General features: G+C 38.3%; 45 protein-coding genes, 1 pseudogene and 1 riboswitch. Of the genes and pseudogenes, 23 read left to right on the plus strand and 23 right to left on the minus strand.

All coding sequences use genetic code 11. The annotated features are described in order from the left end of the window. Nucleotides 1-98 precede the first annotated feature (98 nt). On the plus strand, nt 99-1,373 hold the full coding sequence (locus C4E06_RS08335) for an RNA-guided endonuclease TnpB family protein (protein WP_107666431.1): 1,275 nt from the start codon (nt 99-101) through the stop codon (nt 1,371-1,373). Here the strand turns inward: C4E06_RS08335 and C4E06_RS08340 are convergent. From C4E06_RS08340 to C4E06_RS08350, 3 genes are all read right to left on the minus strand, one after another. Beyond that, nucleotides 1,370-2,524, minus strand: a complete 1,155-nt coding sequence (locus C4E06_RS08340) for an alkaline phosphatase (protein WP_198648431.1) — start codon at nt 2,522-2,524, stop codon at nt 1,370-1,372. The genes C4E06_RS08335 and C4E06_RS08340 overlap by 4 nt on opposite strands. 369 nt (nt 2,525-2,893) lie before the next feature. After that, a complete protein-coding gene (smpB, locus tag C4E06_RS08345; RefSeq protein WP_107667650.1) occupies nt 2,894-3,361 on the minus strand; it encodes an SsrA-binding protein SmpB in 468 nt (155 codons plus the stop codon). Between the two features lie 94 nt (nt 3,362-3,455). Beyond that, nucleotides 3,456-4,076, minus strand: coding sequence for a VWA domain-containing protein (locus C4E06_RS08350; protein WP_107667651.1), 621 nt, complete (start codon nt 4,074-4,076; stop codon nt 3,456-3,458). Between the two features lie 274 nt (nt 4,077-4,350). On the opposite strand from C4E06_RS08350, the gene C4E06_RS08355 reads away from it, so the two are divergent. From C4E06_RS08355 to C4E06_RS08365, 3 genes are all read left to right on the plus strand, one after another. Further along, entirely contained in the window at nt 4,351-4,671 is a 321-nt protein-coding gene (locus C4E06_RS08355) for a hypothetical protein (RefSeq protein WP_009547594.1), read from the plus strand. 531 nt (nt 4,672-5,202) lie between these two features. Then, nucleotides 5,203-5,568: a hypothetical protein gene (locus tag C4E06_RS08360; RefSeq protein ID WP_107667652.1), complete on the plus strand. Its 366-nt coding sequence runs from the start codon at nt 5,203-5,205 to the stop codon at nt 5,566-5,568. Between the two features lie 253 nt (nt 5,569-5,821). After that, the gene (locus C4E06_RS08365) at nt 5,822-6,352 is read left to right on the plus strand and encodes a pentapeptide repeat-containing protein (RefSeq protein WP_107667653.1); all 531 of its coding nucleotides are present in this window, start codon (nt 5,822-5,824) and stop codon (nt 6,350-6,352) included. Between the two features lie 404 nt (nt 6,353-6,756). Here the strand turns inward: C4E06_RS08365 and C4E06_RS27300 are convergent, their stop codons facing one another. Continuing rightward, nucleotides 6,757-7,122, minus strand: coding sequence for a hypothetical protein (locus tag C4E06_RS27300; RefSeq protein ID WP_198648432.1), 366 nt, complete (start codon nt 7,120-7,122; stop codon nt 6,757-6,759). A 546-nt stretch (nt 7,123-7,668) separates the two neighbouring features. Between C4E06_RS27300 and C4E06_RS08375 the strand changes: the two genes are divergently transcribed. Continuing rightward, nucleotides 7,669-8,430: an ISAs1 family transposase gene (locus tag C4E06_RS08375; RefSeq protein ID WP_107667655.1), complete on the plus strand. Its 762-nt coding sequence runs from the start codon at nt 7,669-7,671 to the stop codon at nt 8,428-8,430. A gap of 238 nt (nt 8,431-8,668) precedes the next feature. On the opposite strand, the gene C4E06_RS08380 is transcribed toward C4E06_RS08375, so the two are convergent. The 9 genes from C4E06_RS08380 to C4E06_RS08420 all read right to left on the minus strand — a co-directional run bounded on the left by C4E06_RS08380 (nt 8,669) and on the right by C4E06_RS08420 (nt 18,177). Beyond that, entirely contained in the window at nt 8,669-10,180 is a 1,512-nt protein-coding gene (locus C4E06_RS08380; RefSeq protein WP_107667656.1) for a GMC oxidoreductase, read from the minus strand. Between the two features lie 53 nt (nt 10,181-10,233). Then, entirely contained in the window at nt 10,234-10,848 is a 615-nt protein-coding gene (locus tag C4E06_RS08385; protein ID WP_107667657.1) for a heme-copper oxidase subunit III, read from the minus strand. 19 nt (nt 10,849-10,867) lie between these two features. Next, nucleotides 10,868-12,556 (minus strand): cbb3-type cytochrome c oxidase subunit I, encoded by a 1,689-nt coding sequence (locus tag C4E06_RS08390; RefSeq protein ID WP_107667658.1) that lies wholly within the window; start codon nt 12,554-12,556, stop codon nt 10,868-10,870. Between the two features lie 43 nt (nt 12,557-12,599). Continuing rightward, a complete protein-coding gene (locus tag C4E06_RS08395) occupies nt 12,600-13,481 on the minus strand; it encodes a cytochrome c oxidase subunit II (protein WP_107667659.1) in 882 nt (293 codons plus the stop codon). A 41-nt stretch (nt 13,482-13,522) separates the two neighbouring features. Then, nucleotides 13,523-14,128, minus strand: coding sequence for a DUF2231 domain-containing protein (locus tag C4E06_RS08400; protein WP_107667660.1), 606 nt, complete (start codon nt 14,126-14,128; stop codon nt 13,523-13,525). Next, nucleotides 14,125-14,625, minus strand: a complete 501-nt coding sequence (locus C4E06_RS08405) for a DUF2231 domain-containing protein (RefSeq protein ID WP_107667661.1) — start codon at nt 14,623-14,625, stop codon at nt 14,125-14,127. Before C4E06_RS08405 ends, C4E06_RS08400 begins: the two co-directional genes overlap by 4 nt. A 771-nt stretch (nt 14,626-15,396) precedes the next feature. Then, nucleotides 15,397-16,749 (minus strand): acetyl-CoA carboxylase biotin carboxylase subunit, encoded by a 1,353-nt coding sequence (gene accC / locus C4E06_RS08410; RefSeq protein WP_107667662.1) that lies wholly within the window; start codon nt 16,747-16,749, stop codon nt 15,397-15,399. Between the two features lie 86 nt (nt 16,750-16,835). Further along, a complete protein-coding gene (locus tag C4E06_RS08415; RefSeq protein WP_107667663.1) occupies nt 16,836-17,606 on the minus strand; it encodes an MBL fold metallo-hydrolase in 771 nt (256 codons plus the stop codon). Between the two features lie 91 nt (nt 17,607-17,697). Continuing rightward, nucleotides 17,698-18,177, minus strand: coding sequence for a hypothetical protein (locus C4E06_RS08420; RefSeq protein ID WP_107667664.1), 480 nt, complete (start codon nt 18,175-18,177; stop codon nt 17,698-17,700). A 204-nt stretch (nt 18,178-18,381) separates the two neighbouring features. On the opposite strand from C4E06_RS08420, the gene C4E06_RS08425 reads away from it, so the two are divergent. Then, nucleotides 18,382-19,011 carry a cupin gene (locus tag C4E06_RS08425; protein WP_107667665.1) on the plus strand — a complete coding sequence of 210 codons (630 nt, stop codon included), beginning with the start codon at nt 18,382-18,384 and terminating at the stop codon, nt 19,009-19,011. A gap of 65 nt (nt 19,012-19,076) precedes the next feature. Here the strand turns inward: C4E06_RS08425 and C4E06_RS08430 are convergent, their stop codons facing one another. From C4E06_RS08430 to ribE, 3 genes are all read right to left on the minus strand, one after another. Then, on the minus strand, nt 19,077-19,301 hold the full coding sequence (locus C4E06_RS08430) for a riboflavin synthase subunit alpha (RefSeq protein ID WP_107667666.1): 225 nt from the start codon (nt 19,299-19,301) through the stop codon (nt 19,077-19,079). Between the two features lie 32 nt (nt 19,302-19,333). Then, a riboswitch (Glutamine riboswitch) is annotated at nt 19,334-19,414 on the minus strand. A 122-nt stretch (nt 19,415-19,536) separates the two neighbouring features. Next, nucleotides 19,537-19,935 carry a hypothetical protein gene (locus C4E06_RS08435; protein ID WP_107667667.1) on the minus strand — a complete coding sequence of 133 codons (399 nt, stop codon included), beginning with the start codon at nt 19,933-19,935 and terminating at the stop codon, nt 19,537-19,539. Nucleotides 19,936-20,242: 307 nt separating this feature from the next. Beyond that, entirely contained in the window at nt 20,243-20,932 is a 690-nt protein-coding gene (gene ribE / locus C4E06_RS08440; RefSeq protein ID WP_107667668.1) for a riboflavin synthase, read from the minus strand. 183 nt (nt 20,933-21,115) lie between these two features. Here ribE and C4E06_RS08445 point away from each other — a divergent pair, with 183 nt between their 5' ends. The 5 genes from C4E06_RS08445 to prmC all read left to right on the plus strand — a co-directional run bounded on the left by C4E06_RS08445 (nt 21,116) and on the right by prmC (nt 25,474). After that, the gene (locus tag C4E06_RS08445; protein WP_107667669.1) at nt 21,116-21,622 is read left to right on the plus strand and encodes a bifunctional nuclease family protein; all 507 of its coding nucleotides are present in this window, start codon (nt 21,116-21,118) and stop codon (nt 21,620-21,622) included. A 20-nt stretch (nt 21,623-21,642) separates the two neighbouring features. Then, the gene (locus C4E06_RS08450) at nt 21,643-22,773 is read left to right on the plus strand and encodes an aldo/keto reductase (protein WP_107667670.1); all 1,131 of its coding nucleotides are present in this window, start codon (nt 21,643-21,645) and stop codon (nt 22,771-22,773) included. A gap of 217 nt (nt 22,774-22,990) precedes the next feature. Then, nucleotides 22,991-23,737, plus strand: a complete 747-nt coding sequence (locus C4E06_RS08455; RefSeq protein ID WP_107667671.1) for a Tic22 family protein — start codon at nt 22,991-22,993, stop codon at nt 23,735-23,737. Nucleotides 23,738-23,823: 86 nt separating this feature from the next. After that, the gene (locus C4E06_RS08460; protein ID WP_107667689.1) at nt 23,824-24,561 is read left to right on the plus strand and encodes a Tic22 family protein; all 738 of its coding nucleotides are present in this window, start codon (nt 23,824-23,826) and stop codon (nt 24,559-24,561) included. A 7-nt stretch (nt 24,562-24,568) separates the two neighbouring features. Beyond that, complete coding sequence (gene prmC, locus C4E06_RS08465) at nt 24,569-25,474, plus strand: peptide chain release factor N(5)-glutamine methyltransferase (RefSeq protein WP_107667672.1); 906 nt, start codon at nt 24,569-24,571, stop codon at nt 25,472-25,474. 84 nt (nt 25,475-25,558) lie between these two features. Here the strand turns inward: prmC and C4E06_RS08470 are convergent, their stop codons facing one another. From C4E06_RS08470 to C4E06_RS08480, 3 genes are read right to left on the minus strand one after another with little or no spacing between them, the layout of a single operon-like run. After that, nucleotides 25,559-25,795, minus strand: a complete 237-nt coding sequence (locus C4E06_RS08470) for a hypothetical protein (protein WP_107667673.1) — start codon at nt 25,793-25,795, stop codon at nt 25,559-25,561. Between the two features lie 2 nt (nt 25,796-25,797). Continuing rightward, entirely contained in the window at nt 25,798-26,034 is a 237-nt protein-coding gene (locus C4E06_RS08475; RefSeq protein WP_107667690.1) for a hypothetical protein, read from the minus strand. Nucleotides 26,035-26,092: 58 nt separating this feature from the next. Continuing rightward, entirely contained in the window at nt 26,093-27,829 is a 1,737-nt protein-coding gene (locus C4E06_RS08480) for a mechanosensitive ion channel family protein (protein WP_107667674.1), read from the minus strand. Nucleotides 27,830-28,073: 244 nt separating this feature from the next. Between C4E06_RS08480 and cbiM the strand changes: the two genes are divergently transcribed. The 5 genes from cbiM to moaC all read left to right on the plus strand — a co-directional run bounded on the left by cbiM (nt 28,074) and on the right by moaC (nt 31,275). Next, nucleotides 28,074-28,799, plus strand: coding sequence for a cobalt transporter CbiM (gene cbiM / locus C4E06_RS08485; RefSeq protein WP_107667691.1), 726 nt, complete (start codon nt 28,074-28,076; stop codon nt 28,797-28,799). 35 nt (nt 28,800-28,834) lie between these two features. Then, on the plus strand, nt 28,835-29,191 hold the full coding sequence (locus tag C4E06_RS08490; protein ID WP_107667675.1) for a PDGLE domain-containing protein: 357 nt from the start codon (nt 28,835-28,837) through the stop codon (nt 29,189-29,191). Nucleotides 29,192-29,272: 81 nt separating this feature from the next. Further along, on the plus strand, nt 29,273-30,043 hold the full coding sequence (gene cbiQ, locus C4E06_RS08495) for a cobalt ECF transporter T component CbiQ (protein WP_107667676.1): 771 nt from the start codon (nt 29,273-29,275) through the stop codon (nt 30,041-30,043). Between the two features lie 6 nt (nt 30,044-30,049). After that, a complete protein-coding gene (locus C4E06_RS08500; protein ID WP_107667677.1) occupies nt 30,050-30,787 on the plus strand; it encodes a biotin/lipoate A/B protein ligase family protein in 738 nt (245 codons plus the stop codon). Further along, entirely contained in the window at nt 30,787-31,275 is a 489-nt protein-coding gene (moaC, locus tag C4E06_RS08505) for a cyclic pyranopterin monophosphate synthase MoaC (protein ID WP_107667678.1), read from the plus strand. The genes C4E06_RS08500 and moaC overlap by 1 nt, the downstream gene beginning before the upstream one ends. A 4-nt stretch (nt 31,276-31,279) precedes the next feature. Here the strand turns inward: moaC and grxC are convergent, their stop codons facing one another. Next, entirely contained in the window at nt 31,280-31,591 is a 312-nt protein-coding gene (gene grxC / locus C4E06_RS08510; protein WP_107667679.1) for a glutaredoxin 3, read from the minus strand. Between the two features lie 169 nt (nt 31,592-31,760). On the opposite strand from grxC, the gene C4E06_RS08515 reads away from it, so the two are divergent. The 4 genes from C4E06_RS08515 (at nt 31,761) to C4E06_RS08530 (ending at nt 34,398) form a co-directional block, all read left to right on the plus strand. Beyond that, entirely contained in the window at nt 31,761-32,417 is a 657-nt protein-coding gene (locus C4E06_RS08515) for a GNAT family N-acetyltransferase (RefSeq protein WP_107667680.1), read from the plus strand. Continuing rightward, nucleotides 32,410-32,892 carry a hypothetical protein gene (locus tag C4E06_RS08520; RefSeq protein WP_107667681.1) on the plus strand — a complete coding sequence of 161 codons (483 nt, stop codon included), beginning with the start codon at nt 32,410-32,412 and terminating at the stop codon, nt 32,890-32,892. The genes C4E06_RS08515 and C4E06_RS08520 overlap by 8 nt, the downstream gene beginning before the upstream one ends. Nucleotides 32,893-32,969: 77 nt before the next feature. After that, on the plus strand, nt 32,970-33,623 hold the full coding sequence (locus tag C4E06_RS08525; protein ID WP_107667682.1) for a hypothetical protein: 654 nt from the start codon (nt 32,970-32,972) through the stop codon (nt 33,621-33,623). A 22-nt stretch (nt 33,624-33,645) separates the two neighbouring features. Then, nucleotides 33,646-34,398, plus strand: a complete 753-nt coding sequence (locus tag C4E06_RS08530) for a class I SAM-dependent methyltransferase (protein WP_107667683.1) — start codon at nt 33,646-33,648, stop codon at nt 34,396-34,398. Between the two features lie 14 nt (nt 34,399-34,412). On the opposite strand, the gene C4E06_RS08535 is transcribed toward C4E06_RS08530, so the two are convergent. Continuing rightward, nucleotides 34,413-35,939, minus strand: a complete 1,527-nt coding sequence (locus C4E06_RS08535) for a bifunctional pantoate--beta-alanine ligase/(d)CMP kinase (RefSeq protein ID WP_107667684.1) — start codon at nt 35,937-35,939, stop codon at nt 34,413-34,415. Between the two features lie 14 nt (nt 35,940-35,953). After that, on the minus strand, nt 35,954-36,964 hold the full coding sequence (locus tag C4E06_RS29390) for a septal ring lytic transglycosylase RlpA family protein (protein WP_107667685.1): 1,011 nt from the start codon (nt 36,962-36,964) through the stop codon (nt 35,954-35,956). A gap of 588 nt (nt 36,965-37,552) precedes the next feature. Between C4E06_RS29390 and C4E06_RS08545 the strand changes: the two genes are divergently transcribed. From C4E06_RS08545 to C4E06_RS08555, 3 genes and pseudogenes are all read left to right on the plus strand, one after another. Further along, on the plus strand, nt 37,553-37,759 hold the full coding sequence (locus C4E06_RS08545; protein WP_107667686.1) for a hypothetical protein: 207 nt from the start codon (nt 37,553-37,555) through the stop codon (nt 37,757-37,759). A gap of 3 nt (nt 37,760-37,762) precedes the next feature. Then, a complete protein-coding gene (locus C4E06_RS08550; protein ID WP_107667687.1) occupies nt 37,763-38,875 on the plus strand; it encodes a tocopherol cyclase family protein in 1,113 nt (370 codons plus the stop codon). A gap of 225 nt (nt 38,876-39,100) precedes the next feature. Next, nucleotides 39,101-40,310 (plus strand): annotated as a pseudogene (locus tag C4E06_RS08555) (NAD(P)-dependent oxidoreductase). 80 nt (nt 40,311-40,390) lie between these two features. Here C4E06_RS08555 and C4E06_RS08560 read toward each other — a convergent pair. After that, on the minus strand, nt 40,391-40,606 hold the full coding sequence (locus tag C4E06_RS08560) for a hypothetical protein (protein ID WP_157951128.1): 216 nt from the start codon (nt 40,604-40,606) through the stop codon (nt 40,391-40,393). Nucleotides 40,607-40,896: the final 290 nt, after the last annotated feature.

Consider the following 40,896-nt stretch of genomic DNA (forward strand, 5'->3'; position numbering starts at 1 on the left):
GCCAACAAATAAACCGACCAGCGGGAGACAACTTACACGAGTTGACATTGTGTGTAGATTAATTTAAACTAGGGAAAGTATTAATAGTGGTCGAACTAATGCTTACATTAACTTACGAATTTAAGCTAATCCCAAATAAGCAACAAATTGAGGTAATTGAACATACTTTAAATGTTTGTCGCTCCGTCTGGAATTATGCTTTAAGAGATCGTAAGGACTGGCTAAGTTCTAGAAAATCCCCTGTTAATTCTTGCTCATTAATTCAGGAATATATTATTTCTCCTGACGTACCTTACCCTAATTATCACAATCAAGCTAAAGCATTAACAAAGGCCAAGAAAACTAATGACATACTCAAATCAGTAAACGCTCAAGTTTTACAACAAGTCTTGAGGACTTTAGATAGAGCTTTTGCCGATATGCAGTCCAAAAAGTTAGGCTTTCCGCGCTTTAAAAATAGGGATAGAATGCGGTCTTATGTATATCCTCAAATGCTAAAAGATTGTATTAAAGGTAACGAAATTAAATTACCACACCTAGGATGGGTAAAGTTTAGAAAGTCTAGAGAAATACCTGATGGGTTTGAGTTAAAACAAGCTCGCATTGTAAGGAGAGCTAATGGTTACTTCATGATGCTTTCTTTACAGTTAGATGTTAATATTCCTGACGTTTCTTTTCATGGACATCCTTTAGGTATTGACTTAGGTTTAGATAAATTCTTGGCTACTTCCGATGGTGAACTTGTGGATAGACCTCGATTCTTAAATCGACTACATCGTAAGCTGAAATTGCTACAGCGTAGATTAAGAAATAAGAAAAAAGGCTCTAATAATAGACACAAGTTAAACAAAAAGATAGCTAGATTACATCAACGAATTTCTGATACTCGTAAAGACTGGCATTTCAAGTTAGCTCATCGTCTTTGTGACCAATCACAATCAATATTTATTGAAGATATTGATTTTAGGTCATGGGCTAAAGGAATGTTATCTAAACATTGTCTTGATGCTGGTTTTAGACAATTCATAACCATTCTTAAATGGGTAGCATGGAAAAGAGATGTTTTTGTTAATGAAGTTGACAAGAATTTTACATCTCAAATTTGCCCTAATTGTGGGTTTCATACTGGTAAGAAAACCCTTGATGTTAGAGAGCATAATTGTCCTGAATGTGGGTATAAAACCCACCGAGACGTGGCAGCAGCGCAAGTTATCAGAAATCGTGGTGTAGAAGAATATGCGCTAGGGCATAGCGTATCTGAAAATGCCTGTGGAGATGATGGGACGGGGGCTTTGCCTAGTTACCAATCTGTGAAGCAGGAAATCTTAAGCGCGAGTTTAAGAATCCCTCGTTATAGCGACGTAGGAGCTTAACGAGTGGAGTATGTCAAATAACCATCCCATTGATCCATATTAAAGATCCCCTGGTTAGGACGAGGATCAACATCGTATTGAGCCATCATAATTTGTTGTGCAATAATATTCCAAGAGGCTGAACTATTCGATAATTGGGACTGTAACCATTGTTCTTGTTGGGTTCCCAATAAGTTTATTGTTTCACTTTTAACTTCTTGACAACGAGGTTTTGCCCCATCTCCACAGGGTTGATCACTCCGATATTGTCTCGTATCCAATACCATTAACTTTCCTAAGTTTCCTAGATCAAAGCTTCGATATAGGGTGATGTCTTCCCCTGGTTGGAAAGCAACACGGATAGGAGTATGTTCATAATAAGCTTGATAAGCTGCTTTGCGTCTAGCTTGAAACGCCTCTAAACTTTGATTATCTTCTGGATTTAGGTTAGCGTAATTATTGTCAACTTCGTGATCATCCCAAGTCATGATCCAAGGAAAGCGATGATGAGCAGCTTGTAAGTTAGGATCACGCTTATATTGAGCGTAACGGTTACGATAATCTTCTAGGGTTAAACAATCCTTTCCTTGATGTTGACGAACAGGCTTTTTATGACCCGATCGCTCATAAATATAGTCTCCTAAAAACACCACAAAATCAAGGTCTTCTCTAGCTAGATGTTTATGAGCAACATAATAACCATTTTGCCAGTCTTGACACGAAGCAAAAGCAAAACTTACCTTGTCAACGGAAGTATTGGGGTTAGGTAGGGTTTTTGTTCTAGCGATCGCACTTTGATAGTCCCCCACTTGAAACTGATACCAGTACACTTGATTTGCGTCGAGTTGAGTCACATCCACATGAACAGAATGACCTAATGCTGGGGTAGCCATAACCGTCCCTTGACGGACGATTTCGGTCATTTTCGGGTCTTTAGCGACTTTCCATTGAACAGGAACCCTTTTATTAGGCATTCCGCCCCCTTTTAGGGGATCAGGTGCTAATCTTGTCCAAATTATCACGCGATCGCTTAGAGGATCTCCCGAAGCGACTCCGAGGGTGAAAGGAGAGTTCGAAAAGTCTGGGATAGCAGCAGCTTGAGTGTTTAATTGATCCCTAATAATTAAACCCGAACTTAAAAGGGTTGTGATTAAAAAGTCTCTTCTTTTCATGGTTGGATTAAACTTTTTTGTTTAGACAAAATATAGCAGTTTACGGAATCATCATTGCATACAAAATACAGCGAATTGCGACAAGCGTAAAACTCATATCTTGCACCTTCGATAACACCCCCCACACCCCCCACACCCCCCTTTATAAGGGGGGCAGGGGGGGTAGGGGGCAGGGGGGTGTAGGGGCAGGGGGGTAGGCAAGAGGCAATAGTATTTTATTTTCAGGCTAACTGCTTCAGGATTGACTGTCTTCTTTTCAGCTATTAAGTTATCTTGTAAGGCGTGCAAGATGTCAGTAAAAGACAAAAATTGATAGGGGCATAATATATTATGCCCCTATCAATTTTATTAAGTTATTAAGTGGCAAGATTAGTAACGCTTCATTGCCCGTGACATTTCCCTTTGATCTTGACGACGTTTAACGGTTTCTCGTTTGTCATGGAGTTTTTTACCTCGTCCTAAGCCAAGGCTCACTTTTACCCAACTTCCTTTAAAATAGAGTTTAAGTGGCACTAACGTTAACCCTTTTTGCTCTATTTTCCCAATCAATTGACTAATCTCTTTTCGATGCAGTAGCAATTTACGGGTACGCTTCGGATCGTGATTGAAATATTGACTACTGCCTTGGTAGGGAGAAATATGAACATTGGTTAACCAAGCTTCGCCATTTTTGATGAAGGCATAGCCATCAGCCAAGTTAACCCGTCCGGCACGAATAGACTTAACTTCTGTTCCCACCAGTTCAATTCCCGCCTCATAGGTCTCTAGAATTTCATAGAGAAAGCGAGCTTTACGATTATCACTAATAATTTTGATAGCTTTTTTTTCATTTCCCATAGCCTTTCTAGGCTAACATTTTTTTAAACTTTTAGCAATATCAAATAAAACAGGTTTAAGCCCCTAGGGGATAGAGGCTCAAAACCCATGTAGGTTAATCGATGAGAGCATTTAACAAGACATCGGTCAAAGACATCCCTTTCATATCATCCACGGTGACCGTATCAACGATATCAAATTTCGCCCCAGCCGATTGAAGATCGTCATCTAATGCCTTATAAAAACGAGTTGCGCTTTTATCCGTTCCCACTTGAATAAAGGAAATACCTAACTCATCTTCTCGATCAACTTTCTGAGACGCATCCATTATCAAACTGATCACGGCCTTGCGATCGGTGGGTTCTCCATCCGTAATAACAATAAAGGTTTCTCCATTGGCTTGTGTTGTCCCGGCTGCTTTGCGTTCAAAATAGTTGTTTAGACCATCTTCTAAAACGGCAGCTAAGTCCGTTTGTCCCATGGGTTCGTTTTCTTCGTACACTTTGGTCACCTTATCCGATGTGACGTTATCGTACCGTCTAAAACGACCAGAAAATAGATAGACTGTAATCCCATCAGGATCAATTTCTTCGCACTTTTTCGCTAAGGCTAAGGTTGACTCCTGGGCAATTTGCCAACGGGTTTTGCCCTCAGGACCATCAGAAGTAGCCATACTGCTGCTTTTGTCGATCATCAGGGTGTAATCCCGATTTTCGATACGTGAGTCTCCTGACATATCTTAAAACAACCTCCTAATAAATCTTACATCATCTGAATGACTCTGCTTTCTAGCCTATTATGACCTTTGAGAATTACCCACAAATATCCTGATTTTCATCATAATTGAAACGACCCTGGAAGGATTTGAAGTTAGCGATCGCTGACATAAAATCCTTCAATTGTAAAGTCATATTGCGACACTTTATAAAAATCTTTAAATCTTGTCCTTTTAGCCATGATTGTTATTAACGTAGAACATCAGAAGCAGCTAAATTGTGGAAATTTTTATAATGGACAAAGAATCTCAAAAATACCGTATGGTTTGCACCCTAACCTTCGGTGATATTTACGGTCAAATTATTGTGTGGTTAATTGTTATTTTCTTAACCTTAGCCAGTGTTCTAGGATTATGGAGTAGCACTCGTCAAATTTACGCCCTCGCTGTGGTGGGACTGGTTTTAGTCTTGTCTTTACCCTTCTTACTGTTTGCTTTCGTTACCACTTTACTCAATCATATTGAGTTCACTCCCCTCGAAGCAACAGAAAGCACTCGTTCTTCTTCTCGTAGAAAAATCAAGGCCAACCAACAACCTGCCGAAGCAGCCGGCTAATTTATGATTGTGGAAACGTTCAGCGTTTATGGGTTAAGTGAATCTTAAAGTAGCAATAAGATAAAGATGAGTTTTAACTAATGAGGGTTAAGGATTTTATTTTCCTTAATCCAAAACCCTAATTATACTCATTTTTTAACAAAAGCTCACAGTTCTAACCCATGCTCTCTGACGAAACGTTTCCACTCAGTGATCCTGATTAAGCCTAAACCGTAAAATTTTTGTTTATTTTTATTTAGTTCCGTCTCAACCTTCGACATAATGAAGTTAGTCAAGGTAAGGACAACTAAAAATTAAGGAACATTGAGGGCTTAGGTCTTTTCTAAGTTAACCTTTTGTTTTTGTTGCTTAACCTTTTGGACAACTCAAGGGAGAATTAATATTCTCTTGAAGATAAGCATTAATGAGCGGAAAATGCTCATCTTGTTCTTCCTTAAAACTGAACGAATCACTCTTACCCTTAGCTCTATTTTAACTGGGCTACGGAAGTAATATCTTTGAAAACCTCTACCAATATTTGGAGAGAAAATAATGAATATGTTTAATACTTTAGCACAGTTTTCTCAAATCGCCATCGGCACTGTAACGTTGGGAATAACTACCCTCGTTTTTATTCCTTCTGTTAGCGCGCAAACTGAGATTATTACCGACCCTAAACCCTTAGAAACCTATACAGGAACCCGACAAGATTTAGAGGGAACAGAATCAAGAACCAGGGCTGAAAGCTTAGCGGTAGGGGGAGAATATCCTCGCAATATTGAGATTCCTTCCCTAGAACCTGATAAAAATTCCCTTGAAGCTAAAACCGAGGCTCTCAACGAAACTTTAGAAGACCGCGATTACAATTTAGGGGATGTCAAACGACCCACTTATCGAGTTCCTTTGATTAATTTTTAAACATTAAAACATTATAAAAATCGGTTCAATAGCCGCCAGAACTTATAAAGTAATATCAATTTTTGTTAAAACTTATTGATTTCTGGCGACTTATTGCTATCAATTTATAAATTTTTTTTACAATAAAATTATTGAATGCTGACATTTCGCTTCAATTTGGATAATTATTAATCACCCATAAGAGACTCGCTATAGATAGATAACTAACAATTAAGCGGAAAAAAGCCTATTAGCTGAATCGGAGAAAGCAGTCATGAAAGAGAGACAATTATTTACTAACTATCTTAAAAATCAACGAAATTTTCAAGGAGCTAGTTTACACCAAGCCAACTTAGAAGGGCTTAATTTACAACGAATTAATTTAAGTCGTGCAGACTTAAGTGGAGCCAACTTAAAAGAAACCGATTTAAGTGGTGCTTGTTTAGCTCAAGCCAATTTAACCGATGTGGACTTAACAAAAGCTCATTTAGTTGGGGCTAATCTCACAGAAATTAACCTCATTGGAGCCGATTTAACCGGAGCCGATTTAACTGGGGTTGATTTAACAAAAGCGGACTTACGTTGTGCTAATTTACATAACGCTAATCTCAATAAAGCTAAACTCCAAGAGGTCAATTTAGATGGGGCAGATTTAAGCGGAGCGAAGCTTTGCGGTGCTACGATTATTAACACTGATTTAAGTGTAGCTGATACCCAAGCAATATCTTTAGATAACACTGAAAAATGTGAATCAGAAGAACCGTTATCAGCAACATCAGCGAATTGGGTGAGTTGGGCTGGTTAAATTTAAGTTAAATTCAATCTAAAAAAGATTTAAAAATCTCTTGGTAAAAAACAGGAGATTTTTTTATCCCAATAAAAGAAAAACCAGAAATACAAAAATTTTGACCATGCTAGTCACTCAATCGATACAAATTATACGAGATCTGCTTTAGATAGTATAGTATCAAGTCTCGAAGCAGGGAGAAGGGAGCAGGGAGAAGGGAGCAGGGAGCAGGGAGCAGGGAGAAAAAACGTTACTCTACTAAAATAAGCGGATTTGGTATTAGGATGATTCCTAAATATAATGGTCGTTATTCAGGGCGAACGCATCTTAAATATTTTGATATGAGGCCTTTAATTCTAATTAGCGATCGCGGCCAGAAAAGAAATTTTGGCAACCCCCTTGACCATCATCATGACTGAACCCTATTTATGCCTAAATTTGGCGGACTCATTTCCGAATTTAATTAGGGGAAGAGTTAAGCTATTGTAAATCGGAGAAATTGGTAGCAAGTAATAAGGAATTGGATCAATGATTAAGTATCGGGTTTCACCACTATTAAGAGCTTGGTCAATCAAAATGTTTTTCTGATTTAAACTAAAAATTTTAATGCCTTTGCGCCACAATCTTTGGAATAAATAGGCAGCTTGAATTTTTAAAACTTGACGCTGCTTATCTCTGTCTAGATATCGATACAAGCTAAATTGAGATAAAGTCCGGATTTCTTCAAGACTAGGAATCTTAAAAACTTCACAAAATTGAGGACTAAATCCCAACTTGGTATTTCCCAAAGTTCTGTCACCCTTGACCCTTTGCATAAATAAAACTTGCTTGAACAAGGAACTTGGAGAGCTAATTTGGACATAGAGATAGACTGGACAAATCTGGAGGAGAGCTTTTTGGTCATTATTTAGTTGCTTTTTAAATTTCTGGGTAAGTTGAAGACTTCGGTAGAATTGTTTTCCCAAGTCTTCTGCTAAAGGTTTCATTTGCGAACATTTAAGTGCCAAATGAGAATTGGGAAAAATTCCTAGCTTAGAGTCCTCTTTGCCCAAAATATAAATACCGCTCTTAATTTTGTCAGGAGAAGGGTTAATATTATATTCAGTTTTATTACTCTCCAGGTTGATAATGAAAGATTGTAACCTGTTAATAAATTCTGTTAGAGTTCCATACTCAGAGCTTAATCTGTCATAAATACTGTGAGCAAAATGAAGAGATATTTGACCTATGATTAGTTTTTTGGTAGTGATTCCCATCTAGTTAAAACTTTACTTTATAATGAATTTAACTCTGATGGTGGTGTATCTTGATACAAAATTAGTTAGTAAGATGTAATGAAATTAAAACCGAAAATAACGCTTATTGACCATTTTGAGCAATTGAGTGACCCAAGAGTTGATAGAACTAAAGACCATAAGCTGATTGATATTATTGTTATCGCACTGTGTGCCATGATTTGTGGGGCTGATAACTTTGTGGCCATGGAAACTTACGGAAACTCAAAATACGAATGGTTGAAGCAGTTTTTGGAATTAGAGAGCGGAATCCCCTCTCACGACACTTTTGCACGGGTGTTCGCTCGAATTGACCCAGATGAATTTGAAAAATGTTTTCGCGATTGGGTTAGTTCAGTCGCGGAATTGATGCCAGGAGAAGTGATCAATATTGATGGAAAAACAGTAAAGCATTCAGTCAATAAAGCAGAGGGAAAAAAAGCGATTCACTTGGTAAATGCTTGGGCATCTGAACAAAGATTGGTTCTTGCACAACAAAAAGTCCACGAACGGACGAATGAAATTACGGCTATTCCCCATCTCATCAAAGTTTTGGAACTTAATGGATGTTTAGTTACCATCGACGCAATGGGGACTCAAACGGATATTATTGAAAATAGTCTCCATTGGGTTTTGGATGTGTCTTTTTCAGAAGATGATTGTCCTGTATATAAAGATAATGCCCCTGAGAATTTAGCTATGGTTAGACAGATATCTCTTAATCTTCTCTCAACTGAAAAAACTGCTAAAATAGGGGTAAAAAATAAACGACTCAAAGCAGCTTGGGATGATAAATATCTGGCTAAAGTTTTGGGTATTTAATATTAGCGATTGCCACTATTAAAATAGCCCAATAGCTTATGACAATGATCTCGGTGTGAGGTCAACAATCACATGGCTATTTTTTTCCTAAATTGTCTTATAAACCAGATTTTTTCCTTTGGTAAAAGTTTTTGGAAGTGTTTTTCAAATTACCTGGTAATTGGAAACCTTCAACACATTATAACTCACTTTTGCTAACATTTTAGATGCGTTTGCCCTGGGTCGTTATTTTGTAGTTCTATAAGTTTCTTAAATGTTTTCCGACTCGTAAAGCGTTGGCAATAATGGTTAGGGTGGGATTAACACTCGCACTTGAGGGAAAAAAGCTGCCATCAACCACATACAAATTCTCAACATCATGGGTGCGACAATTGAGATCAAGTACAGAAGTCGTCGGATCTTCTCCAAAACAACAGGTTCCGCAATGGTTAGCCGTAACTTGAACTGGGATTTCGCTACGGGGATAAATACTACTTCTTTTAAACAGAGAATGTTCCAGGGTTTTTTCGACTTGTTTTAACGTGCCGATCCAACGATGAACTAAGCGATCATGAGATTCAATGTTGTTAGGAGTATAATCGATGTACAATTTTTCTCCTTTAAGTCTGACTCGATTATGATGATTGGGTAAGGTTTCAGTTTGTACCCACCAACCAATAGAACGCTTGGCTAACTGTTCTAGGGCAATATCGGGGACGAGTTTGGCTAAAACCGATAAAATAGGCGGAGATTCAGCAAAAATAAGCTCTTGGAGTAATCCCCCTGTATTTTGGATGTGACCCATGGGATAGGGAAACTCGCCCTCTCCCCAGTAAAAATCATTGAGATAAACGGTTCTCGGAAATTTGCCAGAATTAGGGGTGGTACTGAGTTGTACCATAGCTGTCATCAGGGGTTTCATCAGATTGCGTCCCACCTGATCAGAACTGTTGGCAAGTCCATTCGGATGTTTTTCATTAGCAGAACGCAAAAGTAGCGCAGCGGAATTAATTGCACCACAAGCTAAGACGACGACATCAGAAGAAAACAGATATTTTTGTCCCTTTATCTCTGTTTCTACTGATTTTACTTGAGTTCCTGAAGCGTTCGTGTGTAAACAAACCACTTTAGCATCGGTTTTTAGGGTAACGTTAGGAAACCCTAGCACTAGACTAATGCCAAACACTTCTGCGTCTCCTGTGGGATCATCGGTTTGACGGGTTAAGGATAAAGGTAGAGTAGCAGGGTGTAATCCAAGGGTGGCGATCGCATCGACAATTTCTTGAATCGGGGGTTCATGATTGACCGCAGGATAGGGATAATCCATACTACGGAGAGGATCAGTCGGATCTTGACCTGATTTTCCGTGAACTTTGTAGAGTTGTTCAGCTTCGGTGTAATAGGGTTCAAAATCTTGGTATTTTAGGGGCCATTCTGGGGAAATCCCGTCTTGGTGTTGGACGGCTTCAAAGTCTTTTTCCCGCATCCTTAAGAGGGCTGCGCCGTAGATTTTAGTATTGCCACCCACAGCATAATTAGTTTGAGGAGAAAAGGGTTCCCCTGCATTGTCGTACCATTTTTCGGATGGATGATACCATTCTCTTTTAAAAACATCTACGTTGCTTCTATTTTGGTCTTCTAGGGGCATAAAATTACCCCGTTCTAAAATCAATATTTTTTTTCCAGTTGAGGCTAATTTATAGGCTAAGGTTCCGCCACCTGCTCCAGTTCCAATGATAATAATATCATAAGTTTGATCATCAATAATCATAATGAATTCTACCTGTACGAGATTATTTATACTGAGTCAACGGTCGTTGAACTCTACTGCCAAAGATAAAGCAGGACAAATAAGATAATCCAAATAACATCAACAAAATGCCAAAATAAGGAAGTTGCCATAATCCCAAAATGCCCTGTATCATAATTACCTGGAATAAAGGAACGACCTAACATAATGCCTTGCAAAAGAATTCCTGTAAAAACGTGCAAACCGTGAAACCCTGTTAATAAATAAAACATTCCTCCAAATACACCAGAAGTAAAGCCAAATTTTAACCCATGCCATTCAATGCCTTGACCAACTAAAAAGTAAGTTCCCATTGCCATAGTTGCTAAAAGAAATACTCTAAAACCCCATAATTTATGACGTTCCAAAAATTGCTCAGCAACATAAATAACAAAACTACTAGACACTAAAATTACTGTATTAATGGCAGGTTCTTTAATTTCTAATCCTGATACTCCAGTAGGCAACCAGTCAACGGTCGTTGTTTTATAGATAATATACCCTGCAAAAAAACTCAGAAAAATGATACTTTCTGATAACAAAAACACAATAAAACCAAACAGACTATTAGCTTGTTCATCATGTTCATATTCTTGACTAAGATGATGCTCTAAATGGTGTAACTTTTCTGAGCTTAAAGAACTATCCATAATTCAATTTTTCTCCTAATTATTCAGATTTAACATGACCATTTGCAGTCAACGGTTCAGATTTTCCATAACTATAGGGTTCGGAAATAACAATAGGAATTTCCTCAAAATTCTCAACATCTGGAGGTGAAGTGGTTAACCATTCCAAACCAATAGCGTGCCAAGGATTATCCCCTGCTTCTTGACCTTGTATCCAAGAACTAACCATATTTAAAATGAAGGGTAAGGTAGACATTCCTAACAAAAAGCCCCCTAAACTTGCTATCACATTCCAAAAGGTATATTGAGGGTCATAGGAAGACACACGACGCAACATTCCTTGTAACCCCAAGGGGTGCATCGGTAAAAAATTGAGATTGGTTCCAATAAAAGCTAACCAAAAATGTAACTGACCTAAGCCTTCGTAATACATACGTCCTGTCATTTTAGGAAACCAATGATAAAGGGCTGCATACATCCCCATCGTCACCGTTCCATACAAAACATAGTGAAAATGACCCACCACAAAATAGGTATTATTAACATGAATATCTATCGGAACTGCAGACAACATAATGCCTGTAATACCCGCAAAGACAAACATAATTAATGCCCCCAACGCAAACAACATCGGAGTATTCAAACGCAGTTTACCGCCCCAAATTGTCCCAACCCAAGCAAATACTTTAATCCCTGTGGGAACGGAAACACACATGGTAGACAACATAAACACCATTCTCATCCATCCTGGTGTCCCACTCGCATACATATGATGCACCCAAACTAACCCACTCACTCCCGCAATAATTAAAGAAGAAATTGCCACAACTTTGTAACCAAACAGAGGTTTACGGGAATAAACAGGAAATATTTCCGAAAAAATGCCAAAGATGGGCAAAATAATCACATAAACCGCAGGATGAGAATAAAACCAGAAAAAGTGCTGAAATAAAACCGCATTACCTCCCTTTGCAGGGTCAAAAAAGCTGGTTCCAACCGTTAAATCAAATAACAACATCACGGCCCCGGCAGTTAAGGCAGGGAGTCCAAACAATTGAATAATCTGTGCGCTGAAGACTGTCCACACAAAAGCCGGCATTCGGAAAAAGGTCATACCTGGGGCCCGCATTTTGACGATAGTGGTGACAAAATTAACCGCCCCCATAATAGAAGATACACCCGATATGGCAACGGCTAAAATCCACAAAAATTGTCCACTAATTAAGTCTCCAGAGGGGTTTTGCAGACTGACAGGGGGATAAGACCACCATCCCGCTTGGGCCGAACCACTGGGGACAAAAAAGCTGGCCATGACCAAAATACCCACTACAGGAACCATCCAAAAAGCGGCTGCATTGAGACGGGGAAAAGCCATATCTCGCGCCCCTATCATCAAGGGAACTAAATAATTAGCTAACCCGACTAAAGAGGGAAATGTCCACAAAAACAGCATAATTGTGCCGTGCATGGTAAACATTCCATTGTAAAAAGTGCGGTCTACTAAATCAGATTCAGGGGTGATTAATTCTCCCCGAATAATCATGGCGAAAATACCTCCTACTAAGAAGAAAAAGAAGGAAGTGACAAGGTATTGAATACCAATGACTTTATGATCGGTACTAAAACTAAAATATCGCTTCCAATCTCTTGCTGATGCTTGATGATGGTGTTCTATGTGAGTTTGGATCACTATTTTTTCCTGGGAACTATTATTATTAATTGTGGTCATTAGTTGTTGTCTCCTAAGTGCTTGATCTCGGAACAAACGACCTTTACTGATAATTCACGAGAGGCGGTTGGGCAGGTGTAATAGACGGCCACCCTGTTTTAATCATTTTTGGAGATTGTTGATTGTATTCAGAAAAAGCTTGATTATCGGCTAAAAAAGGGGTTTGTTTGGCTGCTTTTTTTAACCAGGTTTCATAATCTTCTTTTGATTGCACCACCACATTAGCGGTCATGGTGGCAAAATAAGTTCCACTAAATTGAGAGTCGGTTAATTGATAGTTTCCTTGACGAATGGGGGTAAATTCTAAGGCAATAGTTTCCTGGGGAATCATATCTTGTTTGACCCGAAAGGCAGGAATATAAAAACCGTGGAGAACATCTTGCGATCGCAGTGCCAAATGCACTCTTTGATCAATGGGCAAATGTAATTCTGTACTGGTAATATTGCTCTCAGGATAATGAAAAATCCAAGCCCATTGTTTGGCAATGACTTCTATAGTTTCAAAAGGTTTATCGACTGTTGTAACAGTTTCTATATCTATCGATTGATGGGAGTGATGATGACCGCCTTGAATGCCCATTTGCTGATAAATTTGGTAGCTATATCCTGCAATCCAAAAAACTAATAAGATGGGGATTACTGTCCAAATAATTTCTAAGGTAACATTGCCTTCAATAGCAGGTCCGTCACTCCAATCATATTTTGCGGCTCGATTAAACATCACAAAATAAATGACAACTCCCGTTACACCGAGAAAAATAAATGACCCCAAACTTACCAAAAAGGTAAATAAATTATCAATTAAAATGGCTTCTGTTGTTCCTTGGGGTGGCAACCAACCATAAGATAATTGTCCTATCCAAAGACTAATCAAACTTAAGGCGATCGCCATTGTCATTAGTAACAAAATCCGTCGTTTTTCCATGTAGCCTCTAAGATGTAGTTCTGCTATTGCGATATCAAACGTTATTGAAGTAAGAAATTTGCCTGTTTTCCTAATTTCAATAAACCCGTAGCCGTATTATGAACCCCAAATTCAGCCGCTAATTGGGCGCCTAGTGTTCCGTGTAAAAACATTAAAAACAGAATAAAAACCCCTGTTAATAAATAACTCCACTGCACTTGTATAGCTTCATCATTGCGCCACAAATAGCGTTGAAATCCTCGCCAGACAGTCATACCAATGATTAAACCTAAGAGAAAAACACCCCCTACTCCATGCCATAACATGGTTTCCATTCCCTGCAAACCCCAAGCACTTTTTACCCCAGGAATGGGTTCAGCTAACATAATTTCATAGAACCCTGCTGCCACTGTAAAAAACGTAATAATTGCTGAAGCCAGCATATTGTACCAACCCACATCAAAAAAATTAGACCGAGTAGCCCGAATCGCTAACAGTTTGAACATAGGTTTTTCTAAGGGAAAGAAAACGCCAACGAAATCAAAACCAATGGCAATAATAAACAACCCTAATGTGAAATGAACTAGGTTAGGATGGATAGGAATAGTATAGGGAAGTCCATTCGCTCCTAGATGAGATTTAACTTGATTAATTAAGTCGGGGTTCATTGTAAAATTCCCTCCTTAGTTGCTTCAACGATGGGAACTGTATGGAGTCCATAGATCCAAACTAATTCATCACCAAGATAGACTTGAAAACTGACTAAAATTACTAAAATTAATCCCATTCCTAAATAGGCAATAGGTAATTTATGTGGACTGCGTAACCGAATCACATAACGCCACCCTGTAAGAGTAGCAATAACCCCTGAAAGCGACCATCCTATTAGGGTGTGTAAATTTAAAACAGGTTTAACAGCAGCATAAGGTTGGGCTAAACCTGCTTCATATTGTCCAAAAACAATGGCAATAAAAATTGCAATGGTAGCAAAAAACATATTCCACCAACTTACTTCATATAAACGAATATTATGGCTAAAATAGCCGATAATATCGCAAATAAAAGCAAATACCACCATTGCAATTACAAAATGGACAACGATAGGATGAATCGTATCAGGATAGGGTAAATTGTGATCGTTTAAAACAAGAAAATAGGTAATCATTCTACATTTCTAGATACGATCAATAACCTGAACGAAGATTCTTTTCACTCTCTCAATTTAGTCAAATATATTTAATAAATCAGTATCCTTTAATACTAATTAAGTAACTAATTTAGATTGACAAACTGTCTTATTTAAAGACATAAAAGTAAGACAGTTTGTCTTACTTTAAATTTGACAGTTTGTCATAGTTCAGGAAGATATCTATAAAGAAAATGTCCTCATATTTGACAATAGGTCTTTTGACTACACTCAATGATTCTGTCAGAATCTACAATAAAATTGTCAAATCATTATTGATTGTGGGAGTGGCTAAACGTGAATTTAAATTTTCATCGTACAGACTTCTCAGTAGGTGATACACCCCTATCTGTTGCGTCAGGCAACTTTAAAGTCATCAGCTATTTTCAGATAATATTGACTGCTGAGTGCTGAATACTGAATGCTTAAATTGTTTAGTTTTTACTCACATCTTGCACCTTCGCTAAAACTAGCTAGTTTAGAGAGGGAACAGGGAACACTTCGACAAGCTCAGTGCTTCGCCGGCAACGGGGAACAGGGTTTATTTTAACTGTAACTGATTAAGAATTGATTTCCTTGAGTTTCTTCTTAAGTTTTTATGTAAGGTGTGCAAGATGTCAGTCATGGGGGTTCCCCCCATGAGCGACTGCATCAAAAAGCTTCTGGAGGCGTTCTATCGAGGTCAATCACTGATTGGCTAGACAAGAGCCTTTAAGAGAAGAATCCCACACGGTTCTACCTGTGGGAGGGTCAAGATTGAGGCATTAAATGTTCTGCCACAAAATTAGTATACACATCCCCTGCTAAAAAGGCGGGGGTTTCTAATACCCGTTTATGAAAATCAATGGTAGTAGGAACTCCTGTAATGGCACATTCTCTTAAAGCCCGTTTCATGCGTTTAATGGCTGTATTTCTATCAGGACCCCAGACAATTAATTTACCAATTAAAGAATCATAATAAGGGGGAATTTCGTAATCAGTGTAAACATGGGAATCCATTCTCACTCCTGGACCACCGGGGGGAAGATAACCGCTAATTTTCCCAGGATGGGGTCGAAAATTGAGATCGGGATCTTCAGCATTAATGCGACATTCAATGGCATGGCCTTTTAAGGCAATTTCTGATTGTTTGAATTGTAATTTTTCTCCTTGGGCGATACGAATTTGTTCGGTAATTAAATCCAATCCCGTGATCATTTCTGTCACCGGGTGTTCCACTTGGATACGGGTATTCATTTCCATAAAATAGAAATTCCCCTGATTATCCACTAAAAATTCTACGGTTCCGGCACCGACATAATTAATGGACTTAGCCGCTTTAACGGCGGCTTCTCCCATTTTTTTGCGGAGTTGGGGGGTTAAAAAAGGACTAGGGGCTTCTTCTAACAATTTTTGGTGACGACGTTGAATGGAACAGTCCCTTTCCCCTAAATGAATGACATTACCATAACTATCCGCTAATATCTGAAATTCAATATGACGGGGCCGTTCGATAAATTTTTCTAAATAAACGCCAGCATTGGCAAAGGCCGCTTCGGCTTCTCCCTGGGCTGCTTGAAAAAGGCGAGAAAACTCACTTTCTTCTCGCACTAAGCGCATTCCTCGCCCACCCCCTCCGGCGGTTGCTTTAATCATCACAGGATAACCCACGTCACGGGCGACCTTTAAGGCTTCTTCTTCATTATCCAGGAGTCCGGCACTACCAGGAACCGTGGGAACCCCTGCTTTTTGCATGGTTTTTTTAGCTGTGGACTTATCACCCATGGCACGAATGGCCTCCGGAGACGGGCCAATAAAAACAAGTTGGTGATCGGCACAAATTTCTGCAAAACGAGCATTTTCCGCCAAAAATCCGTATCCTGGATGAATTGCCGTAGCGTTGCGCGTTAGAGCAGCCGAGATAATATTGGGAATATTGAGATAACTTTTACCACTGGCCGGCGGACCAATACACACACTTTCATCGGCTAGTTGAACATGGAGGGCTTGGCGATCGATGGTAGAGTGAACCGCAACCGTCCCAATACCGAGTTCTTCGCAAGTGTGTAAAATTCGTAAGGCGATCTCCCCGCGATTGGCAATTAGGATTTTGGAAAATTGCATCATTTAACCTGTGCATAAACAGTCCTATCTAGTAGGATATCTGGTTTTGTCCTTCTGAGGATAGTCACGGGGAGAGACAAGGATTATTAATTCACCAACTGAGGGGTTAAATCAATGGTTTCTCCAGGTTTAGGAGTCATCACTTGAGTGGCAAGGTCATTCTTTTGTAGCTGCTGACGAAACTTCTCAATGGTTCCTTCTTGTCGCAATAAAGAGACTAATAGTCCTTGATATTCGGTTTCTTTGGCATCAGCCGTGGGTAAGACAAACTTAGGTTTTAGGGTTTGACATAATTTAAGGGTGGTTTGTTGACCCTGTAACACGGGAAGAAGATGTAAAATACTGATTCCTACCACTGGGGTTAAAATAATGTCGACAGGGGCTTCTTGTTGTAACTCAGTGCTATGATTACCGTGGGGTTCGTAGTAGAGTTTTTGCCCTTCTTTTAAATCGCTAATAATATAAGCATTTTCTACCAATTGCGGACCAACAAGCGATCCAGGGAAGGCTTTAATCTCAATGGTTTCATCGAAGGTGTAACTATCTCCGTGATCCAGGGTACGGATGTCTGTGTAGCCTAATTCTTTGACCACTTTTGTAGCGTTGGGAGAGGCAACCACTGGAATATTATGATCCAGTTCTTTTAAACTAGGAATATGAGCATGATCGTCTAATCCTTGGGATAAAAGAATCAAATCAATGGGCTTATTAAGCTCATAACTGTTTGATTTAACCCCTTTGAATAACCAATCTAAATTACCAAAAACTAACGGACCGACTAACCAGGGATCAAGAAGGATTCTTTTCCCTGAAATTTCCATTAACCAAGAGTTATTATCAAGCCAGGTAAGTTTCATAAAAATTCTAATTATTGATTGTTTTCAAAAAAATGACAATACTACTATTATTCTGACATAACCAGAAACTATTTTTCAAAAAAATTTTTGATTATTCTATTTTATTTAAGAGGTTTTTTAACTTTTCTTCCACCAATTCATGGCTATATTCATCATTAGGATGGGCTTTTTGTCCTGGAGATTGAAAATAAGGACGCTCATCATACATTTGTCCCCATTTGAAGTCAACTTGTCTGACTAATTCATAAAATAACTCAGAATTAGTTAAAATCTTATCTAGCAGTTGTTTTAACCCTTGTAGCGGACGGTTTAAATGTTGACTGATTTGTCCTTCGTCTCCCTTTACCCACGTCTGTAAAATAACTTGTAAGGCCCCAGATGAATCCTCTAGATTTAGAGCAATAAATGTATTAATTTCTGTGGTTGCTTGCACAAATTTGGGAACAGGAGATTCCCCTTTTAAAAAGTCTCCCCCCTCTCGACCAATGGCTTCGGCTAAAGAAAATTTACGTCCTGCTAAAATTTCTTGCTGAATGGCTTTATTTTTAGCTTGTTCTTGCTTATCTTCCATCAGTTGTATTGAATGGCTCTAAATTAAAAATATTATAACTCTGACTTCTCATTCCGTGACACTGCATTAAGCTGAATGGTCAAGAAAAGTTAAATTTCATTGAACTCTGGGCAAATCCTCTGTTACTGTAACCTATGATGAGTTAAGTAGGCTTGAATCAAGCTTTAAACCATAGGGTTTGGCTGTTTATGGAGTAATGATGATATGCCACAACAAGATTGGTTGATTCAAGATCATGGGGAATGTCTGTCTTTTTCATCTCCTCGACAGTGGGACTTATTAAGCGCAACGACATCCTATCGTCTACATCGCTTTTTAACAGAATTAGATGATGTGGTTAACCAAGCAGAAATGAGTCAACAACCAGAAACAGAATATCTTCCGACCCTGCGTCGTTTGGTACGGAAGTTACTGTTGAATGTTTATTGGATAAGTCAAGAGATTCCTACTCCTTCGACAACTACTGGAAGCGAGGTAAAGTTACTCTACGATGAACCGGGTTATCCTTTAACTTTGCAAACGGAGATTATGTTACCAGGAACTAGCACCCCCATTCATAACCACGGAACCTGGGGCGTTGTGGCTACTTTACAAGGACAACAGAAAAATACCTTTTGGAAACCTGTCCCCACAGAAGAATACCCCCAAAACATCGAAAAAGTAGGTGAAAAGACGTTTCAAACAGGGGATATTATTAGTTTTACAACAGAAGCTATCCATTGTGTTGAAGCGACAGGCAATAAACCCACTGTTACCTTGAATCTTTATGGAGATACTCATGCCTCGAAACGGTTTAAGTTTGACCCTAAGACTCACAAAGCTTATCACTTTTAAGTTAAGTCCGTTGGGAAAGTTGCCAGGAAACTGAACATGAGAATGAATCGAATGATTCGGTTAGTCTAGTTAGGAGATTCTTCAGTGGTTAAGTGATTGAGTCGATCAATCACTAAAGGAATAGCAATAATACTCAACTTCAAAATCCAAGGAGCAAACAGAAGCGTTAACAGAGATGCCAGGATAGCAACACATCCCATAGCAGCTTTCACCACATCCTCTTTTAAGTTATAACTCAAAAAAGCTGACACTGAAGCGATCGCTAAAGTGATTAAAGAAATGATAAGCATTGTTATGTTACAACCTCATGTTTTCGACAGTTTGAGCGTTCCTTCGGCTAAGGATAAAAGCCTACTTCCGTCCCTTCACTGCGTTTGTTCCTAACAATGTAGAGATGAACGACAAAGCTATTTGCATTTCTTAATAATACATAACTTTTAACATCAGTGTCAACCCTTAGGAACCTGTTGTCAAGGTTTCATGGTTTTTTGGTCATTAACCCCTTGACAACAGGCAATAGAGTGATTAGAACCTAAATTGAGAATCATCCATTTCAAAAGACGGTACTGTATCACGATTGGTATTTTGAGGGACTTCTCTGGTGGGTAACCCTTGCATCCACAACGCCATAACTAATAAAGCGACTGTCATCAACACTTCCCAGAAGAATACTGGATAAGAAGAAGTTGAGCCTTTTTGTGTCGATGATGGGTTAATCCGGTTCCAGGAATTTTCTTGAAGACTCATTTTTTCAGAAGTTAATCTAGAAACGGAGTCTTTGGTTAGGGAAGTTTTGTTTACAGTAATAATTTTCGTGGTTTCGTCTGTTTGGGAACTGTTACAACACTTAGAATGGGTTTCTTTGGATTGAGATTTAACAACAGGCGATCGCTCTATATCAGAATTAATGGGTCCGTGATTCATCGGTTATAGTCCTCGTCGATAGCAAGCTGAGATAGCGATAACCCTACGTTCACGGCTTACGATGGGAATCTATGCTATCCCTAATAGTAGACATCAGTTATTCTTTGAAACCTCTCACACCCACTCAAGATAATTTCTAATGTCTGTAATATTTTTTAATTAAGAGATGTATTATCTACTATATCTAGTATGCCTCATAATTCCAAATAGACAACCGAAGTTTAGGATCTTAGAGAAAATATAGAGACAGTTCTGATCAAAAATTTAGAAGGATCACTTTTTCTCCGTAAATGTACATAATTCAGTGTTAAAGATAACCATGTTCTGTCAAAAAACTTAAACTAATCTCAGCCGAAGACTGATCACCATTGAACTGTTTTCCTAATAATTTCGCCACATATTTCCCCAAAATATCCCCCTCAATATTGACCCAATCTCCTGTTTTTAGATAACACAGATTGGTTTGACTGTAAGTATGAGGAATAACCGCCGCTTTAAACCAAGTTCCGGCTGAGTCACATTCAGCTACTGTCAAACTAATGCCATTAACCGCCACGCTGCCTTTAGGAATCAGATAAGGTTGAATATAATTGTGCCATTGTTCCTGACGAGAAGAAGGGGCTTGAAAGGTCATCTCCCAGGCTTTGTCTGTAGCGATCGCTTCAACCAACGATCCTAACCCATCCACATGGCCCGTGACAAAATGACCTCCCAGTTTACTCCCCACCCGTAAAGAAGGTTCTACATTAACATAACTAGCTGTATCAATTTTTTGAGTTAAAGTAGTACGTTGTAGGGTTTCTGGGGAAGCGGTGGCCACAAATCCATTAGTCACAATTTCTTCTACCGTTAAACAAACCCCATCGACGGCCACACTATCCCCAATGGCCAAATCTGATAAAATAGAGGAGGAATAGCTATCGGGAATCGAGAGGGTAAAGCGATCGGATTCGAGGGGACGAATAATGCCAAGACCTTGAATTAAACCAGTAAACATTAACTCAGCTTTCCTAAATAACATCTCCCCCATGTTTTATACAAGAATCTTATCTACATTTGGGGCATACTGTGAGTATAACCCATTGTTCAACTGACCTGATTAATCGATTAATACAGGGTCAATGATGAGGTTAAACAGCAAAAATAATCGTTTTTTAAAGATATTAAAGAGGATAGGTCAATGATTGAAATGAAAGTGGCAGGCATTGCTTTAGACGCAGTTAGTCGCAGTCCCATTGTTTTGTTAAAAGATGGGTCTGAACGTCGTGCTTTACCGATTTATATCGGACAAGATCAAGCCAAGTCAATTATTGGGGCGATCGAAAATCAAAAACCTCCTCGTCCTTTGACCCATGATTTAATTGCTAACTTATTTGATGCTTGGGGAATGTCTTTGGAGAAAATTATTATTCATGCTCTTCAAGATAATACCTTTTATGCCCTTCTTTGCCTAAAACAAGGAAAAACAAAAAAGAAAATTGATTGTCGTCCCAGTGATGCCATTTCTATCGCTTTACGAACAAATAGTCCCATTTGGGTCATGGAAGAAGTGATCGCCGATGCCTCAATTCCAGTTGATAGAGAAGCAGATGAAGAAGAACGTCAAGCGTTCCGAGATTTTTTAGACAAGTTACGGCCTGAGGATTTAATTCAACGGGGAAAATTAGAAAAAAATGATGAACAATAAGCATTAAAAGTTAGTTTACAATGCAATATCGGCGTTTTGGTAAAACTAATCTAAACTTGTCTATATTTTCTTTGGGAACGATGCGTTGTCTAGCATCTCCAAGCCTCTTTAATGACACTTTAACAACAGGAATTTCTCTCGGTATCAACCATTTAGAAACAGCTAAAGGATATGGCAAAAGTGAAGAATTTTTAGGTCACTTTTTGCAACAACAAACGTTAGTTTCTAGAGAAGAATTGTATATCACCACCAAGTTGAATCCTACCCCTGATGCTGAGTTAATGGCTCAATGGATTGATGAATCATTAAAACGGTTAAAATTGGATTATATTGATTGTGTGGCCATTCATGGGATCAATACTTGGGAACACCTAGAATGGATAACCGGAGCAAATGGCTGTTTTTTGCCCCTACAACGAGGGTTAGAAGAAGGTAAGATAGGTCACCTAGGTTTCTCTACTCATGGTAGCTTAGACGTTATTTTAGCAGCCATAGAGACCGATTTATTCGAGTTTATTAACCTACACTATTACTACTTCTTTCAACGGAATGAGCCAGCCATTGCTTTAGCGGCTCAAAAGGATATGGGCATTTTTATTATTTCTCCTGGGGATAAAGGGGGTTTACTCTACACACCACCTGCTTTACTTCAGGACTTATGTGCGCCGTTTTCACCCTTAGAATTAACCTATCGTTTTCTACTGAGCGATGGCCGAATTAGCACCCTAAGCACAGGAATGGCTAATCCTAGGGAATTCGAGCCTATCCTATCCCTATTTGAGAAAAATGACAAGTTAACCCCTGAAGAAAGTCAAAAATTCAATCAATTAGAAGAGCATTTAAACACCGTTTTAAACACAGATAAATGTAGTCAATGTTATCAATGTTTACCTTGTCCTGAGTCCATTAATATTCCTGAGATTTTGCGCTTAAGAAATTTAGCCGTTGCTTATGAGATGAAAAATTATGGACAATATCGTTATGGAATGTTAGAAAATGCGGGACATTGGTTTCCTGGAAAGAAAGGACATCGTTGTACAGACTGTGGTGACTGTTTACCTCGTTGTCCTGAAAATTTAGACATTCCCCAATTATTAAAAGATGCTCATCAGAGACTAAACGGCAGTGAAAGACGACGGTTATGGGAATGATGCGTAAGGATAGGAACTTACGGAGAACAACACAGTCTAATCACCTTGAGTGTCCCTGTTTGAGAATCTTTAAGAATGAATTGAGATCGTCAACCAAGGCACTCTTAAACTAAATCTGATAAGGTAAAACAGTTATCCGATGATCAACAGAGTCGCTACAACTCTAAAATTAGACTCTAGTATATAAAGATAGTTATAAAATGCGAGGTTAATTTTTATGAAATCATTAATTCGTTGGAGTGCCACCCTAGGCTTAGTCGGTAGTACCCTAATGACCTCTTGGTTTGGTCAAGTTCCCAAAGCTTTAGCCCTACCTGAAGCCGAAGTCATTAAGGTATTACAGGGGGTTCCAGTTTTTACCATTACCACAGAACAGGGGGGGCCTTTAATCGCTACCCTAGAAGATAATCAGAGAGTAACACAAGTTTTTATGAGTCAGCAAGATGCTAACCAGTTTCTCGCTAAACTCAAAGAAAATCAACCCGATATCGGCAATAGAGTAAAAGTTCAACCCGTCTCCCTAGGAGAAGTTTATCGTTTTGCCCTAGCCAACAATACAGAAACAGAGTCGTTACAATTCGCTTATATTCCCATGGCAAGCGCGGTAGACTCGGCGAAAAAGGTGTTAAATGATAACGGGCAGCAATATCAAGGGGGTGTTCCCCTATTTACCTTAAGAGGAGGACCCGATAATAGTATTTTAACTATTCAACAAAACGATCAAGAAGTGATTCCCTTCTTCTTTGAAAAAGCCCCCATTCAGGCGATCGCTGAGCAAATGAAGAAAGATCAGCCCGATATTGCCCAAACCATGCAAATTGAAGTAATTGCCCTAGAAAATGTCATCGGTTTATTACAAACTAAAGACGATGCGATGCTCAAGCAAATACAATTAATTCCTTCCCAGGAAACGATGAAATTTATTCAAGAAACTATCAAATCTCAACAAAATCAAGGCCAGTAACGGGGTAATTTAACCCAAAATGAAGATCCCCAGATGTGTCAGTTTGGGGATTTTGTCTAATTGTTATACTAATTACCAAAAACGCCATGAACAGTTTAATTCGTTGGAGTTTAACCCTAGGAATCCTGATCAGTCCCCTAAGTCATCTCAGTATAATCCACCCTACTCCTGTGGTCGCCCTACCCCAGGGGGAAATTATAGAATTTTTGTCGGGAGTACCAGTTTATAGCTTACTTGATCGGCAAGGCTTACCCATCGGTCGTCAACTAGAGGATGGTAGCATCATTACTCCTGTGTTCATGAGTCGCAGAGAAGCCCAGGCCTTTTTGAGAGAGTTAACCGAAATCGATTCTCAGACGGCTAACTCTTATCGCATTCAAATTCTTCCCCTCAGTCGGATTTATGAAATTGCACGGGAAACCTCAACCGCTTCAACCCGTCTCTTTCTTGATTATATTCCCAGTGGGACAGAATTACAGAGGGCTCGTGAATTAGTTCAACAAAAAGGTCAAAAGTATCCAGGGGATGTTCCTTTATATGTAGCTAAAATTGAATCCGATCAATCCTATTTGACCATTAAACAAGAAGATGAGGAAGTGGTTCCCATTTTCTTTGAAAAAGCTACCATTGATCGATGGATTGCCACCGTTACTCAAACGCGGCCAGAGTTGGGTCAAGACGTTAGTATCAATGTTATTTCGTTGAGTAGTCTAATTGCCAATTTAGAAAACAATGATAACGCTTTACTGAGAAGTCTACGGTTTTGGCCCTCTCAGGAAATGATGAAAATTATCCGCTCTAATACTGAGAATCAAAATCAATAAATAACTTATGGCCTTTCGGTTCACTATATCAGGCCCAGAATTAGAACAATGGTATGATTGGGCGAAACAAGAAGGGATGTCTGCTCAGATATCGCCCTCGGAGTTAGACTGGTTGATCATGGCCATGACTCCATTAGATAGTTTATCTTTGCGTCTAGGGTTATTTAAAGAGCGATCGCAGATTCCTATCAACTGTCCCCTATCAGAATTAACCCAACTCTGGCAACGCCGGGTCAAACAAAGAGTTCCCCTACAATATTTAGTCGGAGTGACCCCCTGGCGACGTTTTTCTTTAAAAGTTTCCCCTGATGTCTTAATCCCTCGTCCTGAGACCGAATTAATCATTGATTTTGCCCTCAAAGCGGCTCAACACAGTCCGAACCCTCATCTATCCTCTGGCCATTGGGTGGACTCAGGGACTGGGAGTGGTGCGATCGCTCTTGGTTTGGCTGATAGTTTTCCCCAAGCAACCATTCATGCTGTGGATACTAGCATGGAGGCGTTAACCATTGCCCAAGAAAATGCTATAAAAGAAGGTTTTTCTTCTCAAATTAATTTCTATCAAGGATCGTGGTGGACACCTCTAGAACATCTTAAAGGACAAGTTAGTGCAATGGTTTCTAACCCTCCCTATATTCCCACTTCCCTATTATCTCAACTACAACCAGAAGTGAAAGAACATGAACCCATACTTGCTTTAGATGGAGGAAATGACGGGTTAGAGTCAATTAATTATCTGATTAATACTTCCCCTCATTATCTTATATCAGGGGGCATTTTTTTAGTAGAAATGATGGCTGGACAAGGGGAAAAAGTAGCAAAATTATTACAAGAATCTTCTCACTATCAAGACATTGGTATTTTACCCGATTTAGCAGGAATTGGTCGTTTTGCATTGGCTTATCGTTGTTAAAGATCCTATGTTTATTGAATTAAGTCTAATTTAATATCAATAAAATCAAAGCGTAATTTTCATATTGGGATAAACAGACCAACCCTAACTAATTGATAATAATGCTTCTTCTACTGGTTTAGGTAATTCCATTGGATAAAATCGATTACTGGAAAAGGCATAATCTTCTCCACTTTCATCAATGACTCGAATTAATCCATTAATCTCTGCTGTTTCATCGGGGATAATGCGGTATATTTTACCAATTTCTAGAGAAGCTTCGTAACCTTTATTATTGAGACAAACTGCAAAATAATTGACTTGAGAGGGTTCTGTTTTCATGGTTAATCTAAAAAGGGTAATTTAAGTTTAAATTCTTTTTTGCCAATACCATGCGCTTCATACCAATGGATTTCAGCTAATCTGATTGTACCATTAGGTAATTGAACTTGGGCAATTCCTTTTAATTTTCGCCACTTTCCCTTACCATACTTTTTCTGTAAGTTTGAGCGATTACGAATTCCTGTACCAGTGGCAATAATTTCAATATTGCTAATCTCGCCGATAATTTCAAAGTCCACAATCAAGTAATTTCGTAAAATAGAGTTTTATTATTACATTTTATCTTTTTTGTATTCACTAATTTTCATGACTTTCTACAGAACCATTGATTGGATTATTATTTTGGTTTAATAAATTAGTGATCGGATCAACACGAAAGCCGGGGGCTGTATAATTTTCGGGTAAATAATCGGCTGGAATTGTGTTATGATTGCCGTCACGAATAGCACTATAATGAGGGGATAAAATTTCGATATCAGCCTCGTTACATTTGTCTTGAATATTTTGATGTAACTCAGAATAAATTTCTGCCATTTTTGTTGATTCATTCGTATAAGCATTAATTTCGTAGCTAACATAAAAATCACTTAACCCTGTTTGTAAAACAAAGGGTAACGGTGTTTTTAAGATATATTTAGTCGATTGGGCAGCAACAATTAACACCTCGTGAACTTTTCGCCAAGGAACATCATAACCGAGGGTAATGGTAGTATGTAAAATTAAAGGCCGTTGTAAGTCTCTTTTTAAAGCACTATAATTGATAACATTACTATTAATTATAACAGAATTAGGGATGGTAATGACAACATTTTTAATTGTTCTAATTCGAGTTACTAAGAGGTTTTTTTCTAAAACATCCCCGACAGCATCCCCAATTTTTACCCGATCAGAAAGTTGAAAAGCACGAGTATAAATCAAGACTAAACCTGATACTGTATTAGAAATAACTCCCGTTGAACCTAACGTAAATAATAGGGCTGCAAAAGCAGAAACCCCTTTAAATGCAGGAGAATTAAAACCGGGTAAATAAGGGAATGCAAACACCGCAGCTAACATAATAGTTAACCAAGTTAACAGTCGATAAGTCGGTTGCGCCCATTCAGGATAAAAGCCAGAAAACTGTAGATTTCCTGTTTCGATTGCATCAAAAATAAATTTCAAAAATCGTAAAATATAATAAGTTAAATAAACAATTACCCCCACCACAAAAATATTAGGTAAATAGCCTATTAGTCCACTGAATACCGTATTAACTGCTTTAATCAAATAATCAAATAAGATGTTACCGATTTGTCTTGTTTGTGGAAAAAACCCTAAAACAATGGGAACAAAAATATAAAGGATAAAACAAGTTAAAATAATGCGAATAACTTTAACAATTGTTTTAAATATCTTGGTTAATTGCGCGGCTGATAAAAGTTCTAAATTTTTAATTCTGATTGATGGAATAATAGTTCCTTGCCAACTATCTAAACGAGAATAAAGATAAGGAAAAGTAAAACTAAATATTTTGAATATTAACCATAAAATCAATAAACTAATTACCGTAGAAACAGCACCGATAACCCAATAAAAAGGACGGCGTTCAAGTCGATAAGTTTTTAAGGCTTTTGTCATAACCTTTAAATATTCTTCTGCTAAATTTTCCCGAGATGTTTCTGCTGCTACTGCATCATCTCCTGTGACCGTCATTAAGGTCTTATTATTAAATAAAATAACAATAACATTGCCTCGATCATCTAGATCAAACTTATCATCAGCGATGTCAATATTATTATCATTAGCAATACGGTTTAATCGACGAGTTACAATATCGGCTCTTTCTTCTGCTGATAAAGAACCATTACCCTTATAAATAGAAAAAAGCGTGCTATGATCCAAAACAACAGGAAAACTCTGATCACTAGACGTATCTGTTAAGCTATAACTAGGAAAGAAACTACTTTGAAATAGCACCAATAATAAGGTAACAATAGCTAAAATTACCCTTTGATAAGTCTTGTTTAGTTGGAAATTGAAAAAATAACATTTCATCTTAGTTTTATTCCCTGGGTCGCATTGAATCAGCCCATAAAGTAATTGTGCCTAATCTTTAAGGAAGAAGACCCATTATTTTAGATTAATTTCAGAAGTTCTTAACAGTTCATCATCACTTTTTCCAGTTAATTTGATCCCCCTAAATCTAAAGATGTTGTAAAAATAATTGTTAAACCAAGAAAAAACGTTTACAAAGGAAAACGAAGCTAAATTAACACAAACAAGCTTTTACTTACTTTTTATGGAACCAATCATACAAAATTCACTGTTTACTCCCTATTTGGCCTTACATATTCCTGACGGCTTTTTAAGTCCTGGTGTCAGCGTATTTTGTTGGGTGATTACCCTTGTTTTAATCGCTGTTTCTTTGAACAAAGTACAAAAAGACTATCAAGAAAAAGCCGTTCCTTTGATGGGGGTTTGTGCAGCTTTTATTTTTGCAGCACAAATGATTAACTTTCCCATTCCTGGGGGAACCTCAGGCCATTTAGTGGGAGGAGTCCTCGCGGCTATTATCCTCGGACCGTGGGCCGGAACCTTAGTCGTTACGGTGGTGTATATCGTTCAAGCTGTTTTATTTCAGGATGGTGGTTTAACAGTTTTAGGGGCAAATATCTTAAATATGGGCTTAATTGGAACGTTTGGCGGATATTATCTCTATAAAGCCATTCGTTTCGCTCTAGGTCGAAATTCTTGGAAAAGCATGACCATTGCAACCGCGGTAGCTTCGTGGTTGAGTGTTATGATCGCTGCGATCGCAACTGCCTTACAACTGGCCTTATCAGGAACCGTTCCCTTAATGGTATCAATGATTGCCATGGTATCCTGGCACATTTTCATTGGAGTTGGAGAAGCTATCATCACTGTGATTGCCATAGGATTCGTTTGGCGATCGCGTCCGGATCTCATTTACGACAGTCCTCTCTCTCTGAAGGTAGATGCTAGAGAAAATGTTCATAGTTCATAAAAATATTAACCCGTAACCAAAGAATAATTCTGAAAATGACAAATCAACATTCTAATACAAAGGGTAATCGTTCTTTTATCCTAGCTGGAATAGGTATTGCTCTCATTGTCGCTGTATTTGTTTCTCCCTTTGCCAGTTCTGATCCCGATGGTTTAGAAAGAGTCGCCCAAGACTTGGAATTTGAGGATAGAGCCATAGAAGATGCGCCGGCCAATAAATTGCCCTTCTACACCGTTTTTGAAGAATACGCTTTACGGGGGGTTCCTGAAGGGGTAGCCACCCCTCTCGCTGGTTTAGTCGGAACTGTGGTCACCTTTGGGGTGGCCTGGGGCGCCGGTAAATTATTTATTCGTCCCTCTGCACAAACTAATATTGAACAAGGGGAAGAGTGATAGGGGAAATGTAGAATTAAGAATTTGGAAGGGTAACAGTATTTTTATTCTAAATTCTTAATTCTAAATTCTTAATTTAAGATGTTGTTACATATTCATTCTTTCATCAATAATCAAGAACAACAACCCGATACTTTTTGGCATTCTTTGAATGTTCAAGCAAGGCTTTTATGTGCCTTTATAAGTGTTTTTGCCATTGCCCTAACTCCCAATGGACAATGGAAAACTTGGGGAGTTTATGGGGTTGGCGTATTAGTTGTGATTTTAATGAGTCGAGTTTCTTGGCTTACTTTATTATCCAGAGTTATCATTGAATTTTCCTTTGTGGGAGTGGTGTTATTAGGGACGTTATTTCGTCCGGAAGGAGATGTGATTTGGTCTTGGTGGATACTACAAGTTACCACCACTGGGGTCATGGTCTTAGGCAGTGTCACAACTAAAGTAATATTATCTTTATTGATGTTAAATACATTAATTCTTACCACAGAGATTCCTGATTTATTTAAAGCATTATTAGCCTTAAAAATGCCTCCTTTATTAGTCGCGATTATGGCTTCTATGTATCGCTATATAGATGTGTTAAATCGAGAATTTACCGCAATGAAACGGGCAGCTATTTCTCGCAATTTAATGAGTAATGGTAAAATGATTCGTTATGTGATGGGTAATGCGATCGGTGCTTTATTTATTCGTAGTTATGAACGGGGAGAATTGATTTATCAGGCGATGTTATCAAGAGGGTATAAGGGGATTCCTGTTATTCCTGAAAAGATGTCTTATAAAAAACAAGATATTATAGTTTTAATTGTTACTGTCATAATCGTTTTGTGGGGTCAAGTCATTTATCTTTAAAATTTTATGGATAAAAAACAATGGCGTTTCATTCCCCCAATGGAAGCGTCAGGAACCATACAAATGGCCATTGATTCTTGGTTTTTTCAACAATATGAAAAGGGGTTAAGTCTTCCCATTTTACGCTTTTATACTTGGTCAAAACCGACTATTTCTTTAGGCTATTTACAAAAAAAATATCCTAAATCTTGGAACCATTTAACTTGGAAAAATGCCCCATTCGATTTAGTTATTCGTCCCACCGGAGGCAGGGCAGTTTTACACCAAGGAGATTTAACTTATATGGTGATTATGTCCTTAGATCATCGTAAAACATTGGATATTTATCAACATATTTGTAACTTTTTAATTCAAGGTTGGGAAACTTTGGGGATTACTTTAAATTATGGCACAGCAAAACGGGGATATATTCATAATTCGAGTTGTTTTAATACAGCAACCATAGCTGATTTAATAACAGCAGATGGGAGTAAATTAATTGGTAGCGCGCAAAAACGGGGAAAAAAGTCAATTTTGCAACATGGTTCTATGGTTTTGTCAACGGATAAAGCTTTATTTGAAATGATTTTTAATCAAGTTGCCCCTTGGCATTTAACCTTAACCGAACAATTATTTCAAGATTATTCTATAGACCATATTATTGAGGTTTTAACCCAGGCAGCAAAGAAACATTTTGACATAGAATTAATAACACAACCTTTATTAGAAAAAGAATGGCAAGAAATTTTGAGGGTTAAAAATTAATGTCTAATCAACCTAAATCTAAATTATCTCATCTGAATGAAAAAGGGGAAGCGCAAATGGTGGACGTTTCTTCTAAGAAGGTAACCCGTCGCCAAGCTGTTGCCAAAGGAGAAATAAAAATGAAATTAGAAACCTTTGAAGCCATCAAAACAGGAAACACCCCAAAAGGTGATGTTTTAGGAACCGCTAAAATAGCCGGTATTATGGCAGCCAAACAAACAGCCAACTTGATTCCATTATGTCATTCCTTACCCTTACATAAAATAGACGTAAACTTAATCCCAGACGAAACCTTACCCGGTTATCACATCGAAGCAACCGTAATTACCAAAGCAGAAACAGGAGTAGAAATGGAAGCTTTAACCGCCGTTTCTGTGGCGGCTTTAACCCTTTATGATATGGCCAAAGCCTTAGAAAAATCAATGAAAATTGACAATATACGTTTAATGAGTAAAACAGGAGGCAAATCAGGAGATTATACTGTTTAAATAGTTAGTTTTCTTGGGTTAAAAGGGGATCTAACTTATTTTGTTGATCGAGAGAATAGAGGTCGTCACATCCTCCAATATGTTGATGATTGATGAAAATTTGGGGAACCGTTCGTCTTCCGTTAGAACGTTGGGCCATTTTCTCCCTAGCGGTTTCATCCCCATCGATTTTATACTCAGTAAAATTAACCCCTTTCCACCATAAAAGTAATTTAGCACGGATACAAAATGGACAAGTTTGCCACGTATAGATTTCCACATCCGCTTTCATTTTTTCAGGATGACGACCCAATAAAGAATTAAAAATATTAAACATAGTAAGCTGTGATGTTTTTACGTTTATTATTATATAAAGATTAGAGAGGTCTGAGGTGAACCGAGAATGGGGAGGTTATCGATCCTTATCCCTTGTCTGTGGCCGACTTACCTAATTCTAGAAAATGTTTAGCTGATCGACAAAAGAAATGATATAAAGGTCATAATAGATGATACAAAGAAATTCACATCGTTTGAAAATTAACTGGGAAAAAGTTGTGGACTGTTGTGGGTTATCGTCATTAATGGGGGACGGTTCAGAGTTGGAGAAAAATCCGCCCTGTACCGTTTCTGTTACCATTAGAGAAGCGCAATTACAGGATATTAAAGCCTTAAGCGAGGTTCTTACCCTGAGTTTTCATCCGGCTAAAGGGTGGCTATCTTTTTTACAACCTATCTTGAAATTAGGGGTTTATGAAGATTTGCGATCGCGTCTTCGGGGAACCGTTCCCTACTATTGCTGTTTAGTGGCAGTGGAAACCACCTCAACCCTGACCAACACCACAGAAAAAATAATTGGAACCATTGAATTAAGTCTTAAAAGTGGATTTAATTCTCATTATCTCTATATTAGTAACTTGGCTGTTATCCAAAGTCATCGACGGCAAGGAATTGCCAAACAGCTACTACAACAATGTGAAGAAATTGCTTCAAAATGGGGACATAATACCCTAAACCTTCATGTTTTAGATGAAAATTACGTCGCCAAAAAACTATATTTAAGTAACGGTTATCAAGTATCTGAAACCGAACTAACCTGGCCAAGTTTGCCCCTATTTCGTTCTCAAAGATTGCTCTTAAAAAAACACCTAAACCCCCATGTCTAATGATGTTTTAAACCGAGAAATAAACCCCAAAAAACGACAACAAATTGATGAAATTCTACAGCATTTGCACAATAAAGAACTGCTAGTCATTAATCCTCGTCGTAAAAATGGTTTAATTCTCTATAAACCCTATCACGCTGAATTTGCTGGCCCCGGGGCAGCCATTGGGGCTGATTTTGATCACGATGTCCTCGATGTTCTTCCTGTGGGTAAATTATCCCTGAGTACCCCGAGAACCTCTAAAGAACGAATCAATAGTTATTTAATTCGGCGACAATGGGTGAAACTCGCTAAACAAATTAGCGATAATACCGTGTCTCAACAAAGGGCCCAGGTGATTTTAAATCAATTTGAACATTGGTTTGATCTCGAAACCGCCAGTTTGTTACCGGATGAAACCTTTGCTTTATTAGTCGGGGTACTGCCTCAAACTATGAAAAAAGTCCGCACCCAAAGCGAATTATTGTCCCAATAACTTTTCAAAGAAAATTAAGATTTCTTTGCTAAATTCCCTCTTATCATAGGGTTAGGTCAACATAAGGATTGATTTTCATGGAACTCCTACCCTCAGAAATTCTAGCAACCAATAAATTTGATCAATGTGTGCTTAGTCTTGCCCTCATCAATATCTGTAATCAAGATAGTCCTGTAGGTCAAGCCATGAAAGAACGTTACAACGCTTGGAAATCTGAGACAGATGACCCGATTAATAATCCTTGGTTAGATTTGCATCAATTTACCATTTATGTCCCTCATCCTGAGCAAACCTACGAAGAAATTACCCTAGAAGAAGGACTAACCCTAGGCTATAACGTTGAGGTTGAACCCATTGTGGATCATGACAGCATTCCCTACAATATTCCCGAGGGAGGTCACTTCGTTGCTGTTTTGAAACAAAAGAAGATCAACGGAGAATTTAAGATTGCAGCCACCGGAATGTTTATTCAGCCATTAGCTGCTTTAAGTTTAGATATTGTCACGGACCCCGATGAAGGTAAATATGAATCAATGGTGATTAAACATCCCATTATTCGAGATTATCCCCAAGATTTTGTACAACAAATTAGTCAATATCTCAATAAAGAAATTCACTTTAAACAACTGCCCAATTTAGTGGGATACGTCGATCAAAGTCAAAACCCCGATTATCGTCAACCGTCTTGGCAAGAACTTTATTTAGAAGGTCAAGGAATAAAATTATTTTAATGATATAGATAAGGAGAAATGGGTGGAAGATTATCAACTGTTGATAGACCTTCATAACAGTGCCAATCGGCAGGGGCCAGGGGGTGATGCTGAGACGAAAATGGCTCTCGACCTGTCTATGATAGATCAGTCTGCCCCATTAAAGATTGCTGATATCGGTTGCGGTACCGGAGCCTCTACACTGCTACTTGCTCAACGATTGGAAGCTCAGATTACGGCAGTGGATTTCCTTCAGGCGTTTCTTGACGTGCTTGAAGGTAAAGCGGAAAATATGGGGCTTTCTGAAACAATAACCACCCTTTGCTGTTCAATGGAGAACCTGCCCTTTGAAAATGAGGAATTTGATCTTATCTGGTCCGAGGGAGCGATCTATAATATGGGCTTTGAAAGAGGGGTAAAAGACTGGAAACCTTATCTGAAAAGGGGCGGCCTCCTGGTTGTTTCGGAGATTACCTGGATTACAGGCTCCCGTCCGTCGGAAATTCAAAAATATTGGGACGAGGAATACCCCGAAATAGATGTGGCATCCTCAAAGATCGGCATACTGGAGAAAAATGGCTATTCTCCCATTGGCTACTTTATTCTACCAGAGCATTGTTGGCTGGCTAATTATTATCGGCCGATGCAAAATAGCTTTAAGGATTTTCTAGATCGAAACGGCAACAGCGAAGAAGCACAGGCAATCGTGGAAGCGGAAAATCGAGAAATTGAACTGTATGAGAAGTATAAAAGTTACTACAGTTATGGTGTCTATATTGCCAGAAAGTTGAATTAAACATTGATAATGAACTATTCATTGATTTGACAAAAATGAACAATTTTGTTGACCACCTCTTCAATAGTTAAGTCATCGGTGTTTAATTCCATCGCATCATTAGCCTTACGAAGAGGGGCTAAAGTACGATGACTATCTCGATAATCTCTTTGTTCAATCTCCCGTTCTAGTTGTTGAAGATCAAGATTATCTTGTCCTTGAGCTTGAAAATCCAGTAACCGTCGTCTTGCTCGTTCTTGGACTGAGGCGGTTAAGAAAATTTTAACCTCGGCATCCGGGAACACATTAGTACCAATGTCTCGCCCTTCGGCCACAACACCACCCAATTTCCCTAATTCCTGTTGATAGTTGACCAATTTTTGACGAACCGCAGGATAAGCAGAAATGGGGGAGACCAAGGCAGTAACTTGAGGGGTGCGAATGGCATTCGTCACATTTTCTCCATTAATGATCACTTGTGGCGGTTGCTCATCGGAGGAGGGGATAAATTTTAAATCCGCTTGGGAGACTAATTCTGCGATCGCACTTTCATCCTCCACGGAGATCCCTGAGTGTAACACTAACCAGGCCATCCCTCGGTACATGGCCCCGGTGTCTAAATAGGTAAAATTTAAAGCTTTAGCCACTCGACGGGTAACAGTGGATTTTCCGGCACCGGCTGGGCCATCAATAGCAATAATGGGTTTTCGGACTCGTAAAATCATGTTATCAATGAGTCGAGTGGAACCGACATAAGCGGCGATCGCCAATAACCCGGCTTCTTCAATCGTTTCTAGAGGTTGTAGGGTTTGAGGATGGACACATTCAACATATTGAATGGTGATACCAGAATAAGCGCTGATGGTATCTTTGACGCAACCTACTAAGACATTAGTTTGTCTTTCTCCAGCCAGAAAAGCTTGTTTCGCCGCTTGTAACCCTTGATATAGGGCGATCGCTTCTTCTTTTTGGGCTTCTGAAAGATATTGATTGCGAGAACTATAAGCCAGTCCCGAAGGCTCTCGAACAATGGGACACCCTTTAATCCTAACGGGTAAGTTTAAATCCTGAACCAACTGACGAATAATCGCCAACTGCTGCGCGTCTTTTTCCCCAAAGTAAGCCACATCGGGGCTAACAATATTAAGCAGTTTCGTGACGATGGTGGCCACCCCTTGAAAATGGCCCGGACGAAACGGCCCGCACAAAGACGAGATCATGCTCTTAGGAGGAATGACTTGAGTGGGTTGGTCAAAGGGACTATTAACCCCCATTTCTTCGGGGGTTGGGGCAAAAATTGCCGTCACCCCTAATTCCTGACACCGTTGAGCGTCTGTTTCGAGTTGGCGGGGGTATTGGTCTAAATCTTCGTGAGGGGCAAATTGTAGGGGGTTAACAAAAATGCTCACCACCACCACATCTACCTCAGCCATAGCACGACGAATGAGACTCAGATGACCTTGATGTAAGGCTCCCATGGTAGGGACTAAGCCAATGGTTTGCTTGTCCCCCCTAGAAGCTAAATAGGTACGTAACCCGGCCACAGTTTTCAACAGACGCATTGTTTTGCTTCTTATTAACGTCCCAAAATTTCCAATTGTACCGGAGCCACGCCACTGTTGAGTAAACCGATAACACTGGCCGCCCCTCTTGATAAGTCTATCACTCGGCCGTGGATATAGGGACCGCGATCGTTGATACGGACGATAACAGAACGACCATTATGGAGATTCGTCACCCTTACTTGAGTCCCAAAGGGTAGGCTTTTGTGGGCTGCAGTCAAGCCGTTTTGATTATACCGTTCTCCGTTAGCGGTTAAACGGCCATGAAACCCTGGTCCATACCAAGAAGCCATTCCTTTACGACGACTGGTGACAGGGCGAACACTGGCTAAGCCGGATTCTTGGTTAGCGTCTTGCTCGGGCTTGACTATGGCAGTTAAAGGAGGAGCATCTCCCATTAATCTTCGTAGCCGGTTCGTGGCTTGTAGCGCGTCTACCGCTTCATTTCGGGTGGTATCAGGTAAAATAACTCCTTTATCGAGTTTGATAAGTTCTTCAGAATCTAATTTAATACTATGAGTTTGGTCAGAATTTAAGCTGACAGTTAAGTTTTCTGCTTTAAAATTATTATCTTGGCTGAGTTGATTTAGACGTTTAGCGAAGGCTTTAGCGCGCTTGAGGGCTTCGCTTTCGATTTGACTGGGATCGATGTCATCTCCCTGTTCTTTAAGGGCTGCTAAGTCGGCTTTTGACCCTAAGAAGGTTAACACAGGAATCTGACGAATTCTTAACGTCACTGCCAGTTGATATTGCCATTGATGAAGATGAAGTTTAGCTATCTCCTGTGAAGAAGTTTGACCATTGGCATTGGTTTTAATGGGCCCTAAACTGACAACATTCTTGGTCTCGAAATCGGAACTTTCCTGGGGGAGTAGCGTCCCTATTCCTAAGATTTCTCCTATTTGCTCCACCTTTCCACTGGTGTCAGATGCTTCTGAATTTTGTAGGGAAATGCCAATGACGGCAGTTGTTCCTACAGTGGTCAATAAGGCAGTTGTTAGTCCGGTCCAAAATTTCTTATTCATAGATCCTTTGTTAAGTGAGTTGTTCAACCCCTGGAAATTCTTTTGATTCAATGGATTTTCCAACTTTGACTCCTCACAGAACTGCGTTTTACATTTCTTAAACCTTTACACAGTAGCATGAATTTTTCGGGGGGTGTCCTATTCCTAATAATCATTCGGAATGGTTTTCATTGAATCTTTAAATAAAGGTTTACACGAAAACGCAGATCCATTACGATAGTGAGTTTACTGAAATCGCCCCATAAACGATCCGTGAAACTGATGTGATCTAGTTGACCCTTAAGAAAGGGTTAATGGTGAAACCTTCGACTCTGTAGGAGACTCAACCCTGTAACATCTCAGATGACATGGGAAAAAAAATTCAGTATTTATACGGAAAAATAACTGTGACATTTTAAACATTGTCACCCTGAAAAGTCTAAAAATCTTGATCGTTAGTCAGTGTTTCTATCAGATTTTCAAATCATCTCTTGACAAATAACAATAAAGAGCATGAAGCATCGAAACATTAATGTAGACTCCTCAGACTATCCATCTTCCTTAAGATAGATTAAACTAGACGAAGCAACCCCCCTTTGGATTTGTATTATGTTAGCCATCGCCATCAGTTATTATTGGGTTATAGCTTTAATTGTCTTCTGTGTATGGTTTAAGACATTTTGGACGGATCAAACAACAGCTAAAAACGATATCTACTCTTGGATGGTGCTCGTTATTGGTGCTAGTTTCTGGGTGGTAGTCATTCCTTTTGCTAACTTGGAATTAGTATTGAAAGCTTATTCAATTCATCATTAAGCAGTGAAAAGCGAGAATTATCTTTTTTTAGAAAAATTGTTTGTTAAAGATAAATTATGGAAAACACCCCATTCTAGCTACCATTGGGATGGGACTTCGCGACGTTTTTTTGAAGGTTGGTATTATCGGGTTACTTTACCTAAACAGGGTCAAAGTTTTGCCTTTATGTATTCTATTGATGATCCAATAGGAGAAAAATATTATAGTGGTGGTGCAGCCCAGGTTTTAGGAGAAAATAATCAATATTTATACCGACTTTTTCCCGATGTTAAAAAATTTTGGGCGAGTCAAAAAGAATTAGCTTTATGTCATTGGAAACAAAATAATTTTAACCGAAAACCTCAAATTCTTGAGCCGAGTATTTTTCCAGAAATAGTAACAGAAGGATATCAAGCAACCCCTACTTTAAATCAGGGATATATTAAAGATCCTACTACTAACAATTATTGTCGTTGGTGTTATGATATCAACCCTATAGATGGTTGGGGGAACCGTTTTTTTCCTCAACAAGCAACAGCAGGATGGTTATCGTTTTTACCAATTTTTGACCCAGGATGGCAAGTTTTAATGGCACAGGGATGGGCAACCGGTTATATTGATTGGAATGGGAATAAGTATGAATTTAAGGACGTTCCTGCTTATAGTGAAAAAAATTGGGGACATTCTTTTCCGAGTAAATGGTTTTGGATTAATTGTAATAGTTTTAAAGAAGAATTAGAGTTATCTTTAACGGTTGCTGGTGGAATTCGACAAGTTTTCAACTGGCAAGAATCAGTAGGTATTATTGGATTACATTATCAAGGAAAATTTTATGAATTTACTAGAGAAAATAGTCAGTTGTCTTGGCAGATTAAACCGTGGGGAAGTTGGATGATGGAAGGAAGAAATACAGACTTTTTAATAAAAATTGAAGGAAAAACAGAAGACATTGGGAATTATGTTAGGGTTCCAACTGCTGAAGGTTTACAGTTTCTTTGTCGTGATACCACTCAAGGAAATTTAAGCCTAGAATTATATGATAATGAAGGAAAACTAATCTTAAAAGCCACCAGTTCTTTAGGGGGTTTAGAAATTGGGGGATCTCCTTGGGAGCAAGATTGGATTTATGGAAAATAGTATAAATTACATCAGAAAATTTGTTATTTTAAAGTTATATTTAAAATAACTAAATTCATGAAGAAAGATTCTAAAACTTACTTTTTAGATTAATAATCAGACATAAATATAATTAACTGAGCTAAGGAAATACAAGATAAGTTAAAAGTTTTCTCCCTGCTCCTTACTCCCTGCTCCCCTGCTAACTTAACCAGTAGCATTAATGTTTATCTAAGGACTTAATTGATGAAAGTTGGTATTATTCGAGAAGAAAAAAATCCTCCAGATTCTAGGGTTCCTTTAACTCCAGAACAATGTCAATATTTAATCGAAAATAACCAAGATTTAGACATATTTATTCAATCAAGTAAAAAGCGATGTTTTTCTGATTTGGAATATCAAGAAAAAAATATTTCTGTGGTTGAAGATGTTAGCAACTTTGACATTTTGCTAGGAGTAAAAGAAGTTCCTGTTAATTCTTTGATTGCTAATAAAACCTATTTATTTTTCTCTCATACTCATAAAAAACAACCTTATAATCGTAAACTATTACAAACAATTTTACAAAAAAAATATTCGTTTAATTGACTATGAATGTCTCTGTGATGCACAAGGAAAAAGAGTGATTGCGTTTGGTCATTGGGCTGGTGTTGTTGGGGCGCATAATGCTATATTAGCTTGGGGAAAACGTCAGCAAACTTTTGATTTAAAACCGATGCACCAATGTTATGATTTTGCTGAGGCGAAGACTTATTATAAAAATTTATCCCTTCCTAACTTTAAAATTGTGATTACTGGAGATGGAAGAGTTAGTAATGGTGCAGCAACGGTTTTAAATTTAATGAATATACAAAAAGTTTCACCGCAAGACTTTTTAAATCAAGAATTTTCTGATCCTGTTTATACACAATTATCAGTTAAAGATATGTATGCTAAAAAAGAAGAAAATATATTTGACGAATCAAATTATTATGAACACCCAGAACAATATTATTCTATCTTTGAACCTTATACGAAAGTCAGTGATATTATGATCAATGGTATTTACTGGGAGAAAAAAGTCCCGATTTTCTTTACAAAAGAAGATATGAAAAAAGATGATTTTAAAATAAAAGTTATTGCAGACGTAACTTGTGATATTGCCCCAAATGCTTCTATTCCTTGTACCATAAGGCCATCTACTATCGAAAATCCTATTTATGGTTATGATCCCAATTTAGAAACAGAAATAAATCCATTTGAACCTCATAGTATTGATATTATGGCTGTTGATAATTTACCCAATGAATTACCCCGTGATGCTTCAGAAGACTTCGGAAATCAATTAATTGAAAGAGTTTGGGATGAGTTGAAAAAAACTGATAGTCAAATGATTAAGGAGGCGACTATTGCTATCAATGGACAATTAAATAAACCCTACGAATATTTACAAGATTTTGTTAATTTTGAGAAATAAGTATAAATGTTTATTTTTGTTATCTATTCTAAAATATCTTATATAAAATATCGTTATTTATATCAAATATAAACTACATTTTAATCATTATAATTCTGTTCAGAAGATATATCTTTTGATGGCATAATAGTTTCCGATATGGCTCTAAGAATACTAGCAAAACGGTCATAATCTACATAAGTTACTATATGTTCTTGAGTCAAAATCTTTTGTAAAGATTCCCAGTCATCAACTAAAGAACCTACGGCTGCGTCTGGGGGAGAATCAGAATTAAAATTGTCCCATTCATCACTCATTATTATCCAATAATAATCTGTATCAATGGATAAAGTTTCTATTTGGTCATTTTTTGCTTTTTTCAATTAAAAGTTTAAAAATAGATTCTAGTTGCTCGATTCTAATATTAATACTCATGGATTACATTGTAAGATTAGGTTATTACGCTATTCTATAATACGACAAGGAATTTACTAACCAAAAATTTTTAACCAATAGTATGAAAGTTAATTATATAGTTTATCAAGAATCTCTAAATGTTCCCTTACTCTTTCACGAGTAATTTCGCCATCTATTTCTGGTGATGACA

Source organism: Cyanothece sp. BG0011 (assembly GCF_003013815.1).
Lineage (GTDB): Bacteria > Cyanobacteriota > Cyanobacteriia > Cyanobacteriales > Microcystaceae > Crocosphaera.

Bases quoted from the DNA above. Each gene is read 5' to 3' on its own strand.
- cbiQ (WP_107667676.1), top strand. From the start codon at position 29,273: ATGTTGTTACATATTCATTCTTTCATCAATAATCAAGAACAACAACCC.
- C4E06_RS08470 (WP_107667673.1), bottom strand. From the start codon at position 25,795: ATGAAAACAGAACCCTCTCAAGTCAATTATTTTGCAGTTTGTCTCAAT.
- accC (WP_107667662.1), bottom strand. From the start codon at position 16,749: ATGCAATTTTCCAAAATCCTAATTGCCAATCGCGGGGAGATCGCCTTA.
- C4E06_RS08405 (WP_107667661.1), bottom strand. From the start codon at position 14,625: ATGATTACCTATTTTCTTGTTTTAAACGATCACAATTTACCCTATCCT.
- C4E06_RS08560 (WP_157951128.1), bottom strand. From the start codon at position 40,606: ATGAGTGATGAATGGGACAATTTTAATTCTGATTCTCCCCCAGACGCA.
- C4E06_RS08535 (WP_107667684.1), bottom strand. From the start codon at position 35,939: ATGCGTCTGTTGAAAACTGTGGCCGGGTTACGTACCTATTTAGCTTCT.
- C4E06_RS08435 (WP_107667667.1), bottom strand. From the start codon at position 19,935: ATGAATCACGGACCCATTAATTCTGATATAGAGCGATCGCCTGTTGTT.
- C4E06_RS08355 (WP_009547594.1), top strand. From the start codon at position 4,351: ATGGACAAAGAATCTCAAAAATACCGTATGGTTTGCACCCTAACCTTC.
- prmC (WP_107667672.1), top strand. From the start codon at position 24,569: ATGGCCTTTCGGTTCACTATATCAGGCCCAGAATTAGAACAATGGTAT.
- C4E06_RS08365 (WP_107667653.1), top strand. From the start codon at position 5,822: ATGAAAGAGAGACAATTATTTACTAACTATCTTAAAAATCAACGAAAT.
- C4E06_RS08400 (WP_107667660.1), bottom strand. From the start codon at position 14,128: ATGAACCCCGACTTAATTAATCAAGTTAAATCTCATCTAGGAGCGAAT.
- C4E06_RS08480 (WP_107667674.1), bottom strand. From the start codon at position 27,829: ATGAAATGTTATTTTTTCAATTTCCAACTAAACAAGACTTATCAAAGG.
- ribE (WP_107667668.1), bottom strand. From the start codon at position 20,932: ATGTTTACTGGTTTAATTCAAGGTCTTGGCATTATTCGTCCCCTCGAA.
- moaC (WP_107667678.1), top strand. From the start codon at position 30,787: ATGTCTAATCAACCTAAATCTAAATTATCTCATCTGAATGAAAAAGGG.
- C4E06_RS08375 (WP_107667655.1), top strand. From the start codon at position 7,669: ATGAAATTAAAACCGAAAATAACGCTTATTGACCATTTTGAGCAATTG.
- C4E06_RS08430 (WP_107667666.1), bottom strand. From the start codon at position 19,301: ATGCTTATCATTTCTTTAATCACTTTAGCGATCGCTTCAGTGTCAGCT.
- C4E06_RS08490 (WP_107667675.1), top strand. From the start codon at position 28,835: ATGACAAATCAACATTCTAATACAAAGGGTAATCGTTCTTTTATCCTA.
- C4E06_RS08385 (WP_107667657.1), bottom strand. From the start codon at position 10,848: ATGGATAGTTCTTTAAGCTCAGAAAAGTTACACCATTTAGAGCATCAT.
- C4E06_RS08340 (WP_198648431.1), bottom strand. From the start codon at position 2,524: ATGAAAAGAAGAGACTTTTTAATCACAACCCTTTTAAGTTCGGGTTTA.
- C4E06_RS08395 (WP_107667659.1), bottom strand. From the start codon at position 13,481: ATGGAAAAACGACGGATTTTGTTACTAATGACAATGGCGATCGCCTTA.
- C4E06_RS08460 (WP_107667689.1), top strand. From the start codon at position 23,824: ATGAACAGTTTAATTCGTTGGAGTTTAACCCTAGGAATCCTGATCAGT.
- C4E06_RS08525 (WP_107667682.1), top strand. From the start codon at position 32,970: ATGGAACTCCTACCCTCAGAAATTCTAGCAACCAATAAATTTGATCAA.
- C4E06_RS08420 (WP_107667664.1), bottom strand. From the start codon at position 18,177: ATGGAAGATAAGCAAGAACAAGCTAAAAATAAAGCCATTCAGCAAGAA.
- C4E06_RS08450 (WP_107667670.1), top strand. From the start codon at position 21,643: ATGCAATATCGGCGTTTTGGTAAAACTAATCTAAACTTGTCTATATTT.
- C4E06_RS29390 (WP_107667685.1), bottom strand. From the start codon at position 36,964: ATGAATAAGAAATTTTGGACCGGACTAACAACTGCCTTATTGACCACT.
- C4E06_RS08380 (WP_107667656.1), bottom strand. From the start codon at position 10,180: ATGATTATTGATGATCAAACTTATGATATTATTATCATTGGAACTGGA.
- C4E06_RS08390 (WP_107667658.1), bottom strand. From the start codon at position 12,556: ATGACCACAATTAATAATAATAGTTCCCAGGAAAAAATAGTGATCCAA.
- C4E06_RS08360 (WP_107667652.1), top strand. From the start codon at position 5,203: ATGAATATGTTTAATACTTTAGCACAGTTTTCTCAAATCGCCATCGGC.
- cbiM (WP_107667691.1), top strand. From the start codon at position 28,074: ATGGAACCAATCATACAAAATTCACTGTTTACTCCCTATTTGGCCTTA.
- C4E06_RS08335 (WP_107666431.1), top strand. From the start codon at position 99: ATGCTTACATTAACTTACGAATTTAAGCTAATCCCAAATAAGCAACAA.
- C4E06_RS08515 (WP_107667680.1), top strand. From the start codon at position 31,761: ATGATACAAAGAAATTCACATCGTTTGAAAATTAACTGGGAAAAAGTT.
- C4E06_RS08500 (WP_107667677.1), top strand. From the start codon at position 30,050: ATGGATAAAAAACAATGGCGTTTCATTCCCCCAATGGAAGCGTCAGGA.
- C4E06_RS08425 (WP_107667665.1), top strand. From the start codon at position 18,382: ATGCCACAACAAGATTGGTTGATTCAAGATCATGGGGAATGTCTGTCT.
- C4E06_RS08520 (WP_107667681.1), top strand. From the start codon at position 32,410: ATGTCTAATGATGTTTTAAACCGAGAAATAAACCCCAAAAAACGACAA.
- C4E06_RS08445 (WP_107667669.1), top strand. From the start codon at position 21,116: ATGATTGAAATGAAAGTGGCAGGCATTGCTTTAGACGCAGTTAGTCGC.
- C4E06_RS08415 (WP_107667663.1), bottom strand. From the start codon at position 17,606: ATGAAACTTACCTGGCTTGATAATAACTCTTGGTTAATGGAAATTTCA.
- C4E06_RS08455 (WP_107667671.1), top strand. From the start codon at position 22,991: ATGAAATCATTAATTCGTTGGAGTGCCACCCTAGGCTTAGTCGGTAGT.
- smpB (WP_107667650.1), bottom strand. From the start codon at position 3,361: ATGGGAAATGAAAAAAAAGCTATCAAAATTATTAGTGATAATCGTAAA.
- C4E06_RS08350 (WP_107667651.1), bottom strand. From the start codon at position 4,076: ATGTCAGGAGACTCACGTATCGAAAATCGGGATTACACCCTGATGATC.
- grxC (WP_107667679.1), bottom strand. From the start codon at position 31,591: ATGTTTAATATTTTTAATTCTTTATTGGGTCGTCATCCTGAAAAAATG.
- C4E06_RS08545 (WP_107667686.1), top strand. From the start codon at position 37,553: ATGTTAGCCATCGCCATCAGTTATTATTGGGTTATAGCTTTAATTGTC.